The organism is Actinoplanes awajinensis subsp. mycoplanecinus, from assembly GCF_001509495.1.
Classification (GTDB): Bacteria; Actinomycetota; Actinomycetes; order Mycobacteriales; family Micromonosporaceae; genus Actinoplanes; species Actinoplanes palleronii.
The window spans coordinates 1-57,009 of the sequence record NZ_LLZH01000318.1; the positions used below are offsets into that span (position 1 = coordinate 1).

General features: G+C 70.4%; 55 protein-coding genes (1 of these 55 only partly in view). 19 read left to right on the forward strand and 36 right to left on the reverse strand.

The annotated features are described in order from the left end of the window. Positions 1-474: 474 nt before the first annotated feature. Positions 475-720 carry a DUF2630 family protein gene (locus ADL15_RS41500; RefSeq protein WP_067704086.1) on the forward strand — a complete coding sequence of 82 codons (246 nt, stop codon included), beginning with the start codon at positions 475-477 and terminating at the stop codon, positions 718-720. 200 nt (positions 721-920) lie between these two features. On the opposite strand, the gene ADL15_RS41505 is transcribed toward ADL15_RS41500, so the two are convergent. Both ADL15_RS41505 and ADL15_RS41510 read right to left on the reverse strand, forming a co-directional pair. Next, the gene (locus tag ADL15_RS41505) at positions 921-1,838 is read right to left on the reverse strand and encodes a serine protein kinase RIO (protein ID WP_394326983.1); all 918 of its coding nucleotides are present in this window, start codon (positions 1,836-1,838) and stop codon (positions 921-923) included. A gap of 564 nt (positions 1,839-2,402) precedes the next feature. Next, the gene (locus ADL15_RS41510; protein ID WP_067704089.1) at positions 2,403-3,050 is read right to left on the reverse strand and encodes an HAD family hydrolase; all 648 of its coding nucleotides are present in this window, start codon (positions 3,048-3,050) and stop codon (positions 2,403-2,405) included. A 163-nt stretch (positions 3,051-3,213) separates the two neighbouring features. Between ADL15_RS41510 and ADL15_RS41515 the strand changes: the two genes are divergently transcribed. Beyond that, positions 3,214-3,882 carry a helix-turn-helix domain-containing protein gene (locus ADL15_RS41515; RefSeq protein WP_067704092.1) on the forward strand — a complete coding sequence of 223 codons (669 nt, stop codon included), beginning with the start codon at positions 3,214-3,216 and terminating at the stop codon, positions 3,880-3,882. Between the two features lie 49 nt (positions 3,883-3,931). Here the strand turns inward: ADL15_RS41515 and ADL15_RS41520 are convergent, their stop codons facing one another. Further along, entirely contained in the window at positions 3,932-4,297 is a 366-nt protein-coding gene (locus tag ADL15_RS41520; RefSeq protein ID WP_067704097.1) for a nuclear transport factor 2 family protein, read from the reverse strand. 113 nt (positions 4,298-4,410) lie between these two features. Here ADL15_RS41520 and ADL15_RS41525 point away from each other — a divergent pair, with 113 nt between their 5' ends. From ADL15_RS41525 to mug, 3 genes are read left to right on the forward strand one after another with little or no spacing between them, the layout of a single operon-like run. Beyond that, entirely contained in the window at positions 4,411-5,154 is a 744-nt protein-coding gene (locus tag ADL15_RS41525; protein ID WP_067704100.1) for a helix-turn-helix domain-containing protein, read from the forward strand. Between the two features lie 5 nt (positions 5,155-5,159). After that, positions 5,160-5,921 (forward strand): SDR family oxidoreductase, encoded by a 762-nt coding sequence (locus tag ADL15_RS41530; RefSeq protein WP_067704104.1) that lies wholly within the window; start codon positions 5,160-5,162, stop codon positions 5,919-5,921. Further along, the gene (gene mug / locus ADL15_RS41535; RefSeq protein WP_232344881.1) at positions 5,918-6,496 is read left to right on the forward strand and encodes a G/U mismatch-specific DNA glycosylase; all 579 of its coding nucleotides are present in this window, start codon (positions 5,918-5,920) and stop codon (positions 6,494-6,496) included. Before ADL15_RS41530 ends, mug begins: the two co-directional genes overlap by 4 nt. Before the next feature lie 3 nt (positions 6,497-6,499). Here mug and ADL15_RS41540 read toward each other — a convergent pair whose 3' ends face one another. From ADL15_RS41540 to ADL15_RS41550, 4 genes are all read right to left on the reverse strand, one after another. Next, positions 6,500-8,434, reverse strand: a complete 1,935-nt coding sequence (locus tag ADL15_RS41540) for an ABC transporter ATP-binding protein (RefSeq protein ID WP_067704107.1) — start codon at positions 8,432-8,434, stop codon at positions 6,500-6,502. 73 nt (positions 8,435-8,507) lie between these two features. Then, entirely contained in the window at positions 8,508-9,308 is an 801-nt protein-coding gene (locus ADL15_RS41545) for an enoyl-CoA hydratase/isomerase family protein (protein WP_067704110.1), read from the reverse strand. Further along, positions 9,305-9,532 (reverse strand): helix-turn-helix domain-containing protein, encoded by a 228-nt coding sequence (locus tag ADL15_RS52195; RefSeq protein ID WP_014441759.1) that lies wholly within the window; start codon positions 9,530-9,532, stop codon positions 9,305-9,307. The genes ADL15_RS41545 and ADL15_RS52195 overlap by 4 nt, the downstream gene beginning before the upstream one ends. A gap of 497 nt (positions 9,533-10,029) precedes the next feature. Further along, the gene (locus tag ADL15_RS41550) at positions 10,030-11,634 is read right to left on the reverse strand and encodes an ABC-F family ATP-binding cassette domain-containing protein (protein WP_067704113.1); all 1,605 of its coding nucleotides are present in this window, start codon (positions 11,632-11,634) and stop codon (positions 10,030-10,032) included. 214 nt (positions 11,635-11,848) lie between these two features. Between ADL15_RS41550 and ypfJ the strand changes: the two genes are divergently transcribed. After that, complete coding sequence (gene ypfJ / locus ADL15_RS41555) at positions 11,849-12,802, forward strand: KPN_02809 family neutral zinc metallopeptidase (protein WP_067704116.1); 954 nt, start codon at positions 11,849-11,851, stop codon at positions 12,800-12,802. Between the two features lie 80 nt (positions 12,803-12,882). Here ypfJ and ADL15_RS41560 read toward each other — a convergent pair whose 3' ends face one another. After that, complete coding sequence (locus tag ADL15_RS41560) at positions 12,883-13,515, reverse strand: acVLRF1 family peptidyl-tRNA hydrolase (RefSeq protein WP_067704121.1); 633 nt, start codon at positions 13,513-13,515, stop codon at positions 12,883-12,885. A 32-nt stretch (positions 13,516-13,547) separates the two neighbouring features. Between ADL15_RS41560 and ADL15_RS41565 the strand changes: the two genes are divergently transcribed. After that, positions 13,548-14,240: a DNA alkylation repair protein gene (locus tag ADL15_RS41565; protein ID WP_232344882.1), complete on the forward strand. Its 693-nt coding sequence runs from the start codon at positions 13,548-13,550 to the stop codon at positions 14,238-14,240. Between the two features lie 301 nt (positions 14,241-14,541). Here the strand turns inward: ADL15_RS41565 and ADL15_RS41570 are convergent, their stop codons facing one another. Next, a complete protein-coding gene (locus ADL15_RS41570) occupies positions 14,542-15,141 on the reverse strand; it encodes a LysE family transporter (RefSeq protein ID WP_067704124.1) in 600 nt (199 codons plus the stop codon). 144 nt (positions 15,142-15,285) lie between these two features. Beyond that, positions 15,286-15,840, reverse strand: a complete 555-nt coding sequence (locus tag ADL15_RS41575) for an AAA family ATPase (protein ID WP_067704132.1) — start codon at positions 15,838-15,840, stop codon at positions 15,286-15,288. A 65-nt stretch (positions 15,841-15,905) separates the two neighbouring features. Between ADL15_RS41575 and ADL15_RS41580 the strand changes: the two genes are divergently transcribed. The 4 genes from ADL15_RS41580 (at position 15,906) to ADL15_RS41595 (ending at position 19,275) form a co-directional block, all read left to right on the forward strand. After that, positions 15,906-16,604 (forward strand): histidine phosphatase family protein, encoded by a 699-nt coding sequence (locus tag ADL15_RS41580; protein ID WP_067704135.1) that lies wholly within the window; start codon positions 15,906-15,908, stop codon positions 16,602-16,604. Positions 16,605-16,666: 62 nt separating this feature from the next. Next, positions 16,667-17,266: an ArsR/SmtB family transcription factor gene (locus ADL15_RS41585; protein ID WP_067704139.1), complete on the forward strand. Its 600-nt coding sequence runs from the start codon at positions 16,667-16,669 to the stop codon at positions 17,264-17,266. Continuing rightward, positions 17,263-18,516: an MFS transporter gene (locus ADL15_RS41590; RefSeq protein WP_067704142.1), complete on the forward strand. Its 1,254-nt coding sequence runs from the start codon at positions 17,263-17,265 to the stop codon at positions 18,514-18,516. The genes ADL15_RS41585 and ADL15_RS41590 overlap by 4 nt, the downstream gene beginning before the upstream one ends. 15 nt (positions 18,517-18,531) lie before the next feature. Further along, the gene (locus ADL15_RS41595) at positions 18,532-19,275 is read left to right on the forward strand and encodes an alpha/beta fold hydrolase (protein WP_067704145.1); all 744 of its coding nucleotides are present in this window, start codon (positions 18,532-18,534) and stop codon (positions 19,273-19,275) included. Here the strand turns inward: ADL15_RS41595 and ADL15_RS41600 are convergent. After that, on the reverse strand, positions 19,261-20,106 hold the full coding sequence (locus ADL15_RS41600) for an alpha/beta fold hydrolase (protein WP_067704148.1): 846 nt from the start codon (positions 20,104-20,106) through the stop codon (positions 19,261-19,263). The two genes, ADL15_RS41595 and ADL15_RS41600, sit on opposite strands and share 15 nt — an antisense overlap. An 84-nt stretch (positions 20,107-20,190) precedes the next feature. Here ADL15_RS41600 and ADL15_RS41605 point away from each other — a divergent pair, with 84 nt between their 5' ends. Continuing rightward, on the forward strand, positions 20,191-21,786 hold the full coding sequence (locus tag ADL15_RS41605; RefSeq protein ID WP_067704864.1) for a nucleotidyl transferase AbiEii/AbiGii toxin family protein: 1,596 nt from the start codon (positions 20,191-20,193) through the stop codon (positions 21,784-21,786). A 3-nt stretch (positions 21,787-21,789) separates the two neighbouring features. Here ADL15_RS41605 and ADL15_RS41610 read toward each other — a convergent pair whose 3' ends face one another. The 9 genes from ADL15_RS41610 to ADL15_RS41650 form a co-directional block, all read right to left on the reverse strand. Further along, a complete protein-coding gene (locus tag ADL15_RS41610) occupies positions 21,790-22,542 on the reverse strand; it encodes a maleylpyruvate isomerase family mycothiol-dependent enzyme (RefSeq protein ID WP_067704151.1) in 753 nt (250 codons plus the stop codon). Positions 22,543-22,613: 71 nt separating this feature from the next. Further along, complete coding sequence (locus tag ADL15_RS41615; protein WP_067704155.1) at positions 22,614-23,096, reverse strand: metal-sulfur cluster assembly factor; 483 nt, start codon at positions 23,094-23,096, stop codon at positions 22,614-22,616. Continuing rightward, positions 23,093-23,548, reverse strand: coding sequence for a Fe-S cluster assembly sulfur transfer protein SufU (sufU, locus tag ADL15_RS41620; protein WP_067704158.1), 456 nt, complete (start codon positions 23,546-23,548; stop codon positions 23,093-23,095). The genes ADL15_RS41615 and sufU overlap by 4 nt, the downstream gene beginning before the upstream one ends. Beyond that, a complete protein-coding gene (locus tag ADL15_RS41625) occupies positions 23,548-24,777 on the reverse strand; it encodes a cysteine desulfurase (RefSeq protein ID WP_067704161.1) in 1,230 nt (409 codons plus the stop codon). The genes sufU and ADL15_RS41625 overlap by 1 nt, the downstream gene beginning before the upstream one ends. A gap of 11 nt (positions 24,778-24,788) precedes the next feature. Continuing rightward, positions 24,789-25,547 (reverse strand): Fe-S cluster assembly ATPase SufC, encoded by a 759-nt coding sequence (gene sufC, locus ADL15_RS41630; protein WP_067704164.1) that lies wholly within the window; start codon positions 25,545-25,547, stop codon positions 24,789-24,791. Further along, positions 25,544-25,876 (reverse strand): non-heme iron oxygenase ferredoxin subunit, encoded by a 333-nt coding sequence (locus tag ADL15_RS41635; protein ID WP_083972425.1) that lies wholly within the window; start codon positions 25,874-25,876, stop codon positions 25,544-25,546. Before ADL15_RS41635 ends, sufC begins: the two co-directional genes overlap by 4 nt. Further along, on the reverse strand, positions 25,876-27,003 hold the full coding sequence (gene sufD, locus ADL15_RS41640; protein ID WP_067704166.1) for a Fe-S cluster assembly protein SufD: 1,128 nt from the start codon (positions 27,001-27,003) through the stop codon (positions 25,876-25,878). The genes ADL15_RS41635 and sufD overlap by 1 nt, the downstream gene beginning before the upstream one ends. A 37-nt stretch (positions 27,004-27,040) precedes the next feature. After that, complete coding sequence (gene sufB / locus ADL15_RS41645) at positions 27,041-28,462, reverse strand: Fe-S cluster assembly protein SufB (protein WP_067704173.1); 1,422 nt, start codon at positions 28,460-28,462, stop codon at positions 27,041-27,043. Continuing rightward, on the reverse strand, positions 28,459-29,181 hold the full coding sequence (locus tag ADL15_RS41650; protein ID WP_067704176.1) for a helix-turn-helix transcriptional regulator: 723 nt from the start codon (positions 29,179-29,181) through the stop codon (positions 28,459-28,461). The genes sufB and ADL15_RS41650 overlap by 4 nt, the downstream gene beginning before the upstream one ends. Positions 29,182-29,296: 115 nt before the next feature. Here ADL15_RS41650 and ADL15_RS41655 point away from each other — a divergent pair, with 115 nt between their 5' ends. After that, positions 29,297-30,259 carry a COX15/CtaA family protein gene (locus ADL15_RS41655; protein ID WP_232344883.1) on the forward strand — a complete coding sequence of 321 codons (963 nt, stop codon included), beginning with the start codon at positions 29,297-29,299 and terminating at the stop codon, positions 30,257-30,259. Positions 30,260-30,999: 740 nt separating this feature from the next. Here ADL15_RS41655 and ADL15_RS41660 read toward each other — a convergent pair. The 3 genes from ADL15_RS41660 to ADL15_RS41670 all read right to left on the reverse strand — a co-directional run bounded on the left by ADL15_RS41660 (position 31,000) and on the right by ADL15_RS41670 (position 33,353). Next, entirely contained in the window at positions 31,000-31,878 is an 879-nt protein-coding gene (locus ADL15_RS41660; protein WP_067704868.1) for an ATP-grasp domain-containing protein, read from the reverse strand. Continuing rightward, the gene (locus tag ADL15_RS41665) at positions 31,878-32,171 is read right to left on the reverse strand and encodes a hypothetical protein (RefSeq protein WP_067704179.1); all 294 of its coding nucleotides are present in this window, start codon (positions 32,169-32,171) and stop codon (positions 31,878-31,880) included. The genes ADL15_RS41660 and ADL15_RS41665 overlap by 1 nt, the downstream gene beginning before the upstream one ends. Before the next feature lie 225 nt (positions 32,172-32,396). Then, entirely contained in the window at positions 32,397-33,353 is a 957-nt protein-coding gene (locus ADL15_RS41670; protein WP_198171264.1) for a heme o synthase, read from the reverse strand. A gap of 271 nt (positions 33,354-33,624) precedes the next feature. On the opposite strand from ADL15_RS41670, the gene tkt reads away from it, so the two are divergent. From tkt to pgl, 5 genes are all read left to right on the forward strand, one after another. Then, the gene (gene tkt / locus ADL15_RS41675) at positions 33,625-35,739 is read left to right on the forward strand and encodes a transketolase (RefSeq protein ID WP_067704185.1); all 2,115 of its coding nucleotides are present in this window, start codon (positions 33,625-33,627) and stop codon (positions 35,737-35,739) included. Positions 35,740-35,754: 15 nt separating this feature from the next. Next, positions 35,755-36,894, forward strand: coding sequence for a transaldolase (gene tal / locus ADL15_RS41680; protein WP_067704188.1), 1,140 nt, complete (start codon positions 35,755-35,757; stop codon positions 36,892-36,894). Positions 36,895-36,981: 87 nt separating this feature from the next. Then, positions 36,982-38,499, forward strand: a complete 1,518-nt coding sequence (gene zwf / locus ADL15_RS41685; protein WP_067704191.1) for a glucose-6-phosphate dehydrogenase — start codon at positions 36,982-36,984, stop codon at positions 38,497-38,499. Beyond that, complete coding sequence (locus tag ADL15_RS41690) at positions 38,496-39,494, forward strand: glucose-6-phosphate dehydrogenase assembly protein OpcA (protein ID WP_067704194.1); 999 nt, start codon at positions 38,496-38,498, stop codon at positions 39,492-39,494. Before zwf ends, ADL15_RS41690 begins: the two co-directional genes overlap by 4 nt. A gap of 69 nt (positions 39,495-39,563) precedes the next feature. Further along, positions 39,564-40,292, forward strand: a complete 729-nt coding sequence (pgl, locus tag ADL15_RS41695) for a 6-phosphogluconolactonase (RefSeq protein ID WP_067704197.1) — start codon at positions 39,564-39,566, stop codon at positions 40,290-40,292. Between the two features lie 50 nt (positions 40,293-40,342). On the opposite strand, the gene ADL15_RS41700 is transcribed toward pgl, so the two are convergent. Next, positions 40,343-40,750 (reverse strand): VOC family protein, encoded by a 408-nt coding sequence (locus ADL15_RS41700; RefSeq protein WP_067704870.1) that lies wholly within the window; start codon positions 40,748-40,750, stop codon positions 40,343-40,345. 33 nt (positions 40,751-40,783) lie between these two features. Between ADL15_RS41700 and ADL15_RS41705 the strand changes: the two genes are divergently transcribed. Next, positions 40,784-41,386, forward strand: coding sequence for a GNAT family N-acetyltransferase (locus ADL15_RS41705; RefSeq protein WP_067704200.1), 603 nt, complete (start codon positions 40,784-40,786; stop codon positions 41,384-41,386). 6 nt (positions 41,387-41,392) lie between these two features. Here the strand turns inward: ADL15_RS41705 and ADL15_RS41710 are convergent, their stop codons facing one another. From ADL15_RS41710 to ADL15_RS41765, 12 genes are all read right to left on the reverse strand, one after another. Continuing rightward, positions 41,393-41,737, reverse strand: a complete 345-nt coding sequence (locus ADL15_RS41710) for an RNA polymerase-binding protein RbpA (RefSeq protein ID WP_067704872.1) — start codon at positions 41,735-41,737, stop codon at positions 41,393-41,395. A 114-nt stretch (positions 41,738-41,851) separates the two neighbouring features. Next, positions 41,852-42,106, reverse strand: coding sequence for a preprotein translocase subunit SecG (secG, locus tag ADL15_RS41715; RefSeq protein ID WP_067704203.1), 255 nt, complete (start codon positions 42,104-42,106; stop codon positions 41,852-41,854). Between the two features lie 160 nt (positions 42,107-42,266). Beyond that, complete coding sequence (tpiA, locus tag ADL15_RS41720) at positions 42,267-43,058, reverse strand: triose-phosphate isomerase (RefSeq protein ID WP_067704206.1); 792 nt, start codon at positions 43,056-43,058, stop codon at positions 42,267-42,269. Further along, positions 43,058-44,260: a phosphoglycerate kinase gene (locus tag ADL15_RS41725; RefSeq protein ID WP_067704874.1), complete on the reverse strand. Its 1,203-nt coding sequence runs from the start codon at positions 44,258-44,260 to the stop codon at positions 43,058-43,060. The genes tpiA and ADL15_RS41725 overlap by 1 nt, the downstream gene beginning before the upstream one ends. Further along, positions 44,257-45,255, reverse strand: coding sequence for a type I glyceraldehyde-3-phosphate dehydrogenase (gap, locus tag ADL15_RS41730; RefSeq protein WP_067704209.1), 999 nt, complete (start codon positions 45,253-45,255; stop codon positions 44,257-44,259). The genes ADL15_RS41725 and gap overlap by 4 nt, the downstream gene beginning before the upstream one ends. Before the next feature lie 451 nt (positions 45,256-45,706). After that, positions 45,707-46,687, reverse strand: coding sequence for a DNA-binding protein WhiA (gene whiA / locus ADL15_RS41735; RefSeq protein WP_067704212.1), 981 nt, complete (start codon positions 46,685-46,687; stop codon positions 45,707-45,709). 58 nt (positions 46,688-46,745) lie between these two features. After that, entirely contained in the window at positions 46,746-47,804 is a 1,059-nt protein-coding gene (locus ADL15_RS41740; RefSeq protein WP_067704215.1) for a gluconeogenesis factor YvcK family protein, read from the reverse strand. Next, positions 47,801-48,703, reverse strand: a complete 903-nt coding sequence (gene rapZ / locus ADL15_RS41745; protein WP_067704218.1) for an RNase adapter RapZ — start codon at positions 48,701-48,703, stop codon at positions 47,801-47,803. The genes ADL15_RS41740 and rapZ overlap by 4 nt, the downstream gene beginning before the upstream one ends. A gap of 141 nt (positions 48,704-48,844) precedes the next feature. Continuing rightward, positions 48,845-50,899 carry an excinuclease ABC subunit UvrC gene (gene uvrC / locus ADL15_RS41750; protein WP_067704224.1) on the reverse strand — a complete coding sequence of 685 codons (2,055 nt, stop codon included), beginning with the start codon at positions 50,897-50,899 and terminating at the stop codon, positions 48,845-48,847. Between the two features lie 109 nt (positions 50,900-51,008). Beyond that, a complete protein-coding gene (locus ADL15_RS41755; RefSeq protein WP_083972428.1) occupies positions 51,009-51,542 on the reverse strand; it encodes a Rieske (2Fe-2S) protein in 534 nt (177 codons plus the stop codon). A gap of 605 nt (positions 51,543-52,147) precedes the next feature. Continuing rightward, positions 52,148-55,105 carry an excinuclease ABC subunit UvrA gene (gene uvrA / locus ADL15_RS41760; protein WP_067704228.1) on the reverse strand — a complete coding sequence of 986 codons (2,958 nt, stop codon included), beginning with the start codon at positions 55,103-55,105 and terminating at the stop codon, positions 52,148-52,150. Positions 55,106-55,232: 127 nt separating this feature from the next. Continuing rightward, on the reverse strand, positions 55,233-57,009 hold the 3' portion of the coding sequence (locus ADL15_RS41765) for a hypothetical protein (protein WP_083972429.1). It continues 14 nt past the right edge of the window; only the last 1,777 of its 1,791 coding nucleotides appear in the window; its start codon lies off the right edge, out of view — the gene reads right to left on this strand; the stop codon is at positions 55,233-55,235.

Consider the following 57,009-nt stretch of genomic DNA (forward strand, 5'->3'; position numbering starts at 1 on the left):
CCTCCCCGCCACACTGTCAAAGGGGGAGCCCCCAGGGAGGGCGGGCTCTGTGTGGGGACTTTCGGCGCGCTCCGCACCCCAACTTCACACACAACGCCGGCAACGCCGCAGCGTGGGGACTTTCGGTGCGCACCGCACCACAACTCCACACACAACGCTGGAAACACCGCAACGTGGGGACTTTCGGTGCGCTGCGCACCACGGGACTGTGGGTGGGTGGCTGGGTGCTTGAGCTTTGGGTGCGCTCGGGACCGCGGGCGGGAGGGGACGCTCCAGCCCGGATGCGGCGTCGCGGTCCGGGCGGGCCGGCTGCCTCGCGTTCAGCCACGGGACGTGGCCGTTGCGGTTGTGGGAGGGGTAGGTCGTACCGAAGCGGGGTTGGAAAGTCGGTCAGGACTGACCGCGGCCGTAGTGCGACATCGGACACGTGAGGGGGAGTCCCGGAGGCGCGGGCGTGGTGCATAGGCTTCGGGAATGGATGACAAGAGTGTGCTGACCCGGATCAACGGCCTGGTCGAGGAAGAGCACGAGCTGCGGCAGCAGCTGAGCCAGGGCAAGATCTCCTCCACCGAGGAGCACGAGCGGCTCAAGGACCTCGAAGAGGCCCTGGACCAGTGCTGGGACCTGCTGCGCCGGCGCCGCGCGGCCCGCGAGGTCGGCAACGACCCGGAGGTCGAGAAGGCGCACAGCGTCAGCGAGGTGGAGAACTACATCCAGTGACCGTCAGCGGCCGCCGCCGGCCGGCGGCCGCTCACTCCGGGCTGCCCCGGGCCCGGTGCCGCGGCCGCCGGATCGGGGCCCGGCTCATCGCCGCCGCTCCACGGACGGGCGGTGCGGGCGGCCGGTGGGCCGGCGGCACCCGGTCAGCGGGGACGCTCCGGGGAGGAGCGGCCGCCGCCGGCCGGTACGGCGCGCGGCGCTCAGCGCAGGCCCGCCTCGAACAGCAGGCGGTCGGTCAACTCGTCGGAGTCGACCGGCAGTCCGCGGGCCCGGAACCAGTTCGCCACGTTGGTCACGTCCCGGGCGATGAACTCAGCCCCGCGCGGGTTCGCGACCACGTCCACGATCTGCGGCAGGTCGATCAGAATCAGCCGGCCCTGATGGACCAGCGTGTTGTAGGGCGACAGGTCACCGTGCGCCACCTGTGCCCGGGCCAGCACCGACAGCGCGTCGACCATCTGCCGCCACAGGTCCTCGAGTTCGGCAGCGCCGGACCGGATCTGCGCCAGCCGCGGCGCGGCCTCACCGGTCTCCCAGTCGCCGATGAACTCCAGCATCACCTCGGTGCCGATCAGCTGCACCGGATACGGCACGCAGACCAGCCCGCTCTCCTGGCCGATCTCCCACAGCCGGCCGAGCGCGTCGAACTCGGCCGCCGCCCACTGCCCGGCGATGAGTTCCTTGCCGAACGCGGTGCGGTTGGTCATCGCGCGCATCTCCCGGGACCGGCGCACCCGGCGACCCTCGAGATAGCCGGCGTCCCGGTGGAACATCCGGTGCTCGCCGTCCCGGTACCGCTTGGCGGCGATCATGCTGCTCTGCCCGGTGGCCGGCAGCCAGCGCCGGACCAGGAAGACGTCCGCTTCCTTGCCGGTCTTCAGGATGCCCAGCTCGGTGTCGACCGCGCCGTGTTCCGCACGCAGCCAGTCGGGTCGCGGCTCCGGACCGTGCAGCGCACCGTCCCAGCTGGACCAGCGGTCACCGACCTCGGGCAGGTCGGGATCCTCTTTCAGGGCCGGTTCGAGCCGGCCGCGCTTCAGGAAATCAGAGTCGTCATCGTCAAACTTGCGACGGCCACGGCGCATGGTCGCCGAGCCGTTGGAGTCGTGCTCACGCACTGGAGGTTCTCCTCAGAGAAAGAAGTGTTCGGGGAAGCCGGGACAACAGGCATCGCAAAGACGGCCATTTCGGGCCACCCCCTTCTCTCTCCACGCCGACCCCTCAGAGCCGGACAGTGCGGTCACGGCACCCACATTGCGCCGCGCGACCGACTCTCCCCCACCCCCACACCCCGCGCAACCCATTTATCGCCCGCCCGGAACGCCGCGTGAACCTTCCCGCCCCGGAGCCCGCCACAACTCCCCACGCACGGCTGGGGACGGCGCTGCGTGGGGACTTTCGGCGCGGTCCGCACCACAACTCCACACACACCGCTGTTTCACACGCTGCGTGGGGACTTTCGGCGCGCACCGCACCACAACTCCACACACTCCTGCGACGGGTGAGGGGTGGGTGGGGTGACCGTGCGCGGACGCGGACGTCGCCCCGGAGGGGTTTGCGTTCTGGACGCGCAGCGGCCAGCAAAGCCCGCAGGGGTCCCGGCGGGAGCGACGATCTGCACCCCGGCGGACGCACGACATCATGAATTTGATCTTGGGTTTGACCCTGATCGGAAGCGGACCCTACCGGGTCGCCATGATCGCGGAGATCCCCTGGATGACATTGCCGACCACGCGGGTCGGTGCGAACCGGGTGTCCGTCCACTCCCGGCCCCGGTGCAGCCACACGCTGGGCAGGCCCAGAGCTGCCGCACCGCCGATGTCGGCCTCCGGGCTGTCGCCGACCACCCAGGCGCCGGCCAGGCGCATACGGACACGCTGGGCGGCGAGCGCGAAGATCCGCGGGTTGGGTTTGCTGACGCCGGCCTGTTCGGAGATCACCCAGTCGGCGACATAACGGTCGAGTCCTGTGCGACGGATCCGGCCCTCGGATTTCTCCGCGGCGCCGTTGGTGACCACGACCGGGACCAGGCCGGCGTCCGCCGCGATCTCCAGCGCGCAGCCGACCATCGGGTCGAGGCGCTCGTAGGCGAGCGGGCCCTCGTAGAGCTCGTCGACGAGATCGATGGACGGCACTCGCAGCTGGTAGCGGTCCCGGAGCAGGTCGGCGAGGTCCCACCGGGAGGTCAGGCCGTCGGCGTCAACGGCGACCAGCCAGTCAAGATCATCTTGGGGCGCGGCGATCTCGTCGAGGAAACCTTTAGCCCACAGACGGAACGCACCGCTGCGGTCGAGCAGGGTGTCGTCCAACGCCAGGAAGACTAGAGGCACCCGGGCACTTTACGTGAGCAGCGGCCGAAGCGAACAGTCCAGGAGTGTTAACAAAGCGCTGACCGTTTGACGTAATTCGCATCATCCGTTCGGGCGACCCCGTCTCTTACGAAGCCGTACGTACGGATTGCAAGAGCCCGGGGCCACATGACACGATCAGCAGGTGCCCAGGGTAAGCCAGGACCAGCTCGACGCTCGCCGCCACGAGATCCTCACGGCGGCGCGGGGCTGTTTCGCACGATTCGGCTACGAGGGCGCCACGGTCCGCCGCCTCGAGGAAGCCACGGGCATGTCCCGAGGTGCGATTTTCCATCATTTTCGTGACAAGGAATCGCTGTTCCTCGCCGTCGCGGAAGATGACGCGGCCACCATGGTCGAGACCGTCGCCCGGGACGGCCTGGTCCAGGTGATGCGGGACCTGCTGGCCCTGGCCGGCGGCACCGGCGCCCCGGCCACCAGCGGCACGGTCTCGGCCACCAGCGGCACGGTCTCGGCCACCGGCGGCCCGGGAGAGAGCGACGACAGCGCCCGCGAGGGCGACACCGCAGGCTGGCTCGGCACCCAGCTCGAGGTCTCGCACCGGCTGCGCACCGACCCGGCGTTCGCCAAGCGCTGGGCGCAGCGGTCCGCGGCCATCGCCGACGCCACCCACGAGCGCCTGCAGCGGCAGCGCGAGGCCGGCGTGCTGCGCCAGGACGTGCCGGTGGACGTGCTGACCCAGTTCCTCGAGCTGGCCTACGACGGCCTGGTCCTGCATCTGGCCACCGGCCGCCCGCCGGGCGACCTGGCCCGCGTCCTCGACCTGGTCGAGGACGCGGTCCGCCACCACTGACCGCACCCGGTCCGCCGGCCTGGAGAAACGCGGTCCGCCGAGATCAGGGTCAGGCCGCCGGGGCCTTGTCGATGAAGCCGAGCACCTGACGGATCCGGCCGGACCCGTCCCGCTCGGCCACGTCGAAGCCGATCACCAGCGGCTCCTCCCCCGGCCGGCCCAGATGCCAGGTGAACCGGGCCTGCTCGTGATGCGCGTCCACCGCACCGCCCGAGCTGAACAGGAAGCCCGGGAACTGCTGCTGCACCGCCCCGATCAGCCCGTTCAGCTCGTCCGGGCCGTGCACCGCGGCCAGCGGGTCGACATAGCGCACCTCGTCGGCGAACAGCGTGGAGATCGCCGCGCGGCGGGCCGCCGGGTCGGTCTCGTTCCAGATCGCCAGGTACTGCTCGATCATCGCGTCGAAGTCGCTCATCGTCTCGTCCTTCCGTCGTGGTTGACGGGACCCAGCCTGCCGCCGCGGGGTAGTCCCGGCGATTACCCCGGAGGTAATGCCGCCGCGGCCCGGATCCGCCTAACCTGGTCGGCATGAGCGCGGTGGGTCAGTTGTTGCGGACCTGGCGCGACGAGCGGCGCCTGAGTCAGCTCGACCTGTCCGCGCGGACCGGCGTCTCGGCCCGCCATCTGTCCTTCGTGGAGACCGGCCGGTCCCGGCCGACCCCGGAGATGATCCTGCGGCTGGCCGAGGAGCTGGACGTGCCGCTGCGGCAGCGCAACGAGCTGCTGCTGGCCGGTGGCTTCGCACCGGCCTACCCGGAGTCCGATCTGGACGGACCTCCGCTGGCCGTGCTGCTGGCCGGCCTGCGGCAGGTTCTGGCCGGTCACGAGCCGTATCCGGCGCTGCTGGTGGACCGGCACTGGACCATGGTGGACGGCAACAACGCGGTGGCCCGGCTCACCCGCGGGTGCGCGCCCGAACTGCTGGAACCGCCGGTCAACGTGCTGAGATTGGCCCTGCACCCGGACGGGATGGCCGGGCGGATCGAGAATCTCGCCGAGTGGCGCACGCACGTGCTGCACCGTCTGGACCGGCAGGCCGCGGCGACCGCCGACCCGGTGCTCCGCGAGCTGCGCTCGGAGGTGGGCGGCTATCCGGGCGGCGAGATCGCCGCCAGGCCCGATGGTCTCGTTGTTCCCCTTCGGTACGACGGTCTGAGCTTCTTCAGCATCACCTCGGTGCTCGGCACCCCGCGCGACGTGACCCTGGCCGAACTCGCGATCGAGGCGTTCCTGCCTGCGGACGCGGACACCGCCGCCGCTCTGGGAGGATGACCCGCATGGATCTGGGGCTGACCGACCGTGTCTTCATCCTCACCGGCGCCTCGCGCGGGCTGGGTTTCGCCACCGCGCAGGCGCTCGTCGCCGACGGCGCCCGGGTGGTGATCTCGTCACGCGACCCGGACAAGGTCGCCGACGCGGTCGCCGGGCTGGGCGGCGCGAGCCACGCCGTCGGGGTGGCCGCCGACCTCGCCGACCCGGGCACCCCGCGTGAGCTGGTGGACGTCGCCTCGGAACGGTTCGGGCGGCTGGACGGCGCGCTGATCTCGGTGGGCGGGCCCACGCCGGGCACCGCCGCCAGCATGAGCGACGACCAGTGGCGGTATGCGTTCGAGACGGTGTTCCTCGGCTCGGTCCGGGCGGCCCGCACGTTCGCGGCGGCGCTGCCCGAGGGCGGTGCGATCGGCCTGGTGCTCTCCACGTCGGTGAAGAACCCGCTGACCGGGCTCGGCCTGTCCAACGGGTTCCGGCCCGGCCTGGCGATGGTGGCCAAGGACATGGCCGACGAGTACGGTCCGCGCGGCATCCGGGTGCTGGGCCTGCTGCCCGGACGGTTCATGACCGACCGGAACCGGGAGCTGTTCCGCGGCACCGGCGACCCGGCCACGGCCGCCGCCGAGGCCGCCGACGCGATCCCGGTGCGCCGGATCGGCGAGCCCACGGAGTTCGGCCGGGTCGCGGCGTTCCTGCTGTCCCCGGCGGCGGGGTACGTGACCGGGTGCGTGATCCCGATCGACGGCGGCACCATGCGCGCGCTGTGACGCGGCGCCCGGTGGCCGCCGTCGTAACGGAGAAGGCCCGGCCGTCGGCCGCGGAGGTCGCGGCGGCCGGCGATCGCACCATCCCGGACCTGGTCGGGCCGGATCTGCGGGTGCTGTTCTCCGGGATCAACCCGAGCCTGTACTCGGCGGCGACCGGCCATCACTTCGCCCGCCCGGGCAACCGGTTCTGGCCGACGCTGCACGGCGCGGGGTTCACCGACCGGCTGCTGCACCCGTCGGAGCAGCACCTGCTGCCCGCCCTCGGTCTCGGGATCACCAACGTCGTGGCGCGGGCGTCCGCACGGGCCGACGAACTCACCCCGGACGAACTGGTCACCGGCGGTGCGATCCTGGCCGCGCTGGCCGGGCGCTACCGGCCGCGGTTCCTGGCCGTGCTCGGGGTGACCGCCTATCGTGCGGCGTTCGCCCGGCCGAAGGCGAAGGTCGGCCGGCAGACGGACACCGTCGGCGGCGTGCCGGTCTGGGTGCTGCCCAACCCGAGCGGGCTGAACGCGCACTACCAGCTCCCGGACCTGATCCGCGAGTTCAGCGACCTGCGGACGGCGTCCGGTTAGGAATCACGGCTCGACGCCGTGCGCCGGGACGGTCAGGATCTCGACCTCGTCGTCGACGCCGGTCGCGGCCGGGGAGGCCTGGGCGAACTGGGTGCGGTAGAGGTCGGCGTAGAGCCCGCCCGCGGTGACCAGCGCGTCGTGGGTGCCGCGTTCGACGACCCGGCCGCGGTCGAGCACCACGATCAGGTCGGCCTGCCGGATGGTGGAGAGCCGGTGCGCGATGACCAGCGCCGTCCGGCCGCGCAACGCGGTGCTCAGCGCCCGCTGCACGGCCGCCTCGGACTCGCTGTCCAGGTGCGCGGTGGCCTCGTCGAGGATCACGATGGACGGTTGTTTGAGCAGCAGCCGGGCGATCGCGATGCGCTGTTTCTCGCCGCCGGAGAAACGGTACCCCCGCTCGCCCACCACGGTGTCCAGGCCGTCGGGCAGGGCCCGGACCAGGTCGCCGACCTGGGCGCCCTCCAGAGCGGCCCACATCTGCTCGTCGGTGGCGCCGGGCCGGGCATACCGCAGGTTCTCCGCGATCGTCTCGTGGAACAGGTGCGAGTCCTGGGTGACCACGCCGACCGTGTCGCGCAGCGAGTCGAGTGTCGCGTCGCGCACGTCGACGCCGCCGACCAGGACCGCGCCGCCGGTGACGTCGTAGACCCGGGAGACCAGCATCGAGGTGGTGGACTTGCCGGCGCCGGACGGGCCGACCAGCGCGACCAGCTGCCCCGGCTCGACGGCGAAGTCGACGCCGTGCAGGACCGGCGCGTTCTCCGTGCGGTCCAAGGTCGCCACGTCCTCCAGGGTGGCCAGCGACACCTCGGCGGCGCTCGGATAGCGGAAGCGCACGTCGCGGAACTCGATCCGGCCGGCGCCGGCCGGGATGGTGACCGCGTCCGGTTTCTCGGCGATGCCCGGCGCCAGGTCGAGCACCTCGAAGACCCGGTCGAACGAGACCAGCGCGCTCATCACGTCGACCCGGACGTTGCTGAGCGCGGTGAGCGGACCGTACAGCCGGGTGAGCAGCAGGGCCAGGGTGACGACGGTGCCGGCCGAGACCTCGCCGCGGACCGCGAGCCAGCCGCCGAGGCCGTACGTCAGCGCCTGCGCCAGCGAAGCGACCAGCAACATCGCGACGAAGAACGTGCGGGAGAACATCGCCTGCTGGACACCGATGTCGCGGACCCGCTCGGCACGCTCACCGAACTTGGCGGCCTCCGCGTCGGGCCGGCCGAACAGCTTGACCAGCAGCGCGCCGGAGACGTTGAACCGCTCGGTCATCGTCGCGTTCATCTTCGCGTCCAGGTCGTACGACTCCCGGGTGATCTCGGCGAGCCGTTTGCCGACCCGGCGCGCCGGGATGATGAACAGCGGCAGCAGCGCCAGCGACAGCACGGTGATCGGCCAGGACAGGCTGAACATCACCACCGCGGTGAGCACCAGCTGGATGACGTTGCTGAGCACGCCGGACAGGGTCGAGGTGAACGCCCGCTGCGCGCCGACCACGTCGTTGTTGAGCCGGCTGACCAGGGCGCCGGTCTGTGTCCGGGTGAAGAACTGCAACGGCATGCGCTGCACGTGGTCATAGACCCGGGTGCGCAGGCTGAGGATGATGCCCTCGCCGATGCGCGCCGAATACCACCGCTGGACCAGCGAGAGCAACGCGTCGGCCACGGCCAGCCCGGCGATCAGCAGCGCGATCCGCACCACGGTGGCGGCCGCGCCGGAGCCACCGCCGGTGATCGTGTTGATCACGTCGCCGGCCAGCAGCGGTGTGGCCACCCCGATGCCCGCGTCGAAGACCACCGCGAGCAGGAACACCGTGATGTCCCGCCGGTACGGCTCGGCGAACTTCAGGATCCGCCGCGTCGTGCCGGGCGTGACCTGGTGGGCCGCGACCCGGTCGGCACTCTGGATCGAGCGCAACATGTTCCAGCTCGACATACTCATCCGTCACCTCCCGGGAAGTCCACCACGTGGGTACGACAACCCGGGAGGTGAGGCCGCTATTCCGAGGCGGTCCTTACTCCCCGGAGCCGAGCAGCTCGGCCAGCCGGCGGGTCTGTGCTTCCCGCTCGGCCCGGTCCTGCTCCGCGTACGACCGGCGCGGTGCGCCGGTCAGCAGGGCTTTTGTCTCGGCCACCGCACCCGCGTCGCCGGACAGGACGGCGGCGGCCAGGTCGGCGACCGCCGCGTCCAGTTCGGCTCGCGGCACCACCGCGGTGGCGAGACCTATCCGGTCCGCCTCGTCAGCCGGGATCCGCCGGCCGGTGACGCAGATCTCCAGCGCCCGGGACGGGCCGACCAGCTCGGTGAGCCGTTTCGTCCCGCCCAGATCGGGCACCAGTCCGAGGGTGACCTCGGCCATCGAGAACCGCGCGTCGTCGGCGAGCACGCGCATGTCGCAGTTCAACGCGAGCTGGAAACCCGCGCCGATGGCGTGACCCTGCACTGCCGCGATGGACACGATGGACGGACTGCGCAACCAGGTGAACGCGGACTGGAAGGCGGCAATCCGATCGGCACAGTCGGCGGCAGACAACTGTGCCAGACGAGCCAGTGAAGAATCGCCGTCGCTGCGGGCGACTTGCAGATCCAGGCCCGCGGAAAACGCACGGCCTTCGGCTCGGACAATGACGACGCGGACGTCGCCGGTCAATTTCCGGGAAATGTTGGCGAGCTCCGCCCACATGGACGGAGTCTGTGCATTGAGAACGTCGGGCCGGCACAACGAGACCGTTGCGACCGGCCCGGCCTGCTCAAAGCGAACGCCTACCTCATCGGTGGATAATGCGTTAGCCGGCCCGGCTTCGGCGGCCGTCACGCCTTCTTGCGGCGGCGAGCGCCGCCACGCTGACGCAACTGCACACCGGACTCGGTGAGCACCCGGTGCACGAATCCGTAGGAACGGCCGGTGGAAGCGGCAAGCGCCCGGATGCTCTCACCCGAGGTGTAACGCTTGACCAGGTCCTTGGCGAGCGACTGCCGCTCGCTACCGACGATTCGACGACCCTTCTCAGTACTGGTAGCTGTGCCAGTGGCTGCCATCTTGAATCCTCACGTCGCAGACAGTGCGGTCAGATACGGTCCCACCTATTACACCGCCTCCAACGATCATGCGCCAGGCATCTAGCGCTGAGGAACGTGCCCTTTTATTACTGTCAGGAACTTGACGGTTACCACGCGCATCAATGTCAGACCGTTAGCACCCCGCGCATGGGCCGACATTTCCGGCCTGTCACCGGTGTACCAGCAGGCTCATCAAGACCATCGATCACCTGCAGAAACACTCGATCGAGGCGGGCCGGTACGAGACCGCTCCGGAAGACCCCTCGGAGGCGGTGACGGGACGCCACGGGACGCGCGGCGCGTACGGGAGCAAGTCCGACCTGCCCGCAAACGCCCGAACATCGCACTGTCTGTGTGGGCACCTGTTGACAACTGACGATGCCGTTGATCCTGGATCTCCAGCCGGGCCCGCCGAGGCGGTGGCCCCGGCGTCCAGCAGCCGTCGATCCGGCCCCGGTCCGGGGCCGGATCGGAGATCAGGCGAGTTCGACGAGCTCCAGCAGGTCGTCGCTCCACGCGTCCTCGTCGCCGTCCGGCAGCAGGATCGCCCGGTCCGGCTTCAGCGCCTGCACACAGCCGGCGTCGTGGGTGACCAGCACGATGGCGCCCGGGTAGTTGGCGATCGCGTCCAGCACCTGCTCGCGGCTGACCGGGTCGAGGTTGTTCGTCGGCTCGTCCAGCAGCAGCACGTTGGCGCCCGAACAGACCAGGGTGGCCAGGGCCAGCCGGGTCTTCTCGCCACCGGAGAGCACACCGGCCGGCTTGTCGACGTCGTCGCCGGAGAACAGGAACGCGCCCAGGATCTTCCGCAGCTCGGTGTCGGTCTGCTCCGAGCCGGCGCTGCGCATGTGGTCGAGGATCGAACGGTCCACGTCCAGGGTCTCGTGCTCCTGGGCGTAGTAGCCGAGGCGCAGGCCGTGGCCCGCGCGCACCTCACCGGTGTCCGACTTCAGCATGCCGCCGAGGATGCGCAGCAGGGTGGTCTTGCCGGCGCCGTTCAGGCCCAGGATGGCGACCCGGGAACCGCGGTCGACCGCCACGTCGACGTCCGCGAAGATCTCCAGAGATCCGTACGACTTCGACAGGCCGTGCCCGGTCAGCGGCGTCTTGCCACAGGGCGCCGGGCTGGGGAAGCGGACCTTCGCCACCTTGTCCGACGTACGGGTCTCCTCCAGGCCACCGAGCAGCTTCTCGGCGCGGCGGGCCATGTTCTGCGCGGCGACCGTCTTGGTGGCCTTGGCGCGCATCTTGTCGGCCTGCGCCATCAGGGCACCGGCCTTCTTCTCCGCGTTGGCCCGCTCCCGGCGGCGGCGGCGCTCGTCGGTCTCCCGGGCCTCGAGATACGTCTTCCAGCCCATGTTGTACATGTCGACGACCGAGCGGTTGGCGTCCAGATACCAGACCTTGTTGACCGCGGCGTCGAGCAGCTCGACGTCGTGACTGATCACGATCAGGCCGCCCTTGTGCTGCGCCATGTAGCCGCGCAGCCAGGAGATCGAGTCCTGGTCCAGGTGGTTGGTGGGCTCGTCGAGCAGCAGGATGCCCTTGCCGTTCTGCCCGGAGTTGGCGAACAGGATGCGGGCCAGCTCGATCCGGCGGCGCTGACCGCCGGACAGGGTGCCGATGGTCTGTGCCAGGGCGCGGTCGGGCAGTCCCAGGTTCGCGCAGATGCGGGCGGCCTCGGCCTCGGCGCCGTACCCGCCCAGGGCGGAGAACTGGTCCTCCAGCACGCCGTAGCGCCGGATCAGCTTGTCGTCGGCGCTCTCCTCGAGTTGCACCTCGAGCTTCTGCATCTCGACCAGGATGGTGTCCAGGCCGCGGGCGGACAGCACCCGGTCCCGGCCGGTCACGTTCAGGTCGCCGGTGCGCGGGTCCTGCGGGAGGTAACCGATCTCACTGGTCCGCTCGACCTGACCCGCGTACGGGGAGCCCTCGCCGGCCAGCACCTTCAGCGTGGTGGTCTTGCCGGCGCCGTTGCGGCCGACCAGGCCGATCCGGTCGCCGGGCTGCACCCGCAGGGTGGTCGGGGAGATCAGGATGCGCGAACCGGCGCGGAGTTCTAGTCCGGTGGCGGTGATCATTAAGTTTCTCGCTCTCGGGGATCGGGCTGACTCAGGGCGCAGAAAGACGCCGGCCATCCCGATGGACGGTCGGCGCTGGGCAGGTCAGCCTTCGCAGAGCAGCACGCGGCCATACTACCCGGGAGGCGCTGCGACCTCCCACTCGATTAGGCAGCAAGATCATCGGGTACACGCGGTGCGACCGTGGCGAAGTCCGTGGCGAAGTGAGGACGGCATGGAACTCAATGACAAGGCCGAGATCGACACCAGTCAGGTCGAGGACGCCCGTGGCTCGGGCGGCGGAGGCGGTGGCATCGGTGGCTTGCCGATCGGTGGTGGAGGTCTGACCGGGATCATCGTCACGGTCCTGCTGGCGCTGGTCGGTGGCTATTTCGGCATCAACAACCTGGGTGGCAGCAGCAGCGGCGGCTCGTCGACCGCCGACAACACCACCATCAACAAGGAATGCAAGGCATCGGACGGCAGCAACCAGCAGGCGGCGAACGCCACCAAGCTGCTGGACTGCCGCAACGTGCTCTACATCAACTCGATCCAGGCGTACTGGGCCGCGGAGCTGCCCAAGGCGTTCAACAAGCAGTACGAGAAGGCCCCCACCAAGATCTTCTCGCAGCAGGTCAGCACCGGGTGCGGCGCCGCCGACTCCGGCGTCGGGCCGTTCTACTGCCCCGCCGACAACAAGGTCTACATCGACCTGACCTTCTACCAGCAGCTGGCGAAGGAGCTCGGCGCGCCGGGCGAGTTCGCGCAGCCGTACGTGCTCGCGCACGAGTACGGTCACCACGTGCAGGACCTGCTCGGCACCGAGGCGAAGATGCGCCAGGAGCAGGAGGCGAATCCGGACCAGGCGAACCTGCAATCGGTGAAACTGGAGCTGCAGGCCGACTGCTACGCCGGCGCCTGGGCCAAGGGCGCGACCGGTGTCGCGGACAGCAAGGGTGAGAAGCTCTTCAAGAGCCTCACCGACGCCGACATCCAGGAGGGGATCCAGACCGCCGGCCAGATCGGCGACGACACCCTCCAGCAACGTGGCGGTGGCAGTATCAACCCCGCCGAGTTCACCCACGGCACGTCCGCGGACCGGCAGAAGTGGTTCCGCACCGGGTACGACTCGGGCGACCCGGCGAAGTGCGACACGTTCGCATCGGGCGCGGTAAAAGCGGGCGACTGACCGCCGCCCCGCAGACATCCGGCCGCCGACCCGCACCTGGCGAGGGACGGCGGCCGGATCCATGTCCGTGGCCGGCCGGGTCAGGGCTCCCGGATCAGGATCGGGATCGCGCGGGCCATCGCCACCGCTGAGACCAACACCACATGCCGCGGCTCGGGCACGTCGAGCCACCGCTCGGACCTCAGCGCCACCACCGGCGCGAGGACCCGATCGGCCAGGACCGCGTCGACCGCCGTCCGGTCGCCGCCGGTCACGACCGCGGCCAGCGACCGCACGTCCGGGAGCAGGATCCGGCCCACGATCCCGGCGCCGTCCGCGGCGGCCGCCTTGGCCTGGTTGTCCCGGCGCCGCGCGAAGCGCTGCTGCGACCAGCCACCGGCCGCTGTCCGTCCTTGCACATAGTGCGTGTCCACCTTGGACGTGATCAGCTTCGTGCCGTCCGCGATGCCGACCGCGACCGCGCCCTTGCGGGCCAGCAGCAACCCGAGCCGCCGCGGGGTCAGCGCCGCGGCGAGCAGCTCGGCCACCGTGGTCACCGGCCCGGCGCCGGGCGGCTCGTGCAGCGTCGCCTCCGCGCCGTCCGCGGCGGTCAGGGTCAGCCCGTGTTCGGCGTAGGCCCCGTGCCGGGCAGCGAAATTCTCCAGCCAGCGCGGCAGCCGCTCCGGCGCGACATCCACCCATTTCCCGCCACCGGCGGCCGGACGTTCACCCATTCTTGTCAGACTACGGTGGCAGGATCCGAGTCGTGCCCACGCTGCCCGAGACGCTGATGGACCGGCTGGTCGCCGGGTTCGAGGCCGGCCGCGATCCGGTGCGCGCCCCGGCCATGGCGGCCTACATGCGCAACCAGTTCCCGTTCCTCGGCCTGCCCGCGCCGGCCCGGCGGTCCCGGGCCCGCACCGCCCTGGCCGGCCTGCCCACACCGACCGAGCCCGAGCTGGCCGAGGTCGCCCGCCGCTGCTGGGCGCGCGACGAGCGCGAGTTCCAGCAGTTCGCCTGCGACTACCTGACCGCCCACCTCGACGTGCCCGGCCCCGCCTTCCTCGGCGTCCTGGAAGAGTTGATCACCACCAGATCGTGGTGGGACACGGTCGACCCGCTCGCCACCCACGTCGTCGGCGGCCTGGTCCGCCGGCACCCCGCGCTGCTCAGCCGGATGGACGACTGGTCCACCGCCGCCGACCGCTGGCTGATCCGCACGGCGATCCTGCACCAGCTCCACTACGGCCCGGCGACCGACGCCGCGCGGCTCTTCGCCTACTGCACTCGGCAGGCCGGCCACCAGGACTTCTTCATCCGCAAGGCGATCGGCTGGGCGCTGCGCCACTACGCGCGCACCAACCCCGGCGCGGTCCGGGACTACCTCACCGCCCAGGCCGCGATCCTGTCACCGTTGTCGATCCGCGAGGCCGCCAAACACCTGTCCGGTACGCGGTGAAGCCCCCACCCACGTGCACCTGAGGCGCACACCACACCGAAACTCCCCACGCCAGCGGCGGTGACAACGAGCGTGGGGACTTTCGGTGCGCTCCGCACCCCAACTTCACACGCTCGCCCTGGGGACCTGCAACGTGGGGACTTTCGGTGCGCTCCGCACCCCAACTTCACACGCTCGGTGGGGCTGGGCGCAACGTGGGGACTTTCGGTGCGGTGCGCACCCCAACTTCACACGCTCGCCGTGAGGACCTGCAGCGTGGGGACTTTTGGTGCGGTGCGCGCCGCAACTTCACACGCGGGTTTTAGGGGATCAGGAGGCGTAGGGCTAGGAGGGTTATCACGGCGCTGGAGAGCAGGGTTGTCAGGAGGCGGGCTCGGGGGCCGGTGAGCAGGTGGCCGGAGAGGGAGCCGGCGGCGGCGATCAGGAGTTGCCAGCTGGCGGACGCGAGAAAGGCGCCGAGCACGAACCAGACGCCGCCACCCACCCCACCGGCGCCGAGGACCAGGGCCGCGAAGTAGATCACGGTGGCCGGGTTGAGCAGGGTGAGCGCGAGGATCCCGGCGTAGGCCCGGATCGCCGTGGTCGGGCGTTCGGTGCGCTCCGGCGTACCGGAGAGACGGACCGCGGTCCAGGCGGTCCGGGCGGCCAGGAGCAGCAGGACCACCGCGCCGGCCCAGCGCAGCGGGGTGGTGAGCGGCGCGATCAGGCCGGCGACCGCGGCGCCACCGGCCACCGCGACGCAGGCGTAGATCCCGTCGGCGGTGGCCGCGCCCAGACCGGCCGCCGCGCCCACCCGCCACGAGGTGCGGGCGCTCAAGCCGGCGATCAGCGCGCCGATCGCACCGACCGGCACCGCGATCCCGTATCCGGCGATCACGCCGGACAGGAACGGGGCGCTCATGATCGCTGCTCGGGCACCACCCGTCCCCGGCGGGCCCGCTGCTGCCGGGTGGCCCGTTCGGCCGCGGCGACAGGGAGGGCGGGATACCTCATCGGTGAGATCACCGGGTCATCATGCGACCGGCCCGGGGTGGGTGGCCACCGATTAACCCGGCAGGCAGGCGAGCACGTCCCGATAGGTGCGATCGATCTCGTTCTCGTGGCTGTGCACGATCTGGGCATCCGGGCGCGACACCAACATGTCACATAACCGGTCATAAAGCCCCACGACCTCATCCCGCTCCGCGGCGAAACGAGCCGGAACCGTGGAACCGGTCGCCACCGGGGAACCGGCCGCCGCCGCGGACCGGACGGCCCAGCGGCGGAGGGCGTTCTCCCGGGTGTCCATCAGGACGAGCTCGTGGAACGACGCGCCGGTCTCCGCCGCCAGCGCGCCGGCCTGCTCCAGGAAAGCGGGCCGGGCCAGCAACTGCGGCACGATCACGTCGTGGCCGGCGAGCAGATGCACCCGGGCCGCGGCCAGCGCCGCCGCCCGGGCCAGCAGCCCGCCGGCCTGCGGGTCGGTGCGCCAGCCGCCGATCAGGTCCCGGAGCCGATCGATGTCCAGGTTCAGGGTGAGCGGATGGGCGGCGGCATACCGACCGGCGAGTGTGGACTTGCCGGTCGCGGGTGGGCCGTTGAGCACGATCAGCCGGGGCATCGGGCGAGACTACCGTCACTCGATGCGCCCTCCCGGCGACGTACCGTGACAGATAGGGTCCGATCATGACGGTTGTCGCGGAACTTGTCCTGATCCGGCACGGGCAGAGCCTGGCCAACGTCGCCTTCCCGGCCGCGGACGCGCAGCAGCTGCTGGAGGCGGCGGTGAGCGGGCCGGACGCCGAGGTGCCGCTCACCGGGCACGGCGAGGAACAGGCGCGCGCGCTCGGGGCCTGGCTCGCGGCACTACCGGCCGGCGCGCGCCCCGAGGTCGTGGTCACCTCCCCGTACACAAGAGCTCGGGAGACCTGGCGGATCGCGGCCGAGAGTGCCGGGATCACCCTGCCCGACGCACACACCGATGATCGTCTTGTCGATCGGCTCAACGGTGAGCTGGCGATGCTCACCCGCGCCGCGATCGCGGCCCGGTTCCCGGGCGAGGCGGCCCGTCGCGCCGAGGCCGGCCTGTACGAGTACCGCCCGCCGGGCGGCGAGTCCTTCGCCGACATCCGCCTGCGCCTGACGTCCTTCCTGGACGACCTGCACCGCGAGCACGCCGGCCGGCGGGTGGTCGTGGTCGCGCACGACGCGGTGGTCCTGATGACCCGCGCGGTCCTCGAGGACCTGGACTGGGACGAGCTGGCCGCCCTGGAGAAGTCCGCGGGCCCGGTCCGGAACGCGTCGCTGACCCGCTTCACGAGCGACGGCGGAGCGGCCCTGAAACTCGACGGTTACAACGGCGTGGATCACCTCCCACCGGCCTGAACCCGCCGAAGCATATCGATGCACGTCTTCCAAAGACTTCTTTGCAAAGATAGGTTGGGCCGATGCCCGCCTCCCCCGTCGTCCCCGGCCCGCACTCGTTGCGGGGCCTCGCTCACCCGCTCCGGGTGCGCATCCTCGGCCTGCTGCGCGAGCACGGCGCCTCGACCGCGACCCGGCTCGCCGGCCGACTCGGCGAGTCGTCCGGAGCGACCAGTTACCACCTGCGTCAGCTCGCCGCCTACGGCTTCGTCGAGGACGTGCCGGGCCGGGGTGTACGGCGGGAACGCTGGTGGCGGGTGGCGAGCCGGAGCAGCGCCCCGGTGGCGGCGGGCGCGGAGAACTACCTGCGGTCGGTCGCGGTCGCCGACTTCCAGCGGCTGCAGGACTTCCTCGGCGCGGCCGCGGACCTGCCGCCGGAGTGGCAGACCGGGGTCGCGATCCGCAACGTCGCGCTGCGGCTGACCCCGGCACAGGCCGGTGAGCTGCTGTCCCGGATCGGTGCGGTGCTCACCGACTACCCGGTCGACGACGACCCGGACCTCGCGGTGCCCGGCAGCGCCCGGGTGGTCTTCCAGTGGCAGGCCTTCCCCCTGCCGGCCCGGTCGGCCACCAGCCCGCCACCTGACCAACAGACCCGGAACGAGCCGCGAGGCGACCGGTGAGACGGAGCCTGACCGGTCTGCTCGCGGCCGAGGCGATCTCTCTGCTGGGCAGCCGGATCACCTTCGTGGCGCTGCCCTGGCTGGTGCTGACCAGCACCGGCTCGGCGCTGCTGGCCGGGGTGGCCGGCTTCGCCGAGATGCTTCCGTACGTGCTGGCCGGGCTGCTCGGCGGTCCGATCGTGGACCGGGTCGGTCCCCGGCCGACCGCGGTGGCCGCCGACACGGCGAGCCTGCTCGCGGTGGCCGGGATCCCGCTGCTGGCCAGCACCGAGACGATCTCGTACTCGACGCTGCTCGGCCTGATCGCGGTGGCCGGGGCGCTGCGCGGGTTCGGCGACACCGCCAAGCGCGCGCTGCTCCCCCGGGTGATCGCCGGCGCCGGGCTGTCCACCGAGCGGGGCACCACGCTCTACGACGGGATCAGCCGGGTGGCCACCCTGCTCGGCCTGCCGCTGGCCGGGTTGCTGGTGGCCGCGGTCGGACCGGCCCGGGTGCTGCTCGTCGACGCGGCCACGTTCGGCGTGTGCGCGCTGATCATCTCGATCTACGTGACGGCCGGTTCCACCGGCCAGGAGACCGCGGAGGACGAGGAGAGCGGTTATGCGGCGGCACTGTGGTGCGGTTTCCGGTACGTACGACAGGACCGGCTGATCGTCGGGATCATGTCGATGCTGTTCGCCACGAACCTCTTCGACCAGGCGTACGCGACGGTGTTCGTGCCGGTGTGGGTGCGCGACGGCCCGCACGGCCCGGCGGCGCTCGGCGTGCTCGGCAGCGCCTTCGGGGTGGGTGCGGTGGCCGGCAACATCCTCTGGACGGTCATCGGGCCGCGGGTGCCCCGGCGGGTCACCTTCGCGGTCTGCTTCCTGATCGGCGGCCCGGCGCAGCTGCTCGCGCTGGCCCTGACCGACCGGCTGTGGGCGGTGCTGGCGATCGCCGCGCTGGCCGGCGCGCTGATGTCGACGATCAACCCGATCCTGCTGGCCGCCGTCTACGAGCGGGTCCCGATCCGGATGCAGGGCCGGGTGATGAGCGTGCTGATCGCGTTCTCCTGGGCCGGCATCCCGCTCGGCGGGGTCCTCGGCGGCTGGGCGGTCGAGGACCTGGGCCTGCGCACCGCCGCGCTGCTGGCCGGGATCGGTTATCTCGTGGTGACCCTGTCACCGTTCCTGTTCTCCACCTGGCACGCCCTGGACGAGCATCGGGTCATCCGCAAATCGGGGGCCCGGGCACTGGCCACGGTGGAGTGAGGAAAGATCGGCCGGATGACGCTTGCCTTCGAGGTGACCGGTGCCGGTCCGGACGTGCTCCTGCTCCACTCCACCGTGTGTGACCGCCGGATGTGGGATCCGCAGGTCCCCGACCTGGTCGCGGCCGGTTTCCGGGTGACCCGCTGCGACTTCCGCGGCTTCGGCGACAGCCCGATACCGGACCGGCCCTGGAACGACGCCGACGAGATCGTCGAGTTGCTCGGCGGGCGCCCGTTCGCGGTGGTCGGCGCGTCCGGTGGCGGTCAGCTCGGGCTGGAGATCGCGGCCCGGTGGCCGGAGCGGGTGACCGCGCTCGCGCTGCTCTGCACCGCGCTGCCCGGGCACCCGAAGAGCCCGCAGCGGCTGGCGTTCGCCGGCGAGGAGGACGCCCTGGTGACCGCGGGAGACCTGGACGCGGCCACCGAGCTCAACGTGCGGACGTGGGTCGGGCCGGCCGCCGGGCCGGAGCAGCGGGAGGCGGTCCGGGTGATGCAGCGCCGGGTCTTCGAGTTGCAGCCGCCGGACATGCCGGAGCCGGAGCAGATCGAGGTGGAGTGGGAGCTGGACACGATCGTGGCCCGGACCCTGCTGCTCTCCGGGGCGTACGACCTGCCGGACTTCCGGGAGATCGCGGTGCACCTGGCCGGGGTGCTGCCGGACGCCCGGCACGTGGAACTGGACTGGGCCGGTCACCTGCCCAGCCTGGAGCGGCCGGAGCTGGTGAACCCGCTGCTGATCGACTTCCTACGCGCGGTTTAAGAACCCGGTCACCTTCTGGACGAACCATTCGGCGTCGTCGAGCCAGGCGAAGTGACCGCCGCCGGGGACCACGGCCAGCTCCGCCTGCGGGAACAGGCCGGCGTACTCGGCGGCGGGCTTCGGCGGCAGCTGGAGGTCGACCTCGCCGGTGATCAGGAGCACCGGGGCGGGGAAGGTGGCCAGCCGGGCGCGCACCTCGTACGGATCACATGCTCCGTCGGCGTAGTAGGCCGCGGCCGCGACGTTGTTCTTCTGGCCGGCCTCGCGGGCCGAATAGGCCTGCGTCTCGGCGTCCCACCGTCCGTAGATGAGCGGCGCCAGCGCCCGGCCGTCGGCCGGCGTGGCCTGCCCGGTCTGCACCCGCTCCAGGGCGGCGTAGGCCTCCGGGAACCAGGGCTCGGCCCGGTGCTCCTCGGCCACCCGCCGCCGGTCCAGGTCGCTGATCTCCAGGTGGACCGCCCGCGGGCTGGGGTTGACCAGCACCAGCCGGCGCACCCGCTCCGGGTGCCGGGCCGCGTAGAGCAGCGCCAGCGTGGCACCGGCCGAGTGGCCGAGCAGGTCGAACCGCTCCAGCCGGACGTGCTCGCGCAGCGCCTCGACGTCACCCACCTGCCGGTCGCAGCGATAACTGTCCGGGCCGGCCGGCACCTCGGACGCGCCGGTGCCGCGCAGATCCGGGATCAGCAGCCGCCGGTGCGCGGACAGCCCGCCCAGGTCGTCGAGGTACGCGGAGGCCTGCATGGGGCCGCCGGGCAGGCAGACGAGCGGGTCGCCGGAGCCGGAACGGTGCAGCGCGAGCCGGATGCCGTCCGGGGCGTCGAAGGAGTCCACGCCCCGGATTTTATGCGTGAACATCGATGCATGGCGAGCAAAACGGTCGTCCGGAAGGCGTCGTTCCGGCTATTCTCCCGGGTCGTGAAAGAGATTACGGGGGACTTCGAAACCCACGTGACCGTCTATCCGAACCAGGCCGAGGTGCTCGCCGCGTTCGCCGCCGACCACGGCGCGACCTTCCTGCACATCGAACTGGACCGGGGCTCGGCCATGTCCCAGCCGATGCTGACGCTGCACGGCAGCGGCACCCTGACCGAGCAGCAGGCGGTGGCCCGGGACTGGTGCCACTGGCTGCGGGTGGCCGGGATGGACCCGATCCGCAGCAAGATCGAGGCGGCGCCATGGGCCGACGGCGTGCCACAGCACGACCGGGACGCCCGCGACGAGCCGGACGACAGGTACTTCGAACACCACCTCAAGCTGCGGCTGCCGGCCGGGATGACCGACCTGATCACGGTCACCGACCTGGTCGAGCCGCACGGGGCCCGGCTCTCCCGCAACGCCCGGTCCCGGTCCGCGGACGGCGCCGAGACCCGCTTCGTCAACCAGCGCTGCCACCGGGTCGGCCGGTCCACCGCGTCGCTGCGGCTGGACCGGCTGGTCACCGCGCTGCGCGAGGCCGGCCACGAGGTGGTCTCGGTCGAGCAGGAGTACGTGGTGCAGGACACCAACCTGGGCCTCGACGCCGGCTGGCTGCCCGGTACGACGTTCGGAGTCGCCCGCCCGGCACGCCGCAAGGTCCAGCTGGCGCCGGCCACCCCGCGCGGCTACCCGGCCACCTACCGGCCGGTGCCACAGCCGAAACGGACGCTGCGCCGCAGGTCACCGGACGTGCGGCAGGAACTGGTCTTCGACCCGGCGCTCAAGCAGCACGCGAACGCCTACCGGGCCGGTGAGCCGGTGTTCGGCGACCCGGCGGCCGGCGAGCGCTGGCGGGCCGCCCGGCGGGCCGCACTCGACCACGTCCTGGCCCAGCTGACCGGCGAGTCCTGGAGCCGGCACCTGGTGCTGCGCGGCAGCGTCACCATGCCGGCCTGGGTCGGCGCCGCCGCCCGCGAGCCCGGCGACCTGGACTTCGTGGTCACGCCGGCGTCGGTGACCAGCGACGGCGAGGCGGGCCGCCGGCTGTTCGACCGGATCGTCCGGGCACTCGGCGAGCGGCCCGGCGCCGGGCTGCGGGCCGACCGGATCGAACAATCCGAGATCTGGACGTACGAGCGGGCCGACGGCCGCCGCCTGGTCATCCCGTTCGAGGTCGAGAACGTGCCGGGCGGCATCGTGCAGGTCGACGTGGTGTTCGGTGAGGACCTGCCGGTCGCGCCCGAGCCGATCACCCTGCCCGGGGTGACCGGCCCGGTCCTGGCCGCCACCGCGGGACTGTCGCTGGCCTGGAAACTCCAGTGGCTGGCCACCGACTGCTACCCGCAGGGCAAGGACCTCTACGACGCGGTGCTGCTGGCCGAGCGGGCCACCGCCGACCTCGCGCTGGTCCGGGAGCTGCTGCGGCCGGAGCTGGGCGCGACGGCCGACGACTTCACCGCCGAGACCGTGCTGAGCTGGACCGACGTCCAGTGGGACAACTTCGCCCGGGACTACCCCGGCCTGGTCACCGAGCCGCACGAGCACCCGTGGCTACGGCGGCTGGCCGTGGCCCTGGACCGCGCCTGGCGGGTCTGACGATCAGTGCTTGGACCACTCGCGGAGCTGGACGGCGACCGCGCGGTCGCCGTCGATCCGGACGTCCTCCAGCGGGATCCGGCGGTAGAGGTGCAGGAGCAGGTCGCTGGCGGTGCCGTGCACCCGGGTGACCGGCTCACCGCTGGCCGCCGGATCCGCGGTGGCGCCGCTCGGTGAGAGGTCGAGCGTCCAGGACGGTCCCTCGATCGCCTGGAACTGCACCCGGGCCGGGCGGTGCGGCCAGGCCCCGAGCGAACCCATCACCACGGTGAAGAACTCGCTCATCCCGTCGACGGCGACCGCGGCCGGCAGCGGCTCGGGCTTGCCGAGGGCCTCCATGGCGTCGTAGGCGTGCACCGCCGACTCCTGCACCTGGTGCCGGGCCACCGCGCCCGAGGTGTGCGGACCGGCCGACTCGGGCCACCAGGCCCAGCACGGGGTGTCCGGCCCGGCGGCGCGCAGGGCGGCGTCGAGCATCCGGGTCGACTCGGAGAACCACTCCAGCAGGTCGCTCTCCGGCAGGGTGCTGCCGTGCCGTTCCTTGGAGGGTGGGCCGGACGGGTCCGCCTCGGTCACCACGAGAGCCCAGAAGCGCTGCACCTCACCGAGGTGCGCGATCAGGTCCCGCAGCGACCAGTCGGGGCAGCCGGGAACCCGGGCGTCGAGGGCCGGCGCCAGCGCGGCGGCCTCCCGCAGTGCCGCGGAGCGCTCCTCGACCAGCGTGATCAGCTCGGGGAAGGGCGGAGTCGGTGTCATTCCCGGTTTCTACCATCCAAATACGACAAAGGGCGGCACGCTTGTCGCGCACCGCCCTTTGGAGACACTTATCAGACGTTGAAACCGAGCGCCCGGAGCTGCTCGCGTCCATCGTCCGTGATCTTGTCGGGGCCCCACGGCGGCAGCCACACCCAGTTGATCCGGAAGTCCTGCGTCAGGCCGCCACCGGGGCCGGTGGTCAGCGCCTGCCGGGTCTGGTCCTCGATCACGTCGGTCAGCGGGCAGGCCGCGGAGGTCAGCGTCATGTCCAGGGTGACGACGTTGTCGTCGTCCACGTGCACGCCGTAGACCAGGCCGAGGTCGACGACGTTGATCCCGAGCTCGGGGTCGACGACGTCCTTCATGGCCTCTTCGACGTCGTCGGTGGACGCCTTCTTGACCGGTGCTTTGTCAGCGACCGGCTTTTCCTCCGCGACCTCAGCCGGGGCCGACAACTCGGCCTCCGGCACCTCGACCACGTCACCCGCGGCCTCGGCGGCGTCGCGCTCGGCAGCCAGCCAGGCCGGTACCTCGTCGGTCTTGTTGTCCGTCATGCCTTCACCTCCGGGCTCGCGCCCACGTCGACGCCCGCGCGAACGGCCGCGTCCTTGAATGCCATCCACGGGAGCAGGGCACACTTCACCCGGGCCGGGAACTTCGCCACCCCGGCGAAAGCGACCCCGTCACCGAGCACCTCTTCGTCCGGCTCGACCTGGCCGCGGCTCTGCATCAGCTCCACAAAAGCATGGTGGATCCGTGCGGCGTCGTGCCGGTCCTTGCCCTGCAGCAGCTCGTGCAGGACCGAAGCCGAGGCCTGGCTGATCGAGCAGCCCAGGCCGTCGTACGAGATCTCCGACAGATCGGCGGAGACCCGCACGGTGATCTCGTCACCGCAGGTCGGGTTGACGTGGTGCGCCTCCCCGTCGTACGGGTCGCGCAGTCCACGCCCATGCGGATGCTTGTAGTGATCCAGGATGATCTCCTGGTACAGCCCGTCGAGCATCATCAGCCGAACACCTTCCGCACCTGGTCCAGACCGCGCGCCAGGGCGTCGATCTCTTCCGTTGTCGTGTAGAGGTAGAACGAGGCCCGGGTCATCGCCGGCACCGCGAAGCGTACGCAGACCGGACGGGCACAGTGGTGGCCGACCCGCACCTCGACGCCGAGCGCGTCCAGGATCTGCCCGACGTCATGGGGGTGTACCCCGTCCACGGCGAACGACACGGTGCCGCCCCGGTTCTCGGACGACGTCGGGCCGAAGATCCGGACGTCCGGGACCGCGGCGAGCTGGTCCAGCGCGTACCGGGTGATCTCCTGCTCGTGCCGGTGGACCTCGTCCATGTCCAGCGCGGTCAGGTAGTCGACGGCCGCGCCGAGACCGATCGCCTCGGTGATCGGCGGGGTGCCGGCCTCGAACCGGGCCGGCGGCGGGGCGAAGGTGGTCTTCGCCATCGACACCGTCTCGATCATCGACCCGCCGGCCAGGAACGGCGGCATCGCGGCCAGCAGCTCGAACTTGCCCCAGAGCACGCCGATACCGGTCGGGCCGAGCATCTTGTGCCCGGTGAACGCGATGAAGTCGACACCCAGAGCGCGCACGTCGACCGGGAAGTGCGGCACCGACTGCGAGCAGTCCAGCATGACCAGCGCGCCGACCTGACGGGCCCGCGCCACCAGCGCGGTCACGTCGTTGATCGTGCCGAGCACGTTGGACATGTGCACCACCGAGACCAGCTTGGTGCGCTCGTTGACCAGCTCGTCGAGCTGGGACTCGTCGAGCCGGCCCTCGTCGGTGATGCCGAACCAGCGCAGCGTGGCGCCGGTCCGCTCGCAGAGCAGCTGCCAGGGCACCAGGTTGGAGTGATGCTCCATCTCGGAGATCACGATCTCGTCACCGGGCTTCAGGCCGAGGAACTGACCGGCCGAGTGCGCGACCAGGTTGATCGCCTCGGTGGAGTTCTTCGTGAAGATCACTTCATCGGGGCTGCCCGCACCGATGAAGCTCGCCACCTTGGCCCGGGCGCCCTCGTACATCTCGGTCGACTCGGTGCCCAGGGTGTGCACCGAGCGCGACACGTTGCCGTTGTGCTTCTCCTGGTGCGCGCGCATGACGTCGAGCACCTGCACCGGCTTCTGCGAGGTGTTGGCGCTGTCCAGGTAGACCAGCGGGTGGCCGTTCACCTCCCGCTCGAAGATCGGGAAGTCCTTGCGCACCCGTGCGACGTCGAAGCTCATGACTCGTCCTCTCAGGCCTTGGTGAGGAACTTCTCGTAGCCCTCGGCCTCGAGGCGGTCGGCCAGCTCGGAGCCGCCCTCTTCGACGATCTTGCCGCCGACGAAGACGTGCACGAAGTCCGGCTTGATGTAGCGCAGGATCCGCACGTAGTGGGTGATCAGCAGGAAGCCGGTGTCGCCGTTCTCCCGGACCCGGTTGACACCCTCGCTGACGATCCGCAGCGCGTCGATGTCGAGGCCGGAGTCGGTCTCGTCGAGGATCGCCATCTTCGGCTTGAGCAGCTCGAGCTGCATGATCTCGTGCCGCTTCTTCTCACCGCCGGAGAAGCCCTCGTTGACGTTGCGCTGGGCGAACGCCGGGTCCATCTGCAGCTTCTCCATCGCGCCCCGCAGCTCGCCGGCCCAGGTGCGCAGCTTCGGCGCCTGGCCGTCGATCGCGGTCTTCGCGGTACGCAGGAAGTTGGCCACCGAGACGCCGGGGACCTCGACCGGGTACTGCATGGCCAGGAAGAGGCCGGCCCGGGCGCGCTCGTCCACGGTCAGCGCCAGGATGTCCTGGCCGTCCAGGGTCACCGAACCGCCGGTGATCTCGTACTTCGGGTGGCCGGCGATGGAGTAGGCCAGCGTCGACTTGCCGGAGCCGTTCGGGCCCATGATGGCGTGCGTCTCGCCAGACTTGATGGTGAGGTCGACCCCGGCGAGGATCGGCTTCAGCTCGCCATCCGGCAGCTTCACCGAAACCTGCAGGTCGCGGATCTCCAGGGTGCTCACGGCTCTACTCCATTGCTCGGTGTCGTCGAAACGTAGATGTCTCCGTCGCGGATCTCGACGGGGTAGACCGCCACCGGTTCGATGGCGGGCGGTCCGGAGGGCTCACCGGTGCGCAGGTCGAAACGGGAACCGTGCAGCCAGCATTCCAGCGTGCACCCGTCGACCTCGCCCTCGGAGAGCGCCACCGAGGCGTGACTGCACTCGTCGCGGACCGCGTAGAAGTTGTCGTCGTCGGCGTGCACGATCGCGATCTCGACACCGTCGACCTCCACCTGGAGCGCGGTGCCCTTGGCCACGTCGGCCACCGGGCCGACGTTCTCGAACGTCACTATGACCCGGCCTCCACCAGCCGAGCCTCGATGGCGTCGCCCAGGCGCTCGCGCAGCTCCTCGACCGGGATCTTGTTGATCAGCTCGGCGAAGAAGCCGCGGACCACCAGCTTGCGCGCCTCCCCCTCGGGGATGCCGCGGGCCATCAGGTAGAACAGCTGCTCGTCGTCGAACCGGCCGGTCGCGCTGGCGTGCCCGGCGCCGGCGACCTCGCCGGTCTCGATCTCCAGGTTCGGGACCGAGTCGGCGCGGGCGCCGTCCGTCAGCACCAGGTTGCGGTTGATCTCGTACGTGTCGGTGCCGGTCGCGGCCGCCCGGATCACCACGTCGCCGACCCAGACGGTGTGCGCCGACGCGCCCTGCAGCGCCCCGCGGTAACCCACGTAGCTGCGGCAGTCCGGCACGCTGTGATCGACCAGCTGGCGGTGCTCGTGGTGCTGGCCGGCCGCCGCGAAGTACAGCCCGAACAGCTCGGCGTCGCCGCCCCGTCCGGTGTACTCCACGCTGGTGAACTGGCGGACCAGGTCGCCACCGAGGGTCACCTGCACGTGCTGGATCCGGGCGTCCTTGCCGACCCGGATCTTCACGTGCTGGGCCTGCACCGCGTCACGGTCCCACTCGGCGAGCGTGACGAAGGTGAGCTGGGCGCTGTCGCCGAGCACCACCTCGATGTTGTCGGCCAGGGTGACCGAGCCGGTCTGGTGCAGCACCACGGTGGCCTTGGCGAAGTTGCCGACCTTCACCACGGTGCGCGCGGCAGCGGCGTCGCCGCCCTTGCCGACCAGACGGATCACGGCCGCCTCGGCCGGTACGGCCTCGGCCGCCACCTCGATCACGGTGACGCCCGCGGCCGAGCCGTAGGCCAGCGCGCTGACCCGGTCGAACGGGGTCAGCACCGGCTCGACGTCGTCGGCTGTCGACACCGTCACGCCGGCCGGCAGGTCGGCGTACTCCACGGACGGGGCCGCCCCGGTCAGCGTCGTAGCCGTGACCAGGTCACGCAGGCGCTTGAGGGGGGTGAAACGCCACTCCTCCTCCAGGCCGTTGAGGGCCGGGAAGTCGGCGACGTCGAAGGAGCGCAGCACCTGCGACTTGGTGCGCGGCGGGGCGATGACCTCGGTTGTCATTTCTTCCTTTAATCCGCTTGTGATTGGGCCCGGGTGCTTAACCCACGGCCCCTTCCATCTGCAGCTCGATCAGCCGGTTCAGCTCCAGGGCGTACTCCATCGGGAGCTCCTTGGCGATCGGCTCGATGAAGCCACGCACGATCATGGCCATCGCCTCGTCCTCGGTCAGACCACGGCTCATCAGGTAGAAGAGCTGGTCCTCGCTGACCTTGGAGACGGTCGCCTCGTGCCCCATGTTCACGTCGTCCTCGCGGATGTCGACGTACGGGTACGTGTCCGAGCGGGAGATCGTGTCGACCAGCAGCGCGTCGCACTTGACCGTGCTCTTCGAGTGCGCGGCACCCTCGAGCACCTGGACCAGGCCGCGGTAGCTGGTGCGGCCACCGCCCCGGGCGATCGACTTGGAGATGATCGTCGAGGAGGTGTGCGGTGCGGCGTGCACCATCTTGGCGCCGGAGTCCTGGTGCTGGCCCGCGCCGGCCATGGCGATCGAGAGCACCTCGCCCTTGGCGTGCGCGCCGGTCATGTAGACCGCCGGGTACTTCATGGTGACCTTGGAACCGATGTTGCCGTCGACCCACTCCATGGTCGCGCCCTCTTCGCAGGTGGCGCGCTTGGTGACCAGGTTGTAGACGTTGTTCGACCAGTTCTGGATGGTCGTGTACCGGACCCGCGCGTTCTTCTTCACGACGATCTCGACGACCGCGGAGTGCAGCGAGTCGGACGAGTAGATCGGCGCCGTGCAGCCCTCGACGTAGTGGATGTAGCTGCCCTCGTCGGCGATGATCAGGGTCCGCTCGAACTGGCCCATGTTCTCGGTGTTGATCCGGAAGTAGGCCTGCAGCGGGATGTCGACGTGCACACCCTTCGGCACGTAGATGAACGAGCCGCCGGACCAGGTCGCGGTGTTCAGCGCGGCGAACTTGTTGTCGCCGACCGGGATCACCGTGCCGAAGTACTCCCGGAAGAGCTCCTCGTGCTCGCGCAGGGCGGTGTCGGTGTCCAGGAACAGGACACCCTGCTGCTCCAGGTCCTCACGGATCGCGTGGTAGACGACCTCGGACTCGTACTGCGCGGCGACGCCGGAGACGAGGCGCTGCTTCTCGGCCTCCGGGATGCCCAGCTTGTCGTACGTGTTCTTGATGTCCGCGGGCAGGTCGTCCCAGGTGGCGGCCTGCTTCTCGGTGGAACGCACGAAGTACTTGATGTTCTGGAAGTCGATCCCGGTGAGGTCGGCGCCCCAGTTCGGCATCGGCTTGCGGCCGAACAGGCGCAGGCCCTTGAGCCGCAGGTCGAGCATCCACTGCGGCTCGCTCTTCAGAGCGGAGATGTTGCGAACCACGGCCTCGGACAGGCCACGCTGAGCGGTGGCACCGGCGGTGTCGGTGTCGGACCAGCCGTACTCGTACTTGCCAAGTGCGGCGAGGTGCTCTTCCTGAGTGACGATCTGGTCAGTCATGTATCTGTCCTAACCGTGATTGCGGAGGTGTGCGTAGGGCGATGAGGGATGTGCGTGGTGCACACCCCGTCGCCGTGCGCGATGGTGGCAAGACGCTGCACGTGGGTGCCGATGAGGCGAGAGATGACTTCGGTCTCGGCGTCGCACAGCTGAGGGAACTCGGCGGCCACGTGGGCCACCGGACAGTGGTGCTGGCACAACTGGCCGCCGGACGCGATCGTGGTCGCGCTGGCAGCGTAGCCTTCCGCGGTCAGCGCATCGGCGAGCGCCTCCGCCCGGGCGATCGGATCGGTGCCGGCCTCTTCGAGAGCCGCACTGCAGCGGTCCTCGAGGGCCTGGATCTGCGAGGCGGCGAACGCGGTGACCGCCTGCGGGCCGTTGTTCTGCGCGATCCAGCGCAGCGCGGCGGCGGCGATGTTGTCGTAGTGGTGCGGGTTGAGATCCTCGCGGGCGGCGGCGGTGAGCACGAACGCCTTCGCCGGGCGGCCACGGCCACGCGGGCCGGTGCGCCGCACCTCGCGCGTCTCGACCAGGCAGTCGGCGAGCAGGGCGTCGAGGTGCTTGCGGATCGCGGCGGGGCTCAGGCCGAGCTGCGCGCCGAGCTCGGCGGCGGTGGCGGGGCCACGGCGCAGCAACTGGGCGACCCGGTCACGGGTGCGGCCGTCCGACACGGCAGCTGACGCCTCCGCACCGTTTCCGACCAGCACCTCGTATTTCACTACGCCAACGTTACGTATTTCCTCGGGCACCTGCAAACCGGGTTCCGGTGATCCGTCACACCGGCATCCGGGGGACGCGATTTTCAAGATCAAATTCGAGCGTACGATCGTCCGCGTGAAGTCCTTCGAGCCGCTGTTCCGCCCGTTCACCGCCGTGCTGCGTCCACTGGCCCTCGCGTCCCTGGTCGCCAACGTCGCGCTGATCGTCACCGGTGCCGCGGTCCGGCTCACCGACTCCGGTCTGGGCTGCCCGACGTGGCCCAAGTGCACCGACGGGTCATATACGACGACGTCCGCGATGGGCGTGCACGGCGTGATCGAGTTCGGCAACCGGATGCTCACGTTCGTGCTCGTGGCTCTCGCGATCGCCTGCTTCCTCGGCGCGTTGGGCCGGCCCCGCCGCCGGTCGCTGGTCCGGCTGTCGATCGCGGTCGGCCTCGGCATCCCGATGCAGGGCGTGATCGGCGGCATCACCGTGCTGACCCACCTCAACCCGTGGGTCGTCGGGCTGCACTTCCTGCTCTCGATCGCGCTGATCACGGTGGCCTACGCGTTCTGGCGCCGGATCGACGAGGGCGACGCCGCCCCGGTCCTCCTGGTGCCCGCTCCGCTCCGCGCCCTCGGCGTGCTCACCACACTGGCCAGCCTCGCGGTCGTCGCGGTCGGCGTGGTGGTGACCGGCAGCGGCCCGCACTCCGGCGACCGCGGCGCCAAGCGCAACGGCCTCGACCCGGCCGCCATCTCCCAGGTCCACGCCGACCTGGTCTTCCTGCTGATCGGCCTGTCGGTGGCGCTGTGGTTCGCCCTCCGCGCGGTCCCGGCCCCCGCGGCCGCCGTCCGTGCCGCCGGGGTGCTGGTCATCGTGGAGCTGTCGCAGGGCCTGATCGGCTTCGTCCAGTACTTCACCCACCTCCCGGTGATCCTGGTCGCCGCCCACATGCTCGGCGCCGGCCTGGTGTGGTGGGCGACGCTCGGCGCCCTGTGGTCCCTGCGCGAACGCCCGGTGGTGGCGGAGTCCACGCCCGCCGGCCAGACGCCGGCCCCGGCCCCGTCGAAGGATCCCGTTCCGGCCGCTTGACCGCGCCGGCCCGACGTCGCCGCCGCACCCTGCCTCACTCGCGGCCATGATGGACCGGGCCAGGGCGGGAGGGGTCGGCTGCGGGCTCGCTGGGGTTTGCTCCCCAGGCGAGGGACCTGGTGGTCACGGCCCGATAAGCCGGTCACCGCTCGCGTTCGGGCACTGCCGTCCGCAGAGGTGGGTGCCGACTCCGGGCCGACGATCCGGTCCAGACCGCTGATCCCGTTCCACCTGCACGGGTACGCCGTGGAGCCCGCGACGTCCCCGCTCCGCACCGCGCCGCAACGCGCATCACGGCCCAGCTGGCCCTCACGGCCCTTTCCGACCCTCATAAGGGCCGCCACAGCCAGCCCGGAGCACACAGCTGGCCGTCACGGCCCGAATCCGGCACCCATAAGGGCCGCCACAGCCAGCCGGAGCACACGGCTGGCCGTCACGGCCCGAATCCGGCACCCATAAGGGCCGTCAGAGCCAGCTGGGAGCACGGCTGGCTGTTGCGGCCCGAATCCGGCATCCATAAGGGCCGTCAGGGCCAGCCGGGTGGTGGGCGGGCCAGGTGCTTGGGGGTGGTGGGGTGAGCGGGACCACCGGTACATCCGGGAGGCGCTGGGCGGTCCGGGGTGGGCGGATGTCGCGGGGCGCCGCCACGAGACGGGCTGCTGCGGTTGGGGGCGGCCGTGCCCGTACAAGAAAAAGAAACGGACCGCGACAAGAGGCGCGGTCCGCAGCAAGCAGGTGGGTCAGAGGCGGGCCAGGATGCCGTCGGCCAGGCGGGTGGCGGCGGTGGGGGCTTCGCGGAGGAAGAGGGACGGCTCGGTGAGCTCCAGCTCGATCATCATGGGGCGGCCGTCGGGGCCGGGGATGACGTCGACCCGGGCGTAGAGCAGGCGCTTGGAGCCGCCGGGGATCGCGGCCAGGGCCTGGCGGGCGATCTCCAGCTCGGCGGCGGACGGGGTGCGCGGGGTGATGTCCTCGCTGCCCGGGTTGATCTCGTGCTCGCCGGTGCGCAGCAGCATCGGTCCCTTGCGGATCGCGTGGCTGAAGGTCAGCTCGCCGGTCGGGTCGGGCAGGCACAGCAGCGCGGTCTCGCCGGCGGTGGCGACGGCCGCCAGGTACGGCTGGACCATGGCGGTCCGGCCGGCGGCGGTGAGCCGGCTGACGTGCGCCTCAGCCTGCGCGCGCTGACCGGGCAGGGCGTAGCGGGCGGTGTCCTGGCTGCCGGCCGAGACCGTGGGCTTGACCACCCACTCGCCGTCCGCCGGCGCGGACCAGGACTCGCCGGGGCCGACGAACGTGGTCGGGATGATCGGGACGCCGGCCGCGGCGAGTTCGCTGAGATACCGCTTGTCGGTGTTCCACTCGATGATGTCGGCCGGGTTGGCCAGCCGTGGCACGCTCCGCGCCCAGGCCACGAACTGGTCGTGGCGGGCGACGTAGTCCCACGGCGAACGGATCACGGTGAGGTCGTAGCGGGACCAGTCGGCGCCCGTGTCGTCCCAGCGCACCGCGTCGACGGCCACCCCGCGCGCGACGAGAGCGTCGCGCAGCGGGTGGTCGTCGTCCCACAGATCGGGGAAGAGATCGCAGGTGACCAGGGCGACCCGGGCGTCGGCGGGCATCAGCGCGCCATGCTCCGCCGCGCCATCGACCGCCACAGGTCGTTGCTGGGACGCATCTGCTCGAGGAGCTCGCGCTCCCACTCGTTCTCCACCTGGACGCCGGCGTGCTCACACGCCTGCCGGGCGACACCGGTGTCCTGGGCGAACTGGTCGGACCACTCGCCGTCCTCACCGACCAGGACGATGCGGGCGCCGCGCTTACCGACGTACTCGATGACCGCCTTCGCGCCGCCGTGACCGGCGGCGAAAGACTTGATCTCTGAGGTCAGCGTCATTACGGAACCTTCTGCCATGACTCGCAGCCTAAGCAGTCCGCGAGGGATCGTGGGGTACTCCGGAAGCCTTTTGTGACCGCTGTTACCAGCAGGTTTCCCCGCGCGAGGGATAGTTATGCACCAATTACGCCCGATTTGCCCGGTGACCAGAATCAGTCTAATGAGTGACGGACAGTAGTTGACACTGATCACAATCCGGGCATTGTGTGCGACTCACCCGTAACCAGATCACCGAGGGCGATCTCAGATGAGAGCATCCACCGCGACCGCCAGGAACAGCAGCGTCAGGTACGTGATGGAGAGCTGGAACAGCCGCATCGGCTTCACCATCCCGCCGTTGCGGGTCTGGTAGACCAACCGGATCGACTCGCCCAGGAACAGCGCGCCGGTGACGACCGCGGAGACGGCGTAGATCCAGCCCAGCCCGAACTCGGCGCCGAGCGGCCACGCCACGACCGCCGAGGACACCACGGTGAGCACGGTGTAAAGCAGGATCTCGAAGTTCACCCGGGCGACGGAGCGCACCACCGGGAGCATCGGGATGCCGGCCCGCGCGTAGTCGTCCTTGTACTTGATGGCCAATGCGTAGAAATGCGGCATCTGCCAGAAGAAGACGACTGCGAACAGGGCCCAGCCCATCGGCGCGATCGATCCGGTCACCGCGGCCCAGCCGATGACCACCGGCGCGGCGCCGCAGACACCGCCCCAGAACGTGTTCGCCGGGGTGCGCCGCTTCAGCCAGAGCGTGTAGACCACGTCGTAGTAGAAGATCGAGAACGCGGTGAGCGCGGTCGCCAGCCAGTTGGTCAGCACCGCCATCAGCACCACCGACACCACCGCGAGGGTGAGCCCGAAGATCAGCACCGCGCGGGGGGTGATCTGGTGGGTCGGCAACGGACGCCGCTTGGTCCGCTTCATCAGCACGTCGATGTCGCGGTCGATGTAACAGTTCAGCGCGCTCGCCGCGCCACCCGCCAGTGCCCCGCCGACCAGCACCGCGAAGAAGGTGACCAGGTCCGGCCAACCTCCGGCCGCGAGCAACATCGTGGGCACCGTGGTCACCAGCAGCAACTCGACGATGGCCGGTTTGGTCAGTGCCACATAGCCGCGGACCACCGCCATCCGGTCACGTCGTGACTCGCGTGGCGCAGGCTCCGCCACGCCGGGCGACCGTCGCTGGACGGAACGCTCGGTGATCATGCTCACGGACAGCCACCTTCCGGCATTTGGACCAACTCGCAGCCGCGTGCCGGGTGTCCCATCGACCCGGCCAAGCCGCCCGGACAGCCTACGCGCCACCGTCTCCGCTGCTCGGGGCACCCAGCACGGGTGGAGACCATCACACCCCTCAACCGTGTGTCCGCTCACAGCGTATGTGCCTACGGCGTTCGCTGCGCAGACGTTTAGCCCTACTGGATAGGGTCAAGCCGAAAAGGGTTCCACATTCCCTGCCCCGAGGAGCACAACAGACGTGGGTGCCACAGTTCCTGCTCTCAATTGGTCCGACCTCGACCGCAAGGCGGTCGACGCGGTTCGGGTGCTGGCCATGGATGCCGTCGAGAAGGCCGGCAACGGCCACCCCGGCACGGCCATGAGCCTGGCCCCGGCCGCCTACCTGCTGTTCAACCGCGTGATGCGGCACGACCCGACCGACCCCCACTGGGCGGGCCGCGACCGGTTCGTACTGTCCTGCGGTCACTCCAGCCTCACCCTCTACATTCAGCTCTTCCTCAGTGGTTACAGCCTGTCGCTGGATGACCTGAAGTCGCTGCGCCAGTGGGACTCGCTGACCCCGGGTCACCCGGAGTACGGCCACACCTCCGGCGTCGAGATCACCACCGGCCCGCTGGGTCAGGGCATCGGCAACGCGATCGGCATGGCCATGTCGGCCCGCCGTGAGCGCGGCCTGTTCGACCCGGACGCCGCACCCGGCGAGTCGCCGTTCGACCACCAGATCTACTCGATCGCCTCGGACGGCGACATCGAGGAGGGCGTCAGCCACGAGTCGAGCGCCATCGCGTCGGTGCAGAAGCTCGGCAACCTCACGGTGATCTACGACGACAACCAGATCTCCATCGAGGACGACACCCGGATCGCCAAGAACGAGGACGTCGGCGCGCGGTACGCGGCGTACGGCTGGCACGTGCAGACGGTGAACTGGAGCGGCGCGGACCCGTACGTCGAGGACGTCGACGCGCTCTGGGACGCGATCCAGGCCGCCAAGGCGGTGACCGACAAGCCGTCGTTCATCGTGCTGAAGACGATCATCGGCTGGCCCGCGCCGAAGAAGAAGAACACCGGCAAGATCCACGGTTCCGCGCTGGGCGCCGACGAGATCGCCGCGACGAAGGAGATCCTCGGGTTCGCGCCCGAGCCGTTCGCCATCGACGACGACATCATCAAGTACGCGCACCAGACCGTCGAGCGCGGCAAGGCGGCGCACGCCGAGTGGGACAAGGGCTTCCAGTCCTGGGCCGCCGGCAACGCCGAGCGCAAGGAGCTCTTCGACCGGCTGGCCGCCAAGAAGCTCCCGGAGGGCTGGCACAAGGCGCTCCCCGAGTTCCCGGCCGACGAGAAGGGCCTGGCCACCCGGGCCGCGTCCGGCAAGGTGCTGGAGGCGCTCGCGCCGGTGCTCCCCGAGCTCTGGGGCGGCTCCGCCGACCTGGCGGAGAGCAACAACACCACGATGAAGGGCGAGCCGTCCTTCATCCCGGCGGAGTACGCCACCAAGGAGTTCCCGGGTCACGAGTACGGCCGCACGCTGCACTTCGGCATCCGTGAGCACGGCATGGGCTCGATCCTCAACGGCATCGCGGTGCACGGCGGCACCCGGCCGTACGGCGGCACGTTCCTGGTCTTCAGCGACTACATGCGCGGCTCCGTCCGGCTGTCCGCGCTGATGAAGCTGCCGGTCATCTTCGTGTGGACGCACGACTCGATCGGTCTCGGCGAGGACGGCCCGACGCACCAGCCGATCGAGACGGTGACCGCGCTGCGCGCGATCGTCGGCCTCGACGTGGTCCGCCCGGCCGACGCCAACGAGACCGCGTGGGCCTGGCGTGGCGCGCTGGAGCACACCGACCGCCCGACCGCGCTCGCCCTGTCCCGGCAGAACCTGCCGACCCTGGACCGGACCAAGTACGCGTCGGCCGAGGGCACCCTCAAGGGCGGCTACGTGCTGTCCGAGGCGTCCGACAGCAACCCGAAGGTGATCCTGATCGCCAGCGGTTCCGAGGTCTCCATCGCGCTCACCGCGCAGGAGCGCCTGGAGGCGGAGGGCACCCCGACGCGGGTCGTCTCGATGCCCTGCCAGGAGTGGTTCTTCCAGCAGGACACCGCGTACCAGCAGGAGGTCCTGCCGAGCGGGGTCAAGGCCCGGGTCACGGTCGAGGCCGGCATCCGGATGAGCTGGGACCGCATCCTCGGTGACGCCGGCGAAGCGGTCAGCATCGAGCACTACGGCGCCAGCGCCCCCGCGAAGATCCTCTTCGAGCAGTTCGGTTTCACGCCTGACAACGTCGTTGCCAAGGCCAACGCCTCGCTGGCCCGGGTCGGCGAGATCACCGGTCACAAGACCGGCAACTGACAGGAGTTGAAGGTAATGACCGACAGACTGGCAGAGCTCTCCGCCGCGGGTGTCGCGGTGTGGCTCGACGACCTCAACCGGGTGCGCCTGACCAGCGGTTCGCTGGACAAGCTGCGCCGCGAGCAGCACATGGTCGGTGTCACCACCAACCCGAGCATCTTCCAGAAGGCGCTGTCCGACGCGGACGCGTACGACACGCAGCTGCGTGACCTGGCCGCGCAGGGCGTGACGGTCGAGGAGGCCGTCCGCCTGATGACCGCCGCCGACGTCCGGGCGGCGTGCGACGTGCTGCGCCCGGCGTACGACGCCTCCAACGGCGTCGACGGCCGGGTCTCCATCGAGGTGGACCCGCGCAAGGCGCACGAGACCGACCCGACCGTCGCCGAGGCGAAGACGCTGTGGTGGCTCGTCGACCGGCCGAACCTGTACATCAAGATCCCGGCGACGCTCGCCGGCCTGCCCGCGATCACCCAGGTGCTCGCGGCCGGCATCAGCGTCAACGTCACCCTGATCTTCTCGCTCGAGCGCTACCGGGCGGTCATGGACGCGTTCCTGGCCGGTCTGGAGCAGGCGAAGGCGAACGGCCACGACCTCGCCAAGATCGGTTCGGTCGCGTCGTTCTTCGTCTCCCGCGTGGACAGCGAGGTGGACAAGCGCCTCGACAAGATCGGCACCGACGAGGCCAAGGCGCTCAAGGGCAAGGCGGCGATCGCCAACGCCCGCCTGGCCTATGAGGCGTACACCGAGGTCTTCGGCACCGAGCGGTGGACGGCGCTGTCCGGCGCCGGCGCGCACCCGCAGCGGCCGCTGTGGGCCTCCACGTCCACGAAGAACCCCGACTTCCTCGACACGATCTACGTCGAGGAGCTGATCGCGGCCGGCACGGTCAACACCATGCCGGAGTCGGTGATCTTCGCGTACGAGGACCACGGCACCACCAAGGGTGACACCATCACCCCGAACATCGGGCACGCCAAGCAGGTCTTCGCCGACCTCGCGGCGGCCGGCATCGACTTCGACGACGCCGTCAAGGTCCTCGAGGAGGAGGGCGTCGAGAAGTTCGAGTCCGCCTGGAAGGAACTCCTCGTCGACGTGGACAAGTCGCTGAAGGCGGCCAGTGCCGGCGCGGCGAACCCGAGCGACGCGGCCAAGTAACGAGCAACAGGTAACAGGGTTGTGCGGCCTGTCGTGAACACTTCGCGACAGGCCGCTCCATTCGCGAAAAACTGGCAGGATGACAACGTGGGTAATCCGCTGCGTACCGCACAGGACCGACGGCTCCCGCGGATTCCGGAGCCCTGCGCTCTGGTGATCTTCGGGGTCACCGGTGACCTGTCTCGAAAGAAGCTCATCCCGGCCGTCTACGACCTGGCCAACCGCGGGCTGCTGCCACCAGGTTTCGTGGTGGTGGGCTTCGCCCGGGCTGACTGGGGCGACGGCGACTTCGAGTCGCTCGCCTATGCCGCCGCCAAGAAGGGCGCCCGGACACCGTGGCGTGAGGACGTCTGGCAACGGCTCTCGAGCCAGTTCCAGTTCGTACCCGGCTCGTTCGACGACGACGGCGACTTCGACAAACTCTCCGAGACCCTGGACCAGTTGCGTGAGCGCAACGGCATCCAGGGCAACACGGCCTTCTACTTCTCCATCCCGCCGGCCGCCTTCCCGCTGGTGCTCAACCAGCTGAACCGGACCGGTCTCGCGGACAACGCCAAGTCCGGCGGCTGGCGCCGGGTGGTGGTGGAGAAGCCGTTCGGCAACGACCTGGCCACCGCCATCTCGCTGAACCAGCTCGTCGACGACGTGTTCAACCCGGACGACGTCTACCGGATCGACCACTACCTGGGCAAGGAGACGGTCCAGAACATTCTGGCGCTGCGCTTCGCGAACAACCTGTTCGAGCCGGTGTGGAACTCCAAGTACGTCGACTCGGTGCAGATCACCATGGCCGAGGACGTCGGCATCGGCACCCGGGCGGCGTTCTACGACGCGTCCGGCGCCGCCCGCGACGTGCTGCAGAACCACCTGCTCCAGCTGCTCGCGCTGGTCGGCATGGAGGAACCGACGAGCTTCGACCCGCAGGAGGTGCGGGCCGAGAAGCTCAAGGTCCTCAAGGCGATCGCGCTGCCGGCGGACATCGCGGCCGGCTCGGTCCGCGGGCAGTACCTCCCCGGCTGGGTGGCCGGTGAGCGCGCCGTGGGTTACCTCGAAGAGAAGAACATCCCGGCCGACTCGACGACCGAGACGTACGTCGCGGTCCGCCTCGGCATCCAGAACCGGCGCTGGGCGGGCGTCCCGTTCTACGTCCGGGTGGGCAAGCGGATGCCGCGCCGGGTCACCGAGATCGCGATCCTCTTCAAGCAGGCGCCGCACCTGCCGTTCGATCCGGCCGATGTGGAGATGCTGGGCAACAACCAGCTCGTCATCCGGGTGCAGCCGGACGAGGGCGTGGTGCTCAAGTTCGGTTCCAAGGTGCCGGGCACCTCGATGGAGGTCCGCGACATCGCGATGGACTTCCAGTACGGCGAGGCCTTCACCGAGTCCAGCCCGGAGGCGTACGAACGCCTGGTGCTGGACGTCCTGATCGGCGACCGGACGCTGTTCCCGGACGCGGCCGAGGTCGAGCAGTCCTGGCGGGTCATCGACCCGCTGGAGGCCGCCTGGGCGAGCACCGCACCGGAGCCGTACCGGGCCGGTGAGTGGGGCCCGCGAGCCTCGGACGAAATGCTGGAGAACGAGGGCCGCGCCTGGAGGCGAGCATGATCGGGCTGTGGGACACCACCGGTAACGAGGTCGTGAAGGCACTCGCCGCGGAACGCCGCAGTGCCGGGGGCGTGGCCTCCGGGCTCGCGCTGACCCTGATCGCCGTGGTCGAGGAGAAGAAGGTCCGGGAGGCCGAGGCGGCCGCCACGATAGCCGCCTCCGCGCACCCGTGCCGTCTGCTGATCGTGGTCCGCTCCGATCTGGACGGCCGCAGCCGGCTGGACGCGGAGATCGTCGTCGGCGGCCGGCTGGGCCCGGCCGAGGCGGTCGTGATGCGGATGTACGGCCGGCTCGCGCTGCACGCCGAGTCGGTGGTCATGCCGCTGCTCGCCCCGGACGTCCCGGTGGTCTCCTGGTGGCACGAGGAGCCGCCGAACATGATCGCCAACGACTTCCTGGGCGTGGTGGCCGACCGCCGGATCACCGACAGCGCGCAGGCGCCCGACCCGGTGGCCGCGCTGCGCCAGCGGGCGATCGACTACGCGCCCGGTGACACCGACCTCACCTGGACCCGGATCACGCTCTGGCGGAGCCTGGTGGCCGGCGCGTTCGACGCCACCGAGGCCCGGGTGATCGGCGCCAAGATCGTGGCGCCGGCGAAGGACCCGACCGCCTGGCTGATGCTCGGCTGGCTGAAGTCCCGGCTCAACATCGAACCGACGATGGAGCACACCGACCGCTCCCCGCGGCTGCACTCGGTCGAGCTGCAGTGTGAGAACGGCGACTACGTCCGGGTCACCCGGGAAGAGGGCACCGCCCTGTTCAGCCGGTCCGGTCAGGAGGATCGGTACATGCCGCTCCCCCGCCGGGCGGTCGGCGACGAGCTCGCCGAGGAGCTGCGCCGGCTCGACGCCGACCAGATCTACGCGGACGCGCTGGGTGCCATGGCCGGCGTCGCCGGTCTTGACCACCGGCAACCGATGCGGGTGCACGTCTGGAAGGACCCGACCCTGGCAGCCCGGGCCGCCGCGCCGACCGACGCGATGGCCGGCTAGTCCGTACAACTACATGAGAAGGGCCGTCCGCCGATCGGCGGACGGCCCTTCCGTCAAAGGAGAAGCCAAGTGAGTGAGACCGTGGTCGTGGTGGTTCCGGACGCCGACATCCTGGCGTCGACGGTGGCCGCGCGGCTCGTCATCCGGATCATCGACGCGCAGGCGGTGCACGGCACCGCCAGCGTGGTGCTGACCGGCGGCCGGGTGGCCGCCAAGGTGCTGCGCACGGTCCGGGAGCTACCGGCCGCCGCGGCGATCGACTGGTCCCGGGTGGACCTGTGGTGGGGCGACGAGCGTTTCCTGCCCTCCGGCGACCCGGACCGCAACGAGACCCAGGCCCGGGAGGCGCTGCTGGACGCGCTGCCGCTGGACCCGGCCCGGGTGCACGCGATGCCCGCCTCGGACGGCCCGGACGGTGACGACGCGACAGCGGCCGCCGCCCGGTACACGGCCGAGCTGACCGCCGCCGGTGACGGCCGGGTGGCCCGCTTCGACGTGCTGATGCTCGGGGTCGGCGAGGACGGGCACGTGGCGTCGCTGTTCCCGGGGCACCCGGTGCTCAAGGAGGAGGGTGCCGCGGTGGCCACCTTCGACAGCCCGAAGCCGCCGCCGACCCGGGTCACGCTGTCCCTGGCGACGATCCGCGGCGCCGACGAGGTGTGGCTGGTCGCCGCGGGTGCGGACAAGGCCGGGCCGATCGCGTCGGCGCTGGCCGGCGGGGATCTGCCGGCGGCTCGTGCTCAGGGCGTACGCAAAACGCTCTGGCTTCTGGACCAGGCTGCCGCGGCGAACCGCTGACCTCGAGCGGGGAAATGGTCCGGGCGCGCAGCGCGCCCGGACCGGGCAGGTCAGGTGCGGGACGAGATCTGCTGAACCGCCCAGGCGTTGCCGTCCGGGTCGCTGAAGAAGACGAATCCGACGTTGTCCAGCGGATCCGGGGTCGGCGACGGGTTCTCCCCCAGCGTCGTCACGTCGCTGACCTGGACGCCGCGGGAGACCAGCTCGGCGTGCGCCGCCTTGATGTCCCGGACCACCAGTTGCAGGCCCTTGAGCGAGCCGGGCGGCATCTCCGGCACCGCGCCCTTGCCGAACACGATCGAGCAGCCGCTGCCCGGCGGGGTCAGCTGGACGATCCGCACCTGGTCGCCGAACGCGGTGTCATGATCGACATGGAAGCCGAGTTGCTCGGCATAGAACCGTTTGGCCCGGTCGATGTCGCTGACCGGAACGATGACCACCTCGAGAGTCCAGTTCATGCCGCTCATGCTGCCATCCGTAGACTCCGGAAGGTGCCTGTTGCGATTCGCGCCTACCGATCGAGCGACCTCGACGCCATCTACGACATCTGCGTCCGGACCGGCGAGGCGGGCGGCGACGCACGCGGGAAGTACAGCTCGGACCGCCTGCTCGGGGACATCTGGGCGGCGCCCTACGTGATCCTGGAGCCGGAGCACGCGCACGTCCTGGACGACGGGACCGGCCGCCCGGTCGGCTACATCATCGGTACGGCGGACACCGCCACGTTCGTCGAGCGGTACCGCGCGGAGTGGCTGCCGGCCACCGCGGACCGGCTGGTCGACGGCGACCCGCGCGACGAGGAGATGCTCGAGCTGCACCGGCACCCGGAGCGGATGCTGCTGCCCGAGCTGCACGACCACCCGGCACACCTGCACATCGACCTGCTGCCGGAATGGCAGGGCAAGGGGCAGGGACGCGGCTTGATGGCCGCGTTCCTGACCGGACTGCGCGCCGTCGGCGTGCCCCGGGTGCACCTCGGCATGGCGCCGGAGAACCACGGCGCGCACGCGTTCTATCAGCGGCTGGGGTTCCGGGACCTGCCGGTCCCGGATGCCGGTGCGCTCTTCCTGGGCCGCGACACCAGCCCGCTGTAAAAAGCCTTACTCCCGGCCGCGGCGCTGCCGGACCTTGGCGAGCGCCTCGGCCAGGATCGCCGCGGCGTCCTCGTCCGAGCGGCGCTCCTTGACATAGGCCAGGTGCGACTTGAACGGCTCGGTGCGGGACCGGCCCGGAGGCTGCTCCTGGTCGAGGCCGGCGGGCTGGCCGCAGCGCGGGCAGTCCCAGGTCTCCGGAGCCGGCGCCTCAGCGGCGAACCAGATCCGGCTGTTGTGACCGGCCGCACAGAAATAGCTGACCTGCCGGCGCGGTGCGGGTTCGGTGCGCTCGTCGGGGCGCATCGGGCTGGAGCCGACTCGGCTGCCGCGGATGGCGCTGCCACTGGACACGGACGTCACTCCTGATCAACTCGGGCTTACCCTGATCACTTTTTTGATCAAAAAGACAAACCGCGCGGCCGGATGAACCGGCCGCGCGGCAGAGTCTACGACGGTTGTCGCGGGTCAGGAACCCACCGCGAGCTTGAGCCAGAAGCCGAGACCGACGACGCAGGCGAACCAGATGATGCCGACCAGAACCGTGTACCGGTCGAGGTTCTTCTCCGCCACCGAGGAACCGGCCAGGCTGGAGGACACGCCGCCACCGAACATGCTGGACATGCCGCCACCCTTACCGCGGTGCAGCAGGATCAGCAGGGTCAGCAGGATGCTCGTGATGATCAGCAACACGATCAGCGTGTACGCGAATCCGATCGGCATGGTCGGGTTCATTCCTCTCGAAGGGCACTGCAGCGGTCCCACAATAGCGGGTGCCCGGCCGTTTCATCCGGCCGGGCACGCGCGATTCGTAGCTCAGGTCGTTACACGCGGCTCAGCGAGCGACGTGCTCCTCTTCTCAACGAGCGACGTGCTTCTCTTCTCAGCGAGCGACGTGCTCCTTGAAGCGCACGATGGAGGCGAACTCCTCGGCGTCCAGGGCAGCACCGCCGACCAGGGCACCGTCCACGTCCGGCTTGGCCATGATCGAAGCGATGTTCGCCGCCTTGACCGATCCACCGTACTGGATGCGGACCGCCTCGGCGACGTCGCTGCCGTACTTCTCGGCCAGCCGGGCCCGGATGGCGCCACAGACCTCCTGCGCGTCCTCCGGCGTCGCGGTCTTGCCGGTGCCGATCGCCCAGACCGGCTCGTACGCGATGACGATCTGCTTGATCTGGTCTTCCTTGAGCCCGTCGAGGCCCGCGTCGACCTGCGCCGTGCAGTGCGCCACGTGCCCGGAGGCCTCCCGGATCGACAGACCCTCGCCGACGCAGAAGATCGGGGTCAGGCCGGCCGTGAAGGCCGCCTTGATCTTCGCGTTGACCAGCTCGTCGGTCTCGTCGTGGTACTCGCGGCGCTCGGAGTGCCCGATCGCCACGTAGGTGCAGCCGAGCTTCGCCAGCATCGAGCCGGCGATCTCCCCGGTGTACGCACCCGACGCGTGCTTGGAGATGTCCTGGGCGCCGTACGCGATCGCGAGCTTGTCGCCCTCGATCGCGGTCTGCACCGTGCGCAGGTCGGTGAACGGCGGCAGCACGACCGTCTCGACGGCCTCCAGCTGCTCACCGGTCAGGCTCGCCGCCAGCTTCTGGATCAGCAGATTCGCCTCGTAGTGGTTGAGGTTCATCTTCCAGTTACCGGCGATGATCGGCTTGCGGGTCACGTCACCCATCACTTCTCCAACGCGGCGACGCCCGGCAGCGTCTTGCCTTCGAGGTACTCCAGGGACGCGCCCCCACCGGTGGAGATGTGGCCGAACGCGGTCTCGTCCAGGCCGAGCGTGCGGACCGCGGCGGCCGAGTCGCCACCGCCGACGACCGAGAAGCCGTCGATCTTCGTGATCGCCTCGGCGACGCCACGGGTACCCGCGGCGAACGGGGCGAGCTCGAAGACGCCCATCGGGCCGTTCCAGAAGACCGTCTTGGCACCGGCGATCGCCTCGGCGAACAGCGCCGTGGACTTCGGACCGATGTCGAGACCGAGCCGGTCGGCAGGAATCTCAGAAATATCGTAGATTTCGTGGTCCGCGTCGGCTGAGAACGCGGTCGCCGCCACGACATCCACCGGGAGCACGATCCGACCGGCGGCCTGCTCCAGGAGCGAGGCACAGGTGGAGATCATCTCGGCCTCGAGGAGGGACTTGCCCACCTCGTGCCCCTGCGCCTTGAGGAACGTGAAGCACATCCCGCCGCCGACGAGGAGCTTGTCCACATTCGGCAGCAGCGCCTGGATCACGGCGAGCTTGTCGGAGACCTTCGAGCCGCCGAGCACGACGACGTAGGGCTGCTCCGGGCTCTCCGACACCTTCTGGAGAACCTCGACCTCCTTGAGGACGAGGCCACCGGCGTAGTGCGGGAGGCGGGCCGGCACGTCGTACACCGAGGCGTGCTTGCGGTGCACCGCACCGAACGCGTCATCAACGTAGAAGTCCGCGAATTTCGCCAGATCGTCGGCAAAAGCCCCACGCTCGGCGTCGTCCTTCGACGTCTCACCCTTGTTGAAGCGCAGGTTCTCCAGCAGCAGAACCTGGCCGTCCTCCAGCGCCTCGACGGCCGCGGAAGCAGAAGGGCCGACGGTGTCGGTCGCGAAGACCACCGGCGAGCCCAGCAGCTCGCCGAGCCGGGTGGCGACCGGAGCCAGCGAGAACGCAGGGTCCGGCGCGCCCTTCGGACGGCCCAGGTGGGACGCCACGATCACGCGGGCGCCGGCGTCGCGCAGGGCGATCAGCGTCGGCAGCACCGCGCGGGCGCGGCCGTCGTCACTGATGACCCCGGGGTTGGCCTTGTCGAACGGGACGTTCAGGTCGGCGCGCACGAAGACGCGCCGACCTGATACACCCTCGCCGAGCAGGTCGTCGAGAGTCTTCAAGATCAGGCTCCGACGAGCTTGACCAGGTCGACGAGGCGGTTCGAGTAGCCCCACTCGTTGTCGTACCAGCCGACGACCTTGACCTGGTTGCCGATGACCTTGGTGAGGCCGGCGTCGAAGATGCAGGACGCCGGGTCGGTCACGATGTCCGAGGACACGATCGGGTCCTCGGTGTAGACCAGGATGCCCTTGAGCGGGCCGTCCGCGGCCGCCTTGATCGCGGCGTTGACCTCGTCGACCGTGGTGTCACGGGAAGCGGTAAAGGTCAGGTCGGTGGCCGAGCCGGTCGGGATCGGCACACGCAGCGCGAAGCCGTCCAGCTTGCCCTTGAGCTCCGGCAGCACCAGGCTGACGGCCTTGGCGGCGCCGGTCGAGGTCGGCACGATGTTCAGCGCGGCGGCGCGGGCGCGACGCAGGTCGCTGTGCGGACCGTCCTGCAGGTTCTGGTCCTGGGTGTACGCGTGGATCGTGGTCATCAGACCCTTGTCGATCCCGATCGTGTCGTTCAGGACCTTCGCCATCGGGGCGAGGCAGTTCGTGGTGCAGGACGCGTTCGAGATGATGGTGTGCTTCGCGCCGTCGTACAGACCGTCGTTCACGCCCATCACGATCGTGATGTCCTCGTTCTTGGCCGGAGCCGAGATGATGACCTTCTTGGCGCCCTGGTCGACGTGCGCCTTGGCCTTGCTGGCGTCGGTGAAGAAGCCGGTCGACTCGATCACGACGTCGACATCCAGGTCGCCCCAGGGCAGCTTGCTCGGGTCACGCTCGGCGAACGCCTTGAAGGTCTTGCCCGCGACGGTGATCTCGTCGGCGGTGGCCTTCACCTCGTGCGGCAGGCGGCCCAGGATGCTGTCGTACTTCAGCAGGTGGGCAAGAGTGGCGTTGTCGGTCAGGTCGTTCACACCGACGATCTCGATGTCGGCTCCGGAGGCGAGAACCGCCCGGAAGAAGTTACGACCGATACGGCCGAAGCCGTTGATGCCAACCCGGATGGTCACAGGTGGTCTCCTCGTTTCGGTCCGCCGGAATCTGCGACCGGCGGAGAGTCTCGTGCCGACCGGGTGAGGGTCGGTACTAGGGGCGTCCGGCCGCCGCGCCCGAAGGAGCGAAAACGCCGCGCCAACACACTGTGGCGGCGTTACAGCGGGGGTTCGGCCGAACTGCCGGCACCGTCGCCGTCACCAGTGACCCTATCCGAGCCCGCCCGCCCGGGAAGCAGCGGGGCGCGACCTGAACGTTACCTAAATCGGATCACCGCGACGTCGCCGTCGCCTCCTGAAGCCTCCCGCGGACACCGCCCGGTAATAAAGGTCCAAAGGTCCCGGAAACGTTCCGGCCGCTGCCCCTCACGACCGCTTCTCCTTGGGTACGAGGTGAAGGCGGGTGACCGAAATCACCCGCCCCGGCTTAAGGGCAGATCGCCGCGGAGCGAAGCGGAGCCGAGCTAGCTCAGCACGCCATCATCTCCGGGGTCACAGCGGCTTCCGTGTCGGGGATGCCCAGGTCGCGGGCGCGTTTGTCGGCCAGCGCCAGCAGCCGGCGGATCCGTCCCGCGATGGCGTCCTTGGTCAGCGGCGGGTCGGCCAGTGCGCCCAGCTCCTCCAGCGACGCCTGCCGGTGCTCCAGCCGCAGCTGGCCGGCCGAGGTCAGATGGTTCGGCGCCTCCTCGGAGAGGATCTCCAGCGCCCGGGTGACCCGGGCCGCCGCGGCCACCGCCGCCCGGGCCGAACGCCGCAGGTTCGCGTCGTCGAAGTTCGCCAGGCGGTTGGCCGTGGCCCGCACCTCACGCCGGACCCGGCGCTCCTCCCAGGCCAGCACGCTGGAGTGCGCGCCGATCCGGGTGAGCAGCGCCGCGATCGCGTCCCCGTCCTTGATCACAACCCGGTCCACCCCGCGGACCTCGCGCTCCTTCGCCGTGATCCCTATCCGCCGGGCAGCGCCACGCAGGGCGAGCGCCGCCTCCGGTCCCGGGCAGGTGATCTCCAGCGCGCTGGAGCGGCCCGGCTCGGTGAGCGAGCCGTGCGCCATGAACGCGCCGCGCCAGGCGGCCACCGCGCAACAGACGTTCGCCGACACCACGTGCGGCGGCAGGCCACGGACCGGCCGGCCGCGCACGTCGAGCAGCCCGGTCTGCCGGGCCAGCGCCTCACCGTCCTTGACGATCCGGACGATGTAATGGCTGCCCTTGCGCAGCCCGCCGGAGGCCAGCACGTGGACCTCGCTGGGATAGCCGTACACGTCGGCGATCTCCCGGCGCAGCCGGCGCGCCACCGCGCCGGTGTCCAGCTCGGCCTCGACGACCACCCGGCCGGAGACGATGTGCAAGCCACCGGCGAACCGGAGCAGGGACGCCATCTCCGCCCGCCGGCAACAGGGCTTGGGCACGTCGACCCGGCTCAGCTCGTCTTTGACCGCTGCGGTCATCGCCATCGTGAATGTCACCTCATGCGCCGGATCTTGGACATTGTGTGTCGCACTACGCCAGTAATTAACGAGCGGCGCCCAATACTGGCACCAGTGCAACACCCAGTGCCTCAGGATCATGCCGTGGGCTGCCGTCGGCAACGGCGACGGGTGCCAATACCAGGTCGGCGCCCATCCGGCGGGCGGCGACGCGTACCGGCTCCGGCTCGCCGGCCCATTTCAGGTCGGCGAGCACGGTGTCCACCCGCAGCTCCGGCAGGTATCGGTGCAGGGTCTCCAGGTGCCCGGCGGCGGACAGCCCGCGGGTCTCCTTGTCGGTGCCCAGGTTGAGGGTTACCAGCCTGCGGGCCGGGCTGGCGACGATCGCCCGGGCCAGTCCGGGCACCAGCAGGTGCGGCAGCACACTGGTGAACCAGCTGCCCGGACCGAAGATCAGCCAGTCGGCGGCGAGCACCGCCTCGACGGCCTGCGGACAGGCCGGCGGATCGGCCGGTTCCAGCCGCAACGACTCCACCCGGCCGTCGGCGACCGCCACCGAATGCTGACCCCGGACGGTGACCGTGTCACCCGGACGTGCAGGGTCGGAGCCCACCACGTCGGCCTCGATACCGACCGCGTACCGCGCCATCGGCAGCACCCGGCCCTGCGCGCCGACCATCTCGGCCGCGTGATCGAGGGCCTCGACCGGGTCGCCGAGCATCTCCATCAGGCCGAGCAGCAGCAGGTTGCCGACCGTGTGCCCGGCCAGGGTGTCCTTGCTGCGGTCGGCCCGCCGCTCGAGCCGGGGCCCGCGCCCGGTTCGCGACTCGCCGTCGCCCGGCTCGGACATCACCGCGAACCGGTGCTGCATCAACCGGGCGGTGAGCTGCGCGGTGGGCTGCCGATCGGCCAGCGCGGCCAGGGCCTGACGCAGGTCACCCGGCGGCAGCAGGGCGTCCCGCTCGACCCGCAGGCGGCCGCTGGAACCCCCGTCGTCGCCGACCGTGACGATCGCGGTGATGTCCAGCGGCACCTCCGCCGCGGCGTGCCGCAGCGCCCGGAGCGAGGCGCTCAGCCCGTGCCCGCCGCCGAACGCCACCACCCGGACCGGCCGGTCCGCCCGGCCCTCGACCGCGGCGGTCACTCCCGCCCCAGGTCACGATGCGAGGCGTGCGCCGACAGACGCATCCCGCTCAATCGTGAAGTCAACTCCTCGGTTATCGCCACGCTCCGGTGTTTGCCACCGGTGCACCCGATCGCGACCGTCAGGTATCGCTTGCCCTCGCGCTCGAAGCCCGGCGCGGTCGCCGCGATCAGGCCGGCGTACGTCGCCACGAAGTCGGTGGCGCCCTCCTGACCGAGCACGTAGCTGCTCACGCCCTCCTCGAGGCCGGTGTGCTCGCGCAGCTCCGGCACCCAGAACGGGTTGGGCAGGAACCGGGCGTCGAGCACGTAGTCGGCGTCCGGTGGCAGGCCGTACTTGAAACCGAACGAGAGGACGGTGATCCGCAGTTTGCGGGCGTCCTCGCCACCGAACAGCTCCTCCACCCGGCGCCGGAGCTGGTTCACGTTCAGGTGACTGGTGTCGATGATCACGTCGGCGTGCTCACGGGCCTCGGCGAGCAGCTTGCGCTCGGCGGCGATCCCGTCGGCCAGCCGGCCGTCACCCTGCAGCGGGTGCGAGCGGCGCACCGACTCGAAGCGCCGGATCAGCACCTCGTCGTCGGCGTCCACGAACACCACCCGCGGCGAGAAACCGCGCTCCTTGAGGGCCCGCACCGCGCCCGCGAGGTCGGTGGAGAACGCGCGGCTGCGCACGTCCAGCACCATCGCGGTGCGCCGGGCCGCGCCGCCGGCGGCGAAGGCCAGCTCGGCCATCTCCAGCATCAGCGCCTGCGGCAGATTGTCGACCACGTAGAACCCGACGTTCTCCAGGGCCCGGGCCACCGTGCTGCGGCCGCCACCGGAGAGCCCGGTGACCACCACCAGGTCAGTACCGGCTTCGTCCGGGTCGACCACGTCGCCGGGTCCGAACTCGGGCATCGCTTCCGTCACGCACGCCTCCCGCGTCGCTTCGCCCGCACCCGTCGGGCGGACACAACATGGTAGTCCGATGAGTACCGCCCGGACCGCCGGACAGGTTGTCCGCCGCCGGAACCCGGCCCGATCATCCGCTGTTCCTCCTCAGTTCGGCGCCGCCGCGGGATTCAGCGCGGCCAGCACCGCCTCGGCGGTCCGCCGGCCGATCCCCGGCACCTCGATGATCTCCTCCGGGGTGGCCGCGGCGAGGCGCTTCACCGATCCGAAGTGCCGCAGCAGCGCCTTGCGCCGGGTCTCGCCCAGCCCGGCGACGCCGTCCAGCGCCGACTCGGTCATCCGTTTCGAGCGGCGCTGCCGGTGGAACGTGATGGCGAACCGGTGCGCCTCGTCCCGGACCCGTTGCAGCAGGTAGAGCGCCTCCGAGGTGCGCGGCAGGATGACCGGGAAGTCGTCGCCCGGCAGCCACACCTCCTCCAGGCGCTTGGCCAGCCCGCACAGCGCGACGTCGGTGACACCCATCTCGGCGAGCACGGTGGCGACCGCGTTCACCTGCGGCTGGCCGCCGTCCACCACGATCAGCTGAGGCGGGTACGCGAAGCGCCGCGGCTTGCCGGTCAGCGGGTCGATGCCGGGCAGCTCCCCGGACGGCTCGACGGTCGCCTCCACCGGCTCCGCGGCCGGATCCGGCTCGGCGGCCGAGTCCGGCTCGGCGGCCGAGTCCGGCTCGGCGGCCGAGTCCGGCTCGGCGGCCGAGTCCGGCTCGGCGGCCGAGTCGGGCGCGTCCGCGACCGCCTGCGCCTTGTACCGCGCGAAGCGGCGCCGCATCACCTCGCTCATCGCGGCGAGGTCGTCCAGCCCGCTGCCGTCCGGGTTGCCCCGGACCGCGAACCGCCGGTACTCCGCCTTGCGGGCCAGGCCGTCCTCGAAGACCACCATCGAGGCCACCACGTCGGTGCCCTGGATGTGCGAGACGTCATAACACTCGATGCGCAGCGGAGCGGTGTCCAGGCCGAGCGCCTCGGCGATCTCCTCGAGGGCCTTGTTGCGGGTGGTCAGGTCGCCGGCCCGGCGCAGCTTGTGCCGCTGCAGCGACTCGCCGGCGTTGCGGGCCACGGTCTCCATCAGCGAGCGCTTGTCGCCACGCTGCGGCACCCGCAGGCTGACCCGGCTGCCCCGGCGCTCGGAGAGCCAGTCGGCGAGCGCCTCGGCGTCGTCGGGCAGCTCCGGGACCAGCAGCTCGCGCGGGACGTCGGCCTCACCCTCGGACTCGCCGTACGTCTGGGTGCAGAAGTGGTGGACCAGGTCGCCGGCGGTGAGGTTCTCCACCTTCTCCACCACCCAGCCGCGCTGGCCGCGGATCCGGCCGTCGCGGACGTTGAAGACCTGCACGGCCGCCTCGAGCGGGTCCTCGGCGAACGCGACCACGTCGGCGTCGGTGCCGTCGCCGAGCACGACGGTCTGTTTCTCCATGGCCCGGCGCAGCGCCGCGATGTCGTCACGCAGCCGGGCCGCGCGCTCGAACTCCAGCTCCTCGGAGGCGTCCAGCATGTCGCGCTCGAGCCGTTTCACGAACGCGTCGGTCTTGCCGGCCATGAAGTCGCAGAAGTCGTCGACGATCGCGCGGTGCTGCTCGGCGCTGACCTGGCCGGTGCACGGGGCGGAGCACTTGCCGATGTAACCGAGCAGGCAGGGCCGGCCGATCTGGGCGGACCGTTTGAACACGCCGGTCGAGCAGGTGCGGGCCGGGAAGACCCGGAGCAGCAGGTCGAGCGTCTCGCGGATGGCCCAGGCGTGCGAATACGGCCCGAAATAGCGGACGCCTTTTCGCTTGGCGCCCCGCATGACCTGCAGTCGCGGATATTCTTCGTTCAGGGTGACGGCGAGGAACGGGTACGACTTGTCGTCGCGGTACTTCACGTTGAAGCGCGGGTCGAACTCCTTGATCCAGGAGAACTCCAGCTGCAGCGCCTCGACCTCGGTGCCGACCGTCACCCAGTCGACGCCGGCGGCGGTGGTGACCATCTGCTGGGTCCGCGCGTGCAACGACCACAGGTCGGCGAAGTACGAATTGAGCCGGCTCCGCAGGCTCTTCGCCTTGCCGACATAGATCACCCGGCCGGCCGGATCGCGGAAACGGTAGACGCCCGGAGCGTCGGGAATGGTACCGGGCGCCGGACGATAAGTGGACGGGTCTGGCACAACCCCAACAGTAGTGCCTGGGACTGACATGATTGCCCGACCGGAGGTCCGGTGCCGCCGCCACGGCGCCGGATCTCCGGCCTGTGCTCAGAACCCCTCCGGCACCCGATCAGGCGGCGACGATGTTCTCGCCGTCCACCTTGACCTTGGTCTCGGCCAGCGGCTTGGGCGCCGGGCCACCGGCCACCGAGCCGTCCTTGATCGAGAACTTGGCGCCGTGGCACGGGCAGTTGATCGTGCCGTCCTTCACCTCGCTGACCTCGCAGCCCTGGTGGGTGCAGATCTTGGTGAACGCCTTGAAGGTGCCCTGGGTGGGCTGGGTGATGACGTAGTCACCCTGGATGATGCCGCCGCCCGAGGGCACGTCGGCGACCAGCGCGAGCGAGGCACCGGCCGCGCCGCCGCCACTGTCGCCACCGGTGGTGCCGCCACCGGTCGTGGTTCCCTTGCTGCCGGCCGGGCCCGGCTCGGCCTCGAAGTCGGAGCCGTTCGGGTTGGTGCCGGTCGTGGCGGTGCCGCAGGCGGCCAGGACCGCGGCGGCGCCGAGACCGCCGGCGCCCAGCAGGACGCAACGGCGGGTCGACGCGGTGCCCGTCTGCGCCACCTCGGTCTCGACGTCGGCCCTCGTCTGCACGTCAGTCATGTGTCGCCCCTCCAAGTACCTGGTCCACGTCTGATCTCACGCGGAGTCGCCCCTGAGTACGGGAGCGCCACCACGATCGGTTCATGCGTGCGGCGAGATTAACCCGCGCTGTGCCGCGGCGGATTCCCCCGATTCGCACACATCCGGACGTCCTGTTTGCCGCACTTGCGGCACCGTTGTCGTCCGGGGTCGACCTTAAAAGACCCAGCCGCCGGACTGTCTATGAGTCCCCTAAGAAATTTCTAAAATCAAATTTCCCGCAGTGGCACATCCCGCCCTCAATCCGGCCGGGGCAGCCGCCGACGCAGGGCAGCCCCGGAGGCAGCGGCCGCGCAGGACAGCCCCGGAGAGACGCCCGCGCACGGTGCGCCCCCGGCTGGTTCTCACGGCCCTTTCCCACCCGCGATAACGGCCGCCAGCACCAGCCGAGCCCAGCCGGCGAGCACTCACCGTGGTTTCCCGACCGCTTCCGCAACGCAGCCCCGCAGACACCGTTTCCGCAACGCAGCCCTGCGGACACCGTTTCCGCGATGCAGCCCTGCAGACCGGGAGGAAACACGACGGACCGGCCCGGGAAGCCCCGAGCCGGTCCGTCGACGGCGGATCTAGACCGCGGCCTTGGCCCGCGACCGGGTCGCCCGCGGCTTGGTCGCCACCGCCTTCTCCCCGTTCGCCTTGGCGCCCCGGGCGCTGGCGGCCGCCGCGCCGCCACCCTCACCCGTCAGGCCGAGCATGTGCCGCAGGTACTGACCGGTGTGGCTGGACGGCACCTCGGCCAGCTCCTCCGGTGTGCCGGTGGCCAGCACCAGACCGCCCTTGCTGCCGCCCTCCGGGCCCATGTCGATCAGCCAGTCGGCCGTCTTGATCACGTCGAGGTTGTGCTCGATCGTGATGACCGTGTTGCCCTTGTCGACCAGGCCGTTGAGCACGATCAGCAGCTTGCGGATGTCTTCGAAGTGCAGGCCGGTGGTCGGCTCGTCGAGCACGTAGACGGTCCGGCCGGTGGAGCGTTTCTGCAGCTCGGAGGCGAGCTTGACGCGCTGCGCCTCACCACCGGAGAGGGTGGTCGCGGGCTGGCCGAGACGCACGTACCCGAGGCCGACGTCGACCAGGGTGCGCAGGTGCCGGTGGATGGCCGGCAGCGCCGAGAAGAACTCGGCACCCTCCTCGATCGGCATCTCCAGCACCTCGGAGATGGTCTTGCCCTTGTAGTGCACCTCGAGGGTCTCCCGGTTGTACCGGGCGCCCTTGCAGACCTCGCAGGGGACGTACACGTCCGGCAGGAAGTTCATCTCGATCTTGATGGTGCCGTCGCCGGAGCAGTTCTCGCAGCGGCCGCCCTTGACGTTGAACGAGAACCGGCCCGGGCCATAACCCCGCACCTTGGCCTCGGCGGTCTCCGCGAACAGCTTGCGGACGTGGTCGAAGACGCCGGTGTACGTCGCCGGGTTGGACCGCGGGGTGCGGCCGATCGGCGACTGGTCCACGCCGACGACCTTGTCCACGTGCTCCAGGCCGGTGACCTTGGTGTGCCGGCCGGGCACCTGCCGGGCCTTGTTGATCTGGTTCGCCATCACGGTGTGCAGGATGTCGTTGACCAGGGTCGACTTGCCCGAGCCGCTGACACCGGTGACCGCGATGAACTGGCCGAGCGGGAACGGCACGGTCAGGTTGCGCAGGTTGTGCTCGCGCGCGCCGTGCACGACCACCTCGCGGCCCGCGGTCTGCGGGCGCCGGGCCTCCGGCAGCGGGATCGACTTGCGGCCGGAGAGATAGGCCCCGGTCGGCGACTTCTCGTTGGCCAGCAGCCCCTCGACCGAGCCGCTGTGCACGATGTGCCCGCCGTGCTCGCCGGCGCCCGGGCCGATGTCGACGATCCAGTCCGCGGTACGGATGGTGTCCTCGTCGTGCTCCACCACGATCAGGGTGTTGCCCAGGTCACGCAGCCGGACCAGGGTCTCGATCAGCCGGTGGTTGTCCCGCTGGTGCAGCCCGATGGACGGCTCGTCCAGCACGTACAGCACGCCGACCAGGCCGGAGCCGATCTGGGTGGCGAGCCGGATGCGCTGCGCCTCGCCGCCGGAGAGGGTACCGGCGCCACGGTCCAGGGAGAGGTAGTCCAGGCCGACGTCGAGCAGGAAGCGCAGCCGGGCGTTGATCTCCTTGAGCACCCGCTCGGCGATCAGCTTCTGCCGGTCGTCGAGCTCGAGCGTGGAGAGCAGCTCGGAGCACTCGCCGATGGAGAGGTTGCACACCTCGGCGATGTTCTTGCCGGCCACGGTGACCGCGAGCACCTCGGGCTTGAGCCGGGCGCCGCCGCAGACCGAGCAGGGCACGTCGCGCATGTACCCCTCATACTTGTCGCGCGACCAGTCGCTCTCGGTGTCGTTGTGCCGCCGCTCGATCCACTGCACCACGCCCTCGAAGCCGGTGTAGTAGGAGCGCTCCCGGCCGTACTTGTTGCGGTAGCGCACGTGGACCTGGTCTTCCGACCCGTACAGAATAGTTTTTTGTGCCTGGTTGGGCAGGGCCCGCCAGGGCACGTCGAGCTTGAAGCCCTCGGCCTTGGCCAACGCTTCCAGCAGGCGCAGGAAATACTCCTGGGTGGTGCCGCCGGCCCACGGCTGGATCGCGCCCTCGTTGAGGCTCTTCTCCTCGTCGGGCACGAGCAGCTCGGCGTCGACCTCCTTCTTGGTGCCGAGGCCGGAGCACTCCGGGCAGGCGCCGTAGGGAGCGTTGAACGAGAAGACCCGCGGTTCGAGGTCCTCGATCGCCAGGGGGTGGTCGTTCGGGCAGGCCAGGTGCTCGGAGAAGCGGCGCTCGCGCTCCGGGTCGTCCTCCGGCAGGTCGACGAAGTCGAGCAGCAGGATGCCGCCGGCCAGGCCCAGCGCGGACTCCACCGAGTCGGTCAGCCGCTGCTTGCTGCTCGCCTTGACGCTCAGCCGGTCGACCACCACCTCGATGGTGTGCTTCTCCTGCTTCTTCAGCTTCGGCGGCTCGGTGAGCGGGTGCACCACACCGTTGACCCGGGCCCGGGCGTAGCCCTTGGCCTGGAGCTCGGCGAACAGATCGACATACTCCCCCTTGCGGCCGCGGACGACCGGGGCGAGGACCATGAAGCGGGTGCCCTCGGGCATCGCGAGGACCCGGTCGACGATCTGCTGCGGGGTCTGCTTGCTGATCCGCTCACCGCAGACCGGGCAGTGCGGGACGCCGGTGCGGGCGAACAGCAGACGCAGGTAGTCGTAGACCTCGGTGATGGTGCCGACGGTCGAACGCGGGTTGCGCGAGGTCGATTTCTGGTCGATCGAGACGGCCGGGGACAGGCCCTCGATGAAGTCGACGTCCGGCTTGTCCATCTGGCCGAGGAACTGCCGCGCGTACGACGACAGGGACTCGACGTACCGCCGCTGTCCCTCGGCGAAGATCGTGTCGAACGCGAGGCTGGACTTGCCCGACCCGGACAGCCCGGTGAAGACGATCAGGGCGTCGCGGGGCAGGTCGAGGTTGACGTCGCGAAGGTTGTGCTCGCGAGCGCCACGAATAGTCAGTCGGTCGGCCACTGCCAGCCTCTCCGTACATGTGTATGAGTCGAGCAGACACTCTAGCGACGGGGTATGACATTTTTCGTCGGCCTAGACGGAGCGCCTCTCACATGACGGACATTCCCGCAGAACGGGCGGATGAACGTCACCCGCCGGAGGGATCCCGCAGGGCCCAGATCTCCACGCCGCCGACGCTCTCCGGCTCGCCCAGCACGTCGACCAGGGTGGCCCGCAGCGCCACCGCGTTCGGGGCCTGCGGCACCAGCACCACCACCGCCGCCCGCCAGTACGCCAGGTCGGCCCGGACCCGCTCCCGCTCGACCGTGGTCAGGTACGGCCGCATCCCGGTCAGCTGCACCCGGATCAGCAGCTGGGAGGTGAACCGGTCGGGCGCCTTCCACGACCCGGTGTCGTCGGCGGGCGGGTTCGCCGGGCCCATGAAGTAGCCGCGCGGCACCGCGAAGTCCAGGTTCTGCAGGGTGGCCCAGCGCTGCCCGGTCCGGCCCACGGTCACGTCCGGCAGCGGCACGGTGACCAGCGTCCGGCCCTCCGGCACGTACTGCTTCCACAGCCCGGCGGTGAGGAACGCCGGCATCGGGTCGCCCTGCACCACCGGCACCGGCTTCGGGAAGAGCGGGACCAGGGCCAGCGCCATCCCGATCCAGAACCGCCGGCGGCGGGCCGGGGACGACTCGCGGATCCGGTCGGCGGCCAGCGCCAGCAGGATCCCGGCGATGGTGGCCGGCACCATGGCGAACCGGGTGACGCTCACCAGGTCGATCACCGGGATGTGGCTGACCAGTCCGAACGGCAGTCGGATGCCGGTACGCACGCCACCCGCCTGCAGGCGCGGCCCCATCGAGGCGAGCAGCAGCACCAGCCCGGCGATCGCCGCGGACCGGGCAGCCGCCGAGCGCCACAGCATCACCGTCGACACCACGATCATGATCAGGCCGAACGGCCCGAAGAACGTGTTGTCCTCGGTGGCGCTGACGCTCAGCCGGTCCATCGCCTCCGTCCCGGCGATCGACTGCCGCGGGAACGCCGCGATCGACCACAGGTCGGTGACGAAGTCGCTCGGCGCGAACGGCTGGCCGTGGTAGTTGCCCGGCGCGAAGAACTGGTACCAGAGCGGGTAGCCGGCCAGCACCAGCGCGACCCCCGCGGCGACGCCGAGCCCGGCCGTGAACCGCTTGGCCACCTCGCGGACCTCACGCGGGCGCATCGCGGCGTAGGCGAGCACGAAGACCGCGAGGGTGAGCGCGAGGAAGAGCAGCGTCTCCTCGTTGATGAAGATCTGCACCACGATCAGCAGGCCCAGGACGATCCCGCCGCGCACCGCCCGGCCCGGCTCGCGCAGCCGCAGCACCTGCCACAGGATGATCGGGACGAGGTACTGATTGACGAAGTTCACGTGCCCGCTGGCGTGCGAGATCATCGTCGGCGCGAAGCCGCACCAGAGCGCACCGATCGCCGCCGCCACCCGGCTGCGCACCAGGTGCCCGGCGAAGAGCCAGTACCAGGCCGTCGCGGTGCCGGCCAGACCCAGCGTGAGCAGCAGCGCGACCGAGACACCGCCGCCGAGGAAGTGGGTCACCGGTGCGAGCGGCAGGCTGAGCGCCAGGACCCCCGTGTTCGCCATCATGTTCACGCCGACCGGCGCGTTCAGGTGGCTCTCGAAGAACGGTGAGGCGCCGTCGAAGACCACTCGCTCGCCGTGCGCCAGCATGAACAGGAAGATGCCGTGGTCGTCGTCGTTGCGGTCGAGGATCCGGCCGTTCGGGTCGATCCAGAGCCGGATCAGCACGAACACCGCGAGCGCGAGGAAGCCCAGCACGACCCACAGATCGCTCCGCCGCCACCGGCGGAAACCGGCTCCGATCTGCTCGGATACCGGCACGACCTGTTTCTCGAGCAACTCC

Bases quoted from the DNA above. Each gene is read 5' to 3' on its own strand.
- ADL15_RS41500 (WP_067704086.1), top strand. From the start codon at position 475: ATGGATGACAAGAGTGTGCTGACCCGGATCAACGGCCTGGTCGAGGAA.
- ADL15_RS41520 (WP_067704097.1), bottom strand. From the start codon at position 4,297: ATGAGCGACTTCGACGCGATGATCGAGCAGTACCTGGCGATCTGGAAC.
- ADL15_RS41525 (WP_067704100.1), top strand. From the start codon at position 4,411: ATGAGCGCGGTGGGTCAGTTGTTGCGGACCTGGCGCGACGAGCGGCGC.
- ADL15_RS41530 (WP_067704104.1), top strand. From the start codon at position 5,160: ATGGATCTGGGGCTGACCGACCGTGTCTTCATCCTCACCGGCGCCTCG.
- ADL15_RS41540 (WP_067704107.1), bottom strand. From the start codon at position 8,434: ATGAGTATGTCGAGCTGGAACATGTTGCGCTCGATCCAGAGTGCCGAC.
- ADL15_RS52195 (WP_014441759.1), bottom strand. From the start codon at position 9,532: ATGGCAGCCACTGGCACAGCTACCAGTACTGAGAAGGGTCGTCGAATC.
- ADL15_RS41550 (WP_067704113.1), bottom strand. From the start codon at position 11,634: ATGATCACCGCCACCGGACTAGAACTCCGCGCCGGTTCGCGCATCCTG.
- ypfJ (WP_067704116.1), top strand. From the start codon at position 11,849: ATGGAACTCAATGACAAGGCCGAGATCGACACCAGTCAGGTCGAGGAC.
- ADL15_RS41560 (WP_067704121.1), bottom strand. From the start codon at position 13,515: ATGGGTGAACGTCCGGCCGCCGGTGGCGGGAAATGGGTGGATGTCGCG.
- ADL15_RS41570 (WP_067704124.1), bottom strand. From the start codon at position 15,141: ATGAGCGCCCCGTTCCTGTCCGGCGTGATCGCCGGATACGGGATCGCG.
- ADL15_RS41575 (WP_067704132.1), bottom strand. From the start codon at position 15,840: ATGCCCCGGCTGATCGTGCTCAACGGCCCACCCGCGACCGGCAAGTCC.
- ADL15_RS41580 (WP_067704135.1), top strand. From the start codon at position 15,906: ATGACGGTTGTCGCGGAACTTGTCCTGATCCGGCACGGGCAGAGCCTG.
- ADL15_RS41585 (WP_067704139.1), top strand. From the start codon at position 16,667: ATGCCCGCCTCCCCCGTCGTCCCCGGCCCGCACTCGTTGCGGGGCCTC.
- ADL15_RS41595 (WP_067704145.1), top strand. From the start codon at position 18,532: ATGACGCTTGCCTTCGAGGTGACCGGTGCCGGTCCGGACGTGCTCCTG.
- ADL15_RS41610 (WP_067704151.1), bottom strand. From the start codon at position 22,542: ATGACACCGACTCCGCCCTTCCCCGAGCTGATCACGCTGGTCGAGGAG.
- ADL15_RS41615 (WP_067704155.1), bottom strand. From the start codon at position 23,096: ATGACGGACAACAAGACCGACGAGGTACCGGCCTGGCTGGCTGCCGAG.
- sufU (WP_067704158.1), bottom strand. From the start codon at position 23,548: ATGATGCTCGACGGGCTGTACCAGGAGATCATCCTGGATCACTACAAG.
- ADL15_RS41625 (WP_067704161.1), bottom strand. From the start codon at position 24,777: ATGAGCTTCGACGTCGCACGGGTGCGCAAGGACTTCCCGATCTTCGAG.
- sufD (WP_067704166.1), bottom strand. From the start codon at position 27,003: ATGACAACCGAGGTCATCGCCCCGCCGCGCACCAAGTCGCAGGTGCTG.
- sufB (WP_067704173.1), bottom strand. From the start codon at position 28,462: ATGACTGACCAGATCGTCACTCAGGAAGAGCACCTCGCCGCACTTGGC.
- ADL15_RS41660 (WP_067704868.1), bottom strand. From the start codon at position 31,878: ATGCCCGCCGACGCCCGGGTCGCCCTGGTCACCTGCGATCTCTTCCCC.
- ADL15_RS41665 (WP_067704179.1), bottom strand. From the start codon at position 32,171: ATGGCAGAAGGTTCCGTAATGACGCTGACCTCAGAGATCAAGTCTTTC.
- ADL15_RS41670 (WP_198171264.1), bottom strand. From the start codon at position 33,353: ATGATCACCGAGCGTTCCGTCCAGCGACGGTCGCCCGGCGTGGCGGAG.
- tal (WP_067704188.1), top strand. From the start codon at position 35,755: ATGACCGACAGACTGGCAGAGCTCTCCGCCGCGGGTGTCGCGGTGTGG.
- ADL15_RS41690 (WP_067704194.1), top strand. From the start codon at position 38,496: ATGATCGGGCTGTGGGACACCACCGGTAACGAGGTCGTGAAGGCACTC.
- ADL15_RS41700 (WP_067704870.1), bottom strand. From the start codon at position 40,750: ATGAACTGGACTCTCGAGGTGGTCATCGTTCCGGTCAGCGACATCGAC.
- secG (WP_067704203.1), bottom strand. From the start codon at position 42,106: ATGCCGATCGGATTCGCGTACACGCTGATCGTGTTGCTGATCATCACG.
- tpiA (WP_067704206.1), bottom strand. From the start codon at position 43,058: ATGGGTGACGTGACCCGCAAGCCGATCATCGCCGGTAACTGGAAGATG.
- whiA (WP_067704212.1), bottom strand. From the start codon at position 46,687: ATGGCGATGACCGCAGCGGTCAAAGACGAGCTGAGCCGGGTCGACGTG.
- rapZ (WP_067704218.1), bottom strand. From the start codon at position 48,703: ATGCCCGAGTTCGGACCCGGCGACGTGGTCGACCCGGACGAAGCCGGT.
- ADL15_RS41755 (WP_083972428.1), bottom strand. From the start codon at position 51,542: ATGACTGACGTGCAGACGAGGGCCGACGTCGAGACCGAGGTGGCGCAG.